Source organism: Paraburkholderia sp. RL17-337-BIB-A, from assembly GCF_046025895.1.
Taxonomy (GTDB): Bacteria; Pseudomonadota; Gammaproteobacteria; order Burkholderiales; family Burkholderiaceae; genus Paraburkholderia; species Paraburkholderia fungorum_C.
Map to the genome: position 1 here is coordinate 2,419,694 of NZ_JARESY010000002.1, position 57,045 is coordinate 2,476,738.

The window sequence follows — 57,045 nt, forward strand, 5'->3', positions numbered from 1 at the left end:
TTGGCTTTGTTAGATACATGTCATTGCTTGAGCAGATGACAAGCTACTAACCAAACCAGCGCCTCAATGCCAACTGCTTTCGCCCAAACCGTCGAAGCCCGCTTCGCCGAACTCACGCCCACGGCCAAGCGGATTGCCAGCTACCTGCTCGCCAATCTCGACCGGCTGGGTCTCGAGACCGCGGACCAGATCGCACAGCAGGCAGGCACCAGCGGCATCTCGGTCGGCCGCTTCCTGCGCAGCGTCGGCTATCAGAATCTCGACGATCTTAAACGCGAACTGCGCGGCACGCAGGAGCGCCCGTGGATGATCACGGACCGCCTCGACGCGTTCCGCCGCGTGGCGAGCGAGCAAGGCGAAGCCGCACAGGCCGGCGCGCCCACCCCCAGCCCCGCCCTCACCCGTTCGCTCGAACTCGAAATCGGCGCGATCCAGCACGTCTATCAACTCGCGCAAACGCCGATGTTCGCGCGCGTGGTCGAACGCATTTCGAACGCGGACGCCGTCTATATCCTCGGCATTCAATCGACCCGCGGGATCAGCAACGCGTTTTATAGCTACCTCGAATACATCCGCCCGCGCGTGTTCTATTCCGACGGCATGTCGGGCTCGTACGTCGATTCGCTGAACTCCGAGTTCGCGTCGCCGTATCTGATCGTCACCGACACGCGTGCTTACTCGATGATCGCGCGCCGCTATTGCGAGGCCGCCACGCGACGCGGCCTGCCCTTCGCGCTCGTCACCGATATCTATTGCCCTTGGGCGAGAGATTTTGCGGGCGATCTTCTGCAGGTCAAGACCGACGTCGGCCAGTTCTGGGACTCGCTCGCCCCGCTCACCTGCCTCTTCAACCTGTTGATCAGCGCGATCGTCGACAGGCTCGGACCGACACTCGACGAACGCGTGGCCCGCAATCGCGAACTGCAAGGCGAACTCAATCAGTTCGATCTTTGAACCTCACTTCATCGCTATGAACGACCAACGACTCATCGAAATTACGCCGGCCACGCACAGCGTGGACATCGACCTCGTGTACGCCACGCCGCGCAATCTCACCGGCAAGCCGATCTACAAGGCGGCGCACTGCCTGCTGCTGGAACCCGCCGAAGCCGCGCTGCGTCAGGCAGTGCAACTCGCGCGCAACATCGGCGCGACCCTGCGTATTTTCGACGCCTACCGTCCGCCGCAAGCGCAGCAGGTGCTGTGGGATTTCCTGCCCGACCCAACCTATGTCGCCGACCTCAGCCCCGGTTCGAACCATAGCCGCGGCACCGCGCTCGACTTGACGCTCGTCGATGCGAGCGGTGAGGAACTCGACATGGGCACAGGCTTCGACGCCATGACGATCGAATCCGAGCACTTCCACCCCGGCTTGCCCGAGCACGTGCAACGCAATCGCACGCTGCTGCTCGGCGTGATGCATGGCGCAGGCTTTACGCACATCAAGAGCGAATGGTGGCACTACGAGCTGCCGGGCTCGCGCGTGTTGCCGCTGATCGACAACAGCGAGAGCGGTCCACTGCGCCTCATGTAAACCGTTCGTCTTTGCAGTGCCCCTCTTCCCTGGCTGTTCACATTCCTCACGGAGCGAGTATGAAACTGGTTTTGCGCAATGCGTTGGCGGTGGCCGCCGTCGCGTCTGCCCTGGCGCTGTCGGTGGCGGGCGGTCCCGCTCAGGCGGCCACGCCGAAAGATATGTTCGTCATGGCCGCGCTGCTCGATGAATTCACCACGCTCGACCCAGGCGAAGTCTACGAACTCGTGCCGGAAGAATATGTGGCGAATACCTACGACCGCCTCGTGCGAGTCGACTTGCACGATCCGTCGAAATTCAACGGCGACGTCGCGCAATCGTGGACCGTCAGCCCCGACGGCCTCACCTTCACGTTCAAGATCCGGTCGGGCCTCAAGTTCCATTCGGGCAATCCTTTGACGGCCGACGACGTCGCCTGGTCGATCCAACGCACCGTGCTGCTCGATAAAGGTCCGGCGGCGGTTCTGCAGGGCATCGGTCTGGCGAAAGACAACGTGCTGCAGCGCGTGAAGAAAGTCGACGACAGTACCGTGAGCGTCACGACCGACCAGAAATACGCACCGACCTTCGTGCTTAACGTGCTGGGTTCCTGGCCGGCTTCGGTGCTCGACCAGAAGCTGCTGATCTCGCATCAGAAGGGCAATGATTTCGGCAACGACTGGCTGCGCACCAACGAGGCCGGCTCCGGCGCCTACAAGCTCGTCAAGTGGACCGCTAACGACAGCATCGTGCTGCAACGCTTCGACGGCTACCGCTGGCCGCTCGCGATGAAACGCATTGTGTTGCGCCATGTGCCGGAAGCGTCGAGCCAGCGTCTTCTGCTGGAAAATGGCGACGTCGACGTGGCGCGCGATCTGAGCCCCGACGACCTCGCCACGCTCGGCAAAAGCGGCAAAGCTCGTGTGACGCCGGTGCCGCAAGCCACGCTGATGTACCTCGGCCTGAACGTGAAGAACCCGAACCTCGCCAAGCCCGAGGTGCAGGAAGCGATGAAATGGCTGATCGACTACAACGGCATTCAGGATCACGTCGTTCGATCCACCTACAAGGTGCACGAGACCTTCCTGCCGGAAGGCTTCCTTGGCGCGCTGAATACGAACCCGTATCAGCAGAACGTCGCCAAAGCCAAGGCGTTGCTCGCGAAAGCCGGACTCGCCAACGGCTTCACCGTGAAGATGGACGTGCGTAACGACTACCCGTACAACGAAATCGCCCAGGCGGTACAGGCCAATCTCGCGCAGGCCAACATCAAGGTCGAGATCATTCCGGGCGACAACAAACAGACGCTCGCAAAATATCGCGCCCGTCAGCACGATATCTATATCGGTGAATGGTCCGCGGACTATATCGACCCGCACAGCAACGCTCAGGGCTTCACGTGGAATCCGGACAATAGCGACGCGTCGAGCTATAAGATGCTCGCCTGGCGCAATGCGTGGGACATTCCCGAGCTGACGAAGGAAACCAACGCGGCGCTTGCTGAATCGTCGACCGCCAAACGCGCGCAGATGTATCAGGCGATGCAGAAGGAAGTGCTGGCGAAGTCGCCGTTCGTCATCATGTTCCAGAAGGTCGCGCAGGTGGCCTATCGTCCGGGCGTGAGCGGTCTCGATGTCGGCCCGATCAACGACCTCGTGTCCTATCGTGATCTGAAGAAGCAGTAAGCGTCAAAGCCTGAGGCGCGGTGTTTTTGCGGCGATCGTCGCGTCATGGCTGCGCCTCAGGCAAGGAAAGATAACCATGTCGACTCCCATCACGCCCCTCACCACGCTGGACCGCGTGCGCGCACTCTCCGCCGGTCACGGCAGCGTACGCGGGACCCTGCTTCTGCTGCGCTGGGTGCTTACGCTGCTGATCACGTTTATCGGCCTGCTCGCGGTGACCTTCATCATCGGCCGCAAGGTGCCGATCGATCCGGTTCTGGCCGTGCTCGGCGATCGCGCTTCCGCGCAGGCTTATGCCGCGATGCGCATCGAACTCGGTCTCGACAAACCGCTCGTGGTGCAATTTCTCATCTACGTACGCGATGTGTTGCACGGCAATCTCGGCATGTCGCTGCTGACAGCGAATCCGGTCATCGACGATATCAAGCGCGTCTTCCCCGCCACGCTCGAACTGGCCACGCTATCCACGATTCTCGGCGTGCTGGTGGGTGTGCCGCTCGGCGTGATCGCCGCGGTCCGCCATAACCGCTGGATCGATCATGTCGCGCGCTTCGTCGGTCTCATCGGCAGTTCGGTGCCGGTGTTCTGGCTCGGTCTGATGGGCTTGCTGCTGTTTTACGCGAAGCTGCATTGGGTGTCCGGTCCCGGCCGCATCGATCCGGTGTTCGACGGTATGGTCGACACCCATACCGGCAGCCTGCTGATCGACTCGCTGATAGCCGGCGAATGGGACGTGTTTTTCAACGCGCTCTCGCATATCGCCTTGCCCGCGGCGATTCTCGGCTATTACTCGGTCGCTTATCTGAGCCGGATGACGCGCTCCTTCATGCTCGACCAGTTGAGCCAGGAATACATCACCACGGCGCGTGCCAAAGGCTTGCCCGAGCGCCGCGTGATCTGGCGGCACGCGTTCGGCAATATCGCCGTGCCGCTTCTTACCGTGATCGCGCTCGCCTACAGCTACCTGCTCGAAGGCTCGGTGCTCACTGAAATCGTCTTCGCGTGGCCCGGCATCGGTTCTTACCTCACCGGCGCCTTGCTCAATGCCGATATGAACGCGGTGCTCGGCAGCACGCTCGTGATCGGCATCACCTTCATCGCCCTCAACCTGCTGACCGACGCGCTGTACCGCGTGTTCGATCCGCGCGCCCGCTGATGCTCCGGAGATCGAAGCCGTGCCCCCTTCCACCCACGATTCATTGCAGGATCGGCCGATGAACGCCTCGCCCCGACACTGGAAAGACTGGCTGCTGAGCGATGCGCCGGGCTCGCGCAAACAGGCCGCGCTCGGGCTCGCTTACCGGCGCTGGCGGCGCTTCACCGGCAATCCGCTGTCGGTATTCGGCTTCGCGATTCTGGCGCTGCTGATTGTCGTCGCGGCGATCGGGCCGTGGTTCGCGCCGCACGATCCGTTACAACAGGTGTTGGCCGACCGCTTGCTGCCGCCCGGCTCCGCATCGCATTGGCTGGGCACCGATCAGCTCGGGCGCGATATTCTCTCGCGCCTGATTTACGGCTCGCGCCTGACGTTGTCGATCGCGATCCTGGTCGTCGTGATCGTCGTGCCGGTCGGTTTGCTGGTGGGCACCACGGCCGGCTTCTTCGGCGGCTGGATCGATAACGTGCTGATGCGCATCACCGATATCGCGCTGGCCTTTCCGAAAATCGTGCTGGCGCTCGCCTTCGTCGCCGCGCTCGGCCCGGGCGTCATCAATGCGGTGATCGCCATTTCGATTACCGCCTGGCCCGCTTATGCGCGGCTCGCGCGCGCCGAAACGCTGCGCATCGTGCAGGCCGACTTCATGCACGTCGCGCGTTTGCAAGGCGCTTCGCGCATGCGTTTGCTGCTGCGTTATGTGATGCCGCTGTGTTCGTCGTCCGTGATCGTGCGGGCGACGCTCGACATGGCCGGCATCATCCTGACGGTGGCCGGCCTCGGCTTTCTCGGCCTCGGCGCGCAACCGCCCAGTCCGGAATGGGGCTTCATGGTGGCGTCGGGCCGCAATGTCCTGCTCGACGCCTGGTGGGTCGCGACGATTCCCGGCTTTGCGATTCTGCTCGTGAGTCTGTCGTTCAATCTGCTCGGCGACGGTCTGCGCGACGTCTTCGATCCGCGTCATGGAGGCTGAAGAAATGGAACTGGATTCCCGCCACCCGCTGTGCGAAATCGACGACCTGCATGTGGCTTTTCGTGGCCACGACGGCAAACTGAGCGATGCCGTGCGCGGTCTCTCGCTGAGCGTCAACAAGGGCGAACGGCTTGGCATTGTCGGCGAATCGGGTTCGGGCAAATCGCTGACCGGGCGGGCGCTGCTCGGCCTGCTGCCACCCGCCGCGCATTGCACGGCGAAGGCGCTCAGGTTCGAGGGCCAGGACCTGCTCGCCATGCCGCCTCGCAAACGCCGCCGTCTTTGCGGGCAGCAAATGGGCATGATCCTGCAGGACCCGAAGTATTCGCTCAATCCCGTGATGACCGTCGCGCAGCAGATGCGCGAAGCATTCGCGTTGCACGATCCGAAGCTGGGCCGCAAGGCGATGCGCGAGAAGATCGTCGGCGCCCTCGCCGCGGTGCATATCCGCAATCCTGAGCGGGTTGCCGATGCGTATCCGCACGAGCTATCCGGCGGCATGGGACAGCGCGTGATGATCGCGATGATGGTGTCGTCAGGCCCGCGCCTGCTGGTCGCCGACGAACCCACGAGCGCGCTCGACGTGCTGGTCTCGGTACAGGTCCTCGCCATCCTCGACGAAATGATTGCGAAGCACGATACCGGCCTGATCCTGATCAGTCACGACCTTCCGTTAGTCATGTCGTTCTGCGACCGCGTCGTCGTGATGTATGCGGGACGTGTGGTCGAAACCTGCGCGGCGCGCGATCTGGTCCATGCACAGCATCCTTATACGCGCGGCCTGCTGGCTGCCAATCCGCCGCTCGTCAATCCACCGGACGAATTGCCCGTACTCCGGCGCGACCCCGCGTGGCTCACGGACACCTATGGAGTGCCGGCATGATCGACGTACAGGAAGCGCGGATCCGCTTCAAGACAAAAACCGGCTATTTCGACGCGGTGAAGGACGCCAGCTTTCAGGTGGGCGAAGGCGAGGTATTCGGCCTCGTCGGCGAATCGGGCTCGGGCAAGTCGACCATCCTGCGGGCGCTGATGGGCCTCGTGCCGCTGGCGGGCGGACGCATGCAGGTGGGCAGGCATCGGCTCGGCGAGAAGATCGACCGCTCGTTCAGGCGCGATGTGCAGATGGTGTTCCAGGATCCGTATGCGTCGCTGCATCCGCGTTTCACCGTCGACCAGACGCTGCGCGAGCCGCTTGTCATCAACGGGATCAACCGGCAGGAAGAGCGAATCGCGCAAGCGTTGCTCGAAGTCGGGCTCGGCCCGGCGTTCCGCTTTCGTTATCCGCATCAGCTTTCCGGCGGCCAGCGGCAGCGTGTGGCGATTGCGCGCGCGCTGATCGTCGAACCGCGCGTGTTGTTGCTCGATGAACCCACTTCCGCGCTCGACGTCTCCGTGCAAGCCGAAATCCTCAATCTGCTGCGGCGCCTGCACCGCGAGCGCAAACCGACCATGGTGCTGGTCAGCCACAACCTCGCGGTGGTCGGCTTTCTGTGCCAGCGCGTCGCGGTGATGCGCAACGGCGAAATCGTCGAGCAGCGCGATATCGAGCAGATTCGCGCGCAACAGGTCGAGCACGAGTACACACGCAGCCTGTTGCTCGCGACCGAAGGCTATCAGCGCAAGGCGGTCGAAACGATCGGCGTGGATGCGGCGTTGTAGCTCGCGGATTCAGGACGCGGTAGTCGCGGCAGCTTCGCCACCGAGATACGCGTCGCGGATCCGCTCATCGCCGAGCAGCGCTTCGGCCGTGCCTTCGAGCACGACGCGGCCGGTCTGCAACACGTAGCCGTAGTGCGCGATCTCCAGCGCGAGGCTGGCGTTCTGCTCGACCATGAAGAACGTCACGCCCTGGCGGTTGATCGTGTCGATCAGTTCCAGCACTTTATCGACGTATAGCGGCGACAAACCCATCGTGGGTTCGTCCATGCAGATCAGTTTCGGCCGGCTCATCAGCGCGCGCGCCATGGCCAGCATCTGCTGCTCGCCGCCCGAGAGCGTGCCGGCCTTTTGCGCAAGTCGTTCCTTCACGCGCGGGAACAGGCCCAATACCCGCTCGTAGTCTTCGTCGATCGACACGCGGTCGCGCCGCGTATAAGCGCCCATCAGCAGATTCTCGCGCACCGTCATGTCGCCGAACAGCCGCCGCGCTTCGGGCACCGAACCGACGCCGCGCCGCACGATCTGCGGCGTGCTGAGGCCGGTGATCGCCTCGCCGTCGAACCTGATGCTGCCGGCGCGCGGTTTGTGCAGGCCGAGAATCAGCTTCATCGTGGTCGACTTGCCGCTCGCGTTGCCGCCGAGCAGACTCACGATCCGCCCGTTCCGCACCTGGAGATTGACGTCGAAATGCACCTGTACAGGGCCGTAAAACGTCTCGATGTGCTCGAGTTTCAGTAAAGCGTCGCTCATCGTCGATGGTCCAAAAAGTTCAGGCAGCATTCAGGCCGCGTTCAGGCCGCAACCCGCACGGTCGCTGCGCCGCCGACATTGCGATGGCCCAGATACGCTTCGATCACGCGTGGATCGTTGCGCACGTCGCGCGGCAGCCCTTCGGCGATCTTCCCGCCGTTGTCGAGCACGATCACGCGGTCCGAGAGCCGCATCACCATGTCGAGCTTGTGCTCGATCAGCAGAATGGTCAGCCCGCGCGCTTTCAGTTGCTGGATCAGCACCAGCATTTCCGCCGTTTCGGACTCGTTCATGCCGGCGGTGGGTTCATCGAGCAGCAGGATGCGCGGATGCAAGGCCAGCGCGCGCGCAATCTCGACACGCCGCCGGTTCGCATACGAGAGGCTATGCGCCGGATGGTCGATACGCGGTGTCAACCGCTCGCCGAAACTCGCGACGATCTCGCGCACTTCGTCGCGCAACGCCGCATCTTCACAGCGGATCGAAGCCGGCCCGATGAGCGCGCGCGCCACTTCGGCCATGGCGCCGAAGATCGGCCAACCCGTGCGCGTGGCGCGCAAGCGCGCGTGCGCGCCGATCAGGACGTTGTCGAGCACACTCAGGTTGCCGAACACGCGGCCATGCTGAAACGTGCGCGCCAATCCGAGCGCGGCGAGCTTTTCCGGCTTGACGCCGGTGATGTCGCGTCCGTCGAATTGCACACTGCCGGCGTCCGGTGTATCGAGCCCGGTGATCAGATTGAAGAGTGTCGACTTGCCCGCGCCATTAGGTCCGATCACGCTGACGAGTTCGCCTTCCCCAATCGAAAGATCCACTGCGTTCACCGCGGTCAGTCCGCCGAAGCGGCGCGTCACGCCGCGCGCGTCGAGAAGAATCTGTGTCATGTGCGCTCCGTCATACCGTTCCCAGCAAACCTTGCGGCCGGAACCGCACCAGCAGCAGTAATACGAGGCCGTAGATCAGCATGCGATAGTCGGCGGCCCAGCGGAAAATCTCCGGCAAACCGATCAACGCCACCGCGCCGACAATGCCGCCCAGCACATTGCCGAGGCCACCGAGAATCACCATCGTCAAGGCGAGGATGGACACTTGCGAGTCGAAGGTCTGGTTGTTGATGTAGCTATACAGATGCGCTGCGATCCCACCGCTGATGCCGGCGGCCAGGCCGCCGAACGCAAACGCGATCGCCTTGTAGCGGTTCGGGCGAATACCATGCGAGCGCGCGGCGACCTCGTCCTCGCGAATCGCACGCAGCGTGCGGCCCAGATGCGAGCCCAGCAGCCGCGTTTGCAGCAGCGCCAGCACGATCAGCACGCCCAGCGCGAACCAGTAGATCGCACGCGCGCTGTCCGGCGTCCAGCCGAACACCGAGAGTGGCGCAATGCCTGCGATGCCGAGCGGACCCCGCGTCAGGCTGTCCCAGTTGAGGATCACGAGGCTCACCACTTCGCCGATGCCGAGCGTCGCAATCGATACATAGTGACCGCGTAAGCGGAACGCCGGATAAACCAGCAACGTGCCCAACGCCGCGGTGATCAGACCGGCGCAAAAGATCGTCACGACCGGCGACCAGCCAAGATTGGCCGACAGCAACGCAGACGCGTACGCCCCGATCACCAGCAGCGCGGCATGGCCGAGCGAAATCTGCCCGACCGTGCCCGCCACCAGCGTCAGGCTCAACGCCAGCATTCCGTACAACCAGGCATTAGTGAGGGTTTGCAGGAGATAAGACGAACTGGCGACGAACGGCAGCGCCACCGCGGCCAGCGTCAGTGCAATCACCACGGCACGCGGCACTTTCACCGCCTTGCCGGCCGACAAGAACGTGCCGGTCATGGGCTCGGGCGGCAAACGGCGGCTGCCGCTAAAGAGTCCGTTGGGACGCCACACCAGAAACAGCAACAGCAGCACGAACGCGAACAGATCACGATAGCTGGTGCCGAAAATCGCCACACCGTAGCTCTCGACCAGACCTAGAGAATGAAAGGGACTTCCCCGTCCCGAGGCTGCGGCGGAAGCCGCGAGTCGGCATCGACGTGCCATGATGAAAGTTTCGAACGTTCATCAACACCAGCGAGAGGGGAAGTCCATGCCTATTGTCACTGTCGGAATCGATCTTGCCAAGAATGTATTCGCCGTTCATGGTGTAGATGAAGCAGGTAAAGCGATGCTGGTCCGGCCGCGTGTTCTGCGCGATCAGCTGGTGACGTTGATCGCGCAGTTGCCAGCGTGCCTCATCGGGATGGAAGCGTGCTCTGGCGCACATCACTGGGCTCGCGTGTTCCAGCAGCACGGCCATACGGTCAAACTCATGGCGCCCAACCTTGTGGCGCCTTATCGCATGTCCGGCAAGCGTGGCAAGAACGACGCGGCGGATGCCGCTGCGATCTGCGAAGCGGTGACGCGCCCGAGCATGCGTTTCGTACCGCTGAAGGACGAACATCAGCAGGCAACGCTTTGCCTGCATAGGACACGACAAGGTTTCGTGGAAGAGAGGACCGCGACCTACAACCGGTTGCGAGGCCTGCTCTCGGAATTCGGCGTGGTGCTGCCACTGAGCCCGGATAAGTTGCGCAGGCACATCACGGAACATCTGGACACATTGCCTGGCTGGGCGAAGCGTAGTATCAGCGATCTGCTTGAGCATGCCGGCAATATCGAGGACCGCCTGCTCGAATACGATCGCGCGATCGCCGAGATCGCGCGTGAAGACGCGCGTAGCAGGAGGCTCATGCAGTTGCACGGCATTGGCCCAACCACAGCAAGCGCGTTGCTCGCCAGTATCGGTGCCGGGCACGACTTCAGAAACGGCCGCCAGGTGGCAGCCTGGATCGGACTTACGCCCGGGCAGTACAGCAGCGGCGGCAAGGCGCGGCTGGGCAGCATTACGAAGGCAGGCGACGCCTACCTGCGCGGCCTGCTGGTCAACGGAGCTCGCGCCGTCATTGCCAGTCTCGGCGAGAAACAGGACCGCTTCAGCCGGTGGGTCCGAACCCTGGTCGAACGCCGGGGCTACTGGCGGGCAGCGATCGCGATCGCCGCAAAGAACGCGAGATTGGCATGGGCCTCGCTGAAATATGGCGATGACTTCAAGCTCGACCCAATAGCCGACTGATTTCGGTTCGAGCCTGTCGATCAAACGCCAACGAGATATGAGTGCGGACATCATGAGCACATAGAAACGATCACTTTGCACTGCCTGCGGTGATGTGAAGCGGGTTGGACCCGCGCGGGGCATACCTGACTAACACAGCGGGGATATCCATTCCCGGCTAGAGAATGAGGCCTCCGTGCGCGTCTTTCATCAGGGTCCGGGCTATTAGCCCAACATGACCGGTTGTAGAACCGCAGTCCTTCACCTTCTCACAAGACCGGCGCGGCATTGCAGCATGTATCACAGCGAACTTCGATTGAGCTTGCGCTCAACGGGGAGCCCTTGTAGCGTGTTAGGAACTTTGAAGTACTGGCACTGCGTGAACGAGCATGAGCATTGCGAAGACCACGAAATGAAGCCCGGCAAGGGTTTCGGGTAACCGTTCATAATCACGTGCGAGACGGCGGAAACGGTTGAGCCAGCCAAAGCTGCGCTCGACCACCCACCGTCGTGGCAGCAGTACAAAGCCCTTTTTCGCTTCCTCCAGTTTGATCACCTGCAGTTCAATGCCTTCATCGAGTGCGGCCTGCGCAGGCTCTTTGCCCGTGTATCCCTGATCGGCAAATGCCACCTTGACCGTGTGTCCCGTTACCTGCTGGACCTGACGCGCAAGCTCTGCTACCTGCGCGCGCTCCTGTTCATTGGCCGGTGTCACATGTACCGCCAGCAACTGTCCCAGGGTGTCCACTGCAATGTGGACCTTGCTACCGCGCTTGCGTTTATAACCGTCATAGCCCGCACGCGGGCCGCTCTCGCAGGTCGACTGTATCGTGCGGCCATCCAGAATAACGGCGCTGGGCTGTCCTTGCCGTCCCTGTGCCACGCGTATTACCGAGCGCAGATCGCTGACCATGTGCTCAAAACAGCCTGCCTGTAACCAGCGTTGGGTTTGCTGATACACCAGTTCCCAAGGTGGGAAATCATTGGGCAGCATCCTCCAGGGCGCGCCGGCACGAGCCATCCAGCGCAACGCATCAAACATGTCGCGCAGCTCGTATCTGCGCTGCGGCGCAGTAACGTCCATCAGCGTCAGATAGGGTGCCGCGAAGCTCCATTCTTCGTCGGACACATCGGTCGGATACCCTTTGCGGTCTGCTCTTTTCATCCCGCCAGGATACCAGGTCTCACACAAAGTGCCTAACACGCTACAAGGGCTCCCCGTTGAGCGCAAGCTCAATCGAAGTTCGCTGTGATACATGCTGCAATGCCGCGCCGGTCTTGTGAGAAGGTGAAGGACTGCGGTTCTACAACCGGTCATGTTGGGCTAATAGCCCGGACCCTGATGAAAGACGCGCACGGAGGCCTCATTCTCTAGCCGGGAATGGATATCCCCGCTGTGTTAGTCAGGTATGCCCCGCGCGGGTCCAACCCGCTTCACATCACCGCAGGCAGTGCAAAGTGATCGTTTCTATGTGCTCATGATGTCCGCACTTATATCTCGTTGGCGTTTGATCGACAGGCTCGAACCGAAATCAGTCGGCTATTGGGTCGAGCTTGAAGTCATCGCCATATTTCAGCGAGGCCCATGCCAATCTCGCGTTCTTTGCGGCGATCGCGATCGCTGCCGGCCAGTAGCCCCGGCGTTCGACCAGGGTTCGGACCCATCGGCTGAAGCGGTCCTGTTTCTCGCCGAGACTGGCAATGACGGCGCGAGCTCCGTTGACCAGCAGGCCGCGCAGGTAGGCGTCGCCTGCCTTCGTAATGCTGCCCAGCCGCGCCTTGCCGCCGCTGCTGTACTGCCCGGGCGTAAGTCCGATCCAGGCTGCCACCTGGCGGCCGTTTCTGAAGTCGTGCCCGGCACCGATACTGGCGAGCAACGCGCTTGCTGTGGTTGGGCCAATGCCGTGCAACTGCATGAGCCTCCTGCTACGCGCGTCTTCACGCGCGATCTCGGCGATCGCGCGATCGTATTCGAGCAGGCGGTCCTCGATATTGCCGGCATGCTCAAGCAGATCGCTGATACTACGCTTCGCCCAGCCAGGCAATGTGTCCAGATGTTCCGTGATGTGCCTGCGCAACTTATCCGGGCTCAGTGGCAGCACCACGCCGAATTCCGAGAGCAGGCCTCGCAACCGGTTGTAGGTCGCGGTCCTCTCTTCCACGAAACCTTGTCGTGTCCTATGCAGGCAAAGCGTTGCCTGCTGATGTTCGTCCTTCAGCGGTACGAAACGCATGCTCGGGCGCGTCACCGCTTCGCAGATCGCAGCGGCATCCGCCGCGTCGTTCTTGCCACGCTTGCCGGACATGCGATAAGGCGCCACAAGGTTGGGCGCCATGAGTTTGACCGTATGGCCGTGCTGCTGGAACACGCGAGCCCAGTGATGTGCGCCAGAGCACGCTTCCATCCCGATGAGGCACGCTGGCAACTGCGCGATCAACGTCACCAGCTGATCGCGCAGAACACGCGGCCGGACCAGCATCGCTTTACCTGCTTCATCTACACCATGAACGGCGAATACATTCTTGGCAAGATCGATTCCGACAGTGACAATAGGCATGGACTTCCCCTCTCGCTGGTGTTGATGAACGTTCGAAACTTTCATCATGGCACGTCGATGCCGACTCGCGGCTTCCGCCGCAGCCTCGGGACGGGGAAGTCCCTTTCATTCTCTAGCAGCAGGCTGCCGACAATCGCACCCGGCACGTTGCCCAGGCCACCGATCAGCAACGCCACCACGCCTTTGAGCGTGGCCTGAAAACCCATCGCGGGATCGATACTGTTGTAGTACATGCCGACCAGCAAGCCGCTCACGCCGCCGAGCGCACACGCGATCGCAAACACGGCCTGATTGACACCGTTGACGTTGACGCCCATCTGCTGCGCCGCGTCCCGGTCCTGCGCGGTCGCACGTACCGCCCAGCCCAAACGGGTGAAGCGCAGAAACGCATAGAGCACCGCAGCCGCCGTCACGCCGATGCCGGCGATCAGCAGATCGAGCGAACCGATCGTCGCGCCGCCAAGCCGGAAGTGCCAATCCGGCAGCGTGCTTGGCACCGGCCTCGGATCGGCGCCGAACAGCAGCTGCGCGCATTGATCGAGCACGAAGCTGATGCCGATCGTCGCCAGCAACGGGGCGATGCGCGCCGCGCCCTGTAGCGGCCGCAAGCCGATCCGCTCGATCGCGATACCCAGCAGCCCGCAGCCGATCACCACCGCCAGCAAGGCCAGCGGCAAAGGCAAGCCGAGCCGCGTCAGACACAGCCAGCCGATGAAACTGCCGATCATGTACACCGAGCCGTGCGCGAAGTTGATCAGATGTGACACGCCGAAGATCAGCGCGAGGCCGACCGCCAGCAATGCATAGATGTTGCCGACGATCAGTCCGTTGATCGTGTAATCGAGCCATGAAGCCATAACAATCAGATCCGGTGAGAAGCCAGCCACGTGAGCCGTGCTGACGCTTTGCTGGGGTGTCATCTGGAAGCGACCAGCGGCTTCGTACCGTCCCATTGCAAGAACTGATTGTCCTTGACGACCAGGTACTCGTTGTGCGCGCCGGCCACGCGGCGCGTCTGCGGATCGAACTGCACCTTGCCGAAAATCAGGCTCGGTACGTCCTTGATCTCTTTCAGACCGTCATGCACGGCCTGGCGGGTCGCGCCGTAGCGGCGCATGACTTCCGCCGAAACGATAACGGCGTCATAAGCACGCGCGGCGAAGGTATCAGGCTCGCCGTTGTACTTCGCGCGATAACGCTGCACGAAGTCTTGCACTTCAGGGCGCTTGTCACCGGGGAAGAAATTCGATTCAGTGAATACGCCGTTCACGGCCTCGCCACCCAGTTCGAGAAACTTCGGCGAATAGACCGAGCCCACTGCCGCGATCGGTTGCGTCAAACCCGAGGATCGCGCCTGGCGCACGATCTGCGCACCGTCCGCGTAGTACGAGATCAGCACGAGCGAGTCGGGTTTCGCTTCGTTCACGCGCACTAACGTCGCGCGAAAGTCTTTTTCAGTCGGCTGATAGCCTTCCGCCGCGACGACCTGGGCGCCATCCTGCGCGGCGGCCTTCGAGAAAATGTCCTTGCTGGTGCGGCCCCAATCGGTATTCAGATACAGCACCGCGATGCGCTTGAAGCCGAGTTCCTTAGTCGCGTAATGCGCGAGTAGCGGTTGCTCTTCGGCTTGACTGATCGCCGTGCTCCACATGTAGTCACCCCCCTTGGTGAAGTCGGGGTGCGAGTTGGTGAAGCCGAATTGCACGAGTTGTCCGCGTTGATAGATCGGCGAGGCCGCCATCGAGGTCGTGCTCGACAGGTCACCCAGCTCCAGCAGAATGCGCGGATCGCCGACGAATTTCTGCGCGATCGACACCGCCTGGCGCGGGTCGCTACGACTGTCCTCGAAGTCGTAGGCAAGCGGCCGGCCCTTGATGCCGCCCTGGCTGTTGATCTGCTCCAGAGCGAGATCGAAGCCGCGCTTCCATTGCGTGCCGTATTGCGCGTCCTGTCCGGTAAGCGGCCCACTCACGCCGATCAGATACGGCTCGCCCGTCGCGGCGCCGGCATAGGCCGGCGAGGTAGCCACGACGCCCACCAGTGCGGCGAACACCGGCAGCGTTTTAAGCAAGCGTGACCAACGAGTTCGCGATGATCTGGATATGTGCTTCATGTTTGCCCCAACCGTCCTCTTTAAAGTGAGGCCATGTAACCACGGTGAATTCCGGCGAACCAACAAAGTTTTGGGAATATGGTTATCTGGTCGGAACGCATGGCTTTGCTCGCGCAAGACAACGCGATGGGCCCGGGTTCCCGCACATGCGCGAACACACCAGGGCATCTCGTTGACGCAATTGATTTTTCTCTCTTTCGACACGCGCCGTATGGCGGCAAACCCGAGACGCCACGCGCTCGCCCGCCGCTCGGCTTCGCATTTTTCCGGCGGTCGATATCGGAATTGATTATATAAATCCCGCATTCAGGCGACCCTACAATGCGCAGACCGAATTGCCAGGGCGAGTCATGGAGCTGCATCAACTCGAAGCATTTTCGGCGGTCATGTCCGCGGCAGCATCACCGGTGCGGGACGTTTGCTCGAACGCTCGCAGCCGGCCGTCACGCGTCAGATTCAGGAACTCGAGGCGGATCTCGGCTATGCCCTCTTCAATCGCAATGGTCCGCGGGTCACGCCGACGCATCGCGCGTTCCTGCTCTACGAAGAAGTCGAGCGTTCGCTGATTGGGCTCAAGACCATCGAGCAGCGGGCGCGCGCCATTGGTCTGGGCGCAGCGGAACCGCTGCGCGTGGCGGCCACGCCCGCGCTGGCTGCTTCGATCGTGCCGCCCGCGATTGCCTCGTTGCCGCCGCTCGGCCACGCGCCGCAATTCCAGTTACGCAGTTTGTCGGCTGAACACGTCGTGCATGAAGTCCTGACCCGTACCGCGGATATCGGTCTGGTCACCTTGCCGATCGGGCATGCGGGGCTCGACATCCACTGGATCGCCGAAGCGCCCTGCGTGGCGCTCGTGCAGAGCGGCGACCCGCTCGCCACGCAGGCGCACATCACGCTGCGCGATCTGGCGCAGCGGCGCATCGTCACGGTAGCGAACCGGTTTCGTCTACGGCATCGGATCGACGCGGCGTTCGCGGCCGCGCGCATTTGCGCCGACGTGTTCCTCGAAACCAATGCATCGTTGAACGCGGTCATGGCCGCGCGCGCGGGCGCCGGTGTCGCGATCGTGGATCCCGCCACCGGTCTTGGCCTCTCTATCGAAGACGTGACGGCGCGGCCGCTCGACTGTGCGATTCCGTTCCTCTTCGGCGTCGTGACGCCGGCGGGCAAACCGCGCCGCGCCGCCGTCGACGCGTTGTTGCAAGCCATCGAACACGCCACCCTCGATCTGCTCGAAGGCGTGGTATTGCATCCCGCCCAGCAACACGACGCGTTGCTCCAGCGCGAGACGCGCGTCTCCCCTGCGCGCAGCAAACATTCCGGATACACAGCATGAATCGCCTTGCCGCACTCGAAGCCCGCTTGCGTGAAGATCTGCGTTGGCTCGAACTGCCCGCGCCCTCATGGGTCCCGCCGCGTTTCGCCGGCGCTGAACGCGTGATCGACGTCGCCGTGATCGGCGGCGGCATGGCGGGGCTCGCCGCGGCGGCCGAACTGCGCTGGCTCGGCATCGACAATCTGCAGGTGTTCGACCGCGCGCCGTCAGGGCGCGAAGGACCGTGGGTAACGTTCGCGCGAATGGAAACGTTGCGCTCGCCCAAACAGCTCACAGGCCCCGCCTTGCGCATGCCGGCCCTTACGTTTCGCGCGTGGTACGAAGCGCAATTCGGCAGCGCCGCGTGGGATGCGCTCTACAAGATTCCGCGCACACAGTGGATGGACTATCTGCGCTGGTATCGCGAAGTGCTCGATCTCCCGCTGCAAAACGGCACCACGTTGACCTCGCTGCGCCCGCGCGACGACGGCCTGCTCGAACTCGATCTCGCGCAAGCCGGCGCGCAGCGTACGGTACTTGCGCGGCATGTCGTGCTCGCTACCGGACGCGACGGTTTGGGCGGTCCATCCGTACCGGCTATCGCCAATACGCTCGCCCGCCGCTACTGGGCGCATTCCGCGGATGCCATCGATTTCGCCGCGTTGGCCGGCAAACGTGTGGGTGTCGTCGGCGCGGGTGCGTCCGCCTTCGACAATGCCGCGACCGCGCTCGAAGCGGGTGCGGCCGGCGTCGATCTGTTCATCCGCCGCGACGATATTCCGCGTATCAACAAGCTGACGGGCATCGGCAGTCCGGGCCTCGTGCACGGTTTCGCCGATCTCGACGACGCAACCAGATGGCGTTTCCTGCACTACGCACAGACTGAACAAACACCGCCGCCGCGAGACAGCGTGTTACGGGTTTCGCGCCATGACGGTGCGCGCTTTCACGTCGGCAGTCCGCTTGTCGCGCTCGAAGAACGCGATGACACGCTTCAGGTAACCACGCCGAAAGGCCGCTACGTGGTGGACTTTCTAATCTTCGCGACCGGCTTTCATTCGGATATCTCCACGCGCGCCGAATTCGCGCCGTTCGCCCGGTATGTGCGGCGCTGGAAAGACCGCTATCGAGCGGACCCGTCGCGCTCTTCGTACGAACTGGCCGAGTCGCCGGATCTCGGCGCCGCGTTCGCGTTTCAGGAGCGCGAGCCCGGCACCTGCGCGGCGCTTTCGCAAATCCATTGCTTCAATCACGCAGCGAGCCTCAGCCATCGAAAGCTGTCCGGCGACATTCCCGCGATCAGCGACGGCGCGCAGCGCCTTGCACGCGGCATCGCAAGCCGTCTGTTCGACGCGGATCGCGAACGGCACTACCAGGCGCTGGTCGCCTTCGCCACGGCGGAACTGCAAGGGGATGAATGGACCGATGCGGATGCATCGCCCGACACTTCGCGCGCGCTCGTGCAAGCGGAGAACACCGCTGAAAACCCTGATTAACCAGCCGGAGCAGACATGACCGACCTCGCGTCACCGACCCCGCCATCGGCGCCCACAGGCACCGGGTACACACCTGGCAGCGACACTGTCGACACCGTCGACGCCCTCGCCGGTCTGCGAGACGGCCACCCGCTCAGCGCGATCCGCCATGCTCGCGACAAAGTCGCGCTGCACACGCAACGCAGTGAAGAAGCGTTGTTCGATCGGGATTTGCCCGACCTGTCGCTGCAGGAACGCCTGTTCGCCGCGTGGTACACCACGCGTCTCTCGCTTGCCGACGATCTCGCCGACGCCTACACGGCGCGGCTCATCGCCGCCGGCGCACAGCGGATCACGCTCGATGCAATCGAAGCGGGCACGCTAGACCCCGCCAACGACGCGCGCCTGATCGCGATCCTCTCGCACGTCAAGCTGCTGGCGATCAAGCCAATCGACGCACGCCCCGAGCATCTGCAGACGCTGCACCAGGCCGGTATCACGACGCGCGGCATCGTCGCCTTGTCGCAGCTGATTGCATTCGTCACGTATCAATTGCGCGTGGTAGCCGGCCTAAGGGCATTGCGCGCGGCACAGGAGGCAGCATGAGTCAGGTGAACACCAGTGCTTCGCCGGTTGATCGGCTCAACGGCTTCACCTTCGATACGCTCGGCTGGCGCGCATGGCTCGACACGGTCAGCCTCGACAACGCCACACCAGAGCAGATCGCCGTGCTCGAAGAAAGCCATCCGCAGGCCAAGACCTCCGACTACTATCTGCTGCTGGTCCAGCAGGTGGAAATCCTGCGGCAGCGCTCCGGGGTCTTCAACGCGATCATGTATGCCCCAGGCGGCCTGCCGCGCGCCGAGCGTGAACTCGCCAGCACCGCGGTGTCGCGTGTGAACGGCTGCGTGTATTGCGCTTCGGTGCATGCGCAACGATTCGACCAGCTCGCGAAACGGACCGACGCGATCGAACAGCTTTTCGAAGACCCGTCGACTGCCGGCACGACCGAACGTGAGCGCGCGATCATCCGTTATGCGATCGAATTGACCGAGCATCCTGAAGGCGTCGATGCCGCCGCTATCAGGCGACTCGAAGCAATCGGCCTGACGCACGCGGAGATTCTCGATCTGACCCATGCAGTGGCGATCTTCGCGTGGGCCAACCGGTTGATGCTGACGCTCGGCGAACCGGTCTTTCCGGCCACCGACGCGTGACGCAGCCGGATCCTTACTTGCACAACTGATCGCCTGAACGCATGCCACGCGCATGCCTCTTTGCGACGAAAATCCGTCGCGCCCGGTCCGGTCGGATGGCCGGGTGTTTCATGCCAGGCTCGGCGCGCGCCTGGCATCCATGGCTGGCGCTGATACTGCCTATAGAGCGTGGCGATTTTTGACTCGCTTCAAATTCGTGCGCGCGGCGGGCATAGTAAAACCTGTCATCAGATCCGCGCCCACGCCGGGAACACGTATGAGCACCACTCGCCCCGCGCCCTCCACGCCCCATTCAGCCGACTCGGCGATCACCGCGCCGCGCACCGCGCCCGTGGTCCGCGACGCCACCGACGCCGATCTGCCCGCGATCCAGGCGATCTATGCGCACCACGTGCTGACCGGGGTCGCCTCGTTCGAAGAAATCCCGCCTTCCGTCGACGAACTGCGCACGCGCCTCGCTTCGGTGCGCAGTCATGGACTGCCGTACATGGTGGCCGAGATCGACGGCGAAGTCGCCGGCTATTGCTACGCCACGCCGTACCGGCCACGCGCCGCCTATCGCAACACGATTGAAGATTCGATCTACATCGGCGACGCGTATCGCGGGCGCGGTCTGGGCCGAGTGCTCTTGCAGGCCCTGATCGAACGCTGCGAGACCGGACCGTGGCGCCAGATGGTCGCCGTGATTGCTGACGGCGGCCGAGGCGGTTCGCTGTCGCTGCACACGCAGTTGGGCTTCGAATTGACCGGCACGTTGAAGGCCGTCGGCTTCAAGCATGGCCGGTGGCTCGACAGCACGTTGATGCAGCGGAGCCTGGGCGCGGGCGATTCATCCGTACCGGACGATGTGGCACAGCAGGAACGCGACTGAAGCACCACGCGCCTCGCAGGCTTCCGGAAGGCGCCTTCTCGCGAAGCGGCCTCTCACCGCCTCGCACCGCCCTGCAGCAGTCAGCGAGGCCGCGGCCCGTGCCGGCGCGTTAAAATCCCGTCATGCCCAATACGCCGCCACCCTTTCCGTCCGCGCCCGGCGCCTCGAAGGTCGCGGCGAGCGACACGCCGCGCAACGAATACACCGTCGACGAACTCGCGCGCGTCACCGATACCACCGTGCGCAACGTACGCGCCTATCAGGACCGCGGCCTGCTCGCGCCACCGGAAAAGCGCGGCCGCGTCGGCGTGTATGACGACACGCACGTGTCGCGTCTCAAGCTGATCAACCACCTGCTGACGCGTGGCTACACGCTCGCGAACATCCAGGACCTGATCATGGCCGTCGACGAAGGCCACGATCTGCGTTCGATCCTCGGCCTTGAAACCGCAATCGGCCGCCGCTGGTCGCGCGAACGGCCGAAAAAATTCTCGCTGATCGAACTACTGCAAATGTCGGCGACAAAGCCTCGCCGAGCGCCCTCGGCAAAGCGGTCGATCTCGGTTTGCTGGAGCGCGACGGCCTTTCATTCGTATCGGGCAGCCCTACGGCATTGGCCGCCGGCGCCGCCCTGGCGAAGGAAGGCATCCCTCTTCTCGCCGACCTGCTGGATGCCGTGGGCATCGCCAGGCCTCATTTCAATGCGGTCGCCAAGGCGCTGGTCGATCTGGTGGTTCGCCAACTGGACCGCTACGACGCCGACGCCCTGCCGCCACCTGCCGACGTGCCCGCTTTGGTCGACGCGATCTGGCGTGTGCGGCCGCTGGCCATGGTGCTGGTCGAAAGCGAAATGAACCGCGCGCTTGAAGAAGCCTCCGGCGATTATCTCGGCGACCGCGTCGCGGCGATCATGGAAAAGAAGCTGGGCCATCCGGCGGAAGGTACAGCCACGCAGCGCCCTGCGGCAAAGAAAGATAAACCCAATAAATAGGTATACGGGCGGGCACCTGCGGATGCGCGCGCCGCTCTTCGAGAGGAAAAGTAAGCGTCGGCAGTTTGAACCACACGGCACGACCGATTAGTTCGCCATCCGTAGCAAGTCATGTCATAACGTTGCGGCAGCTTAAGGAAGCGTTTCTCAGGTCACCCTTTCACTGGCCCCCGTTATTCAATCCATAACGGGGCCATGACAACACGCCCTCATCTCGTTATCGCCGCCCTTCGCATCCGGAAATTCAATCTTTGACATCCTCCCCGCCCTGAAGGAGACGGGGATTCCTACGGTGCTTAGGCCGCGATGGCCTGAGTCACTTCGGCGGGTTCCTGCTTCTTCGAGCGGCCCGAGCGCACCCTCTCTCCACAGGCGAACAAGCGCTGTCCGCGCTCTAAAACATTGATCGCGCCGACGTGATCGGCGTTTGCTTCGTGGCCGCAGCGCACGCACGCGAACAGCGATTGCGTGCGGCGGTTATCGGCTGAGATATGGCCGCAGCATGGGCACGTGCGGCTCGTGTTGGCCGCCGGCACGGCGACGAAGAACCCGCCGCGCCATGCCGTTTTGTACTCCAACTGGCGGCGAAACTCGAACCAGCCCTGGTCGAGAATCGACTTATTGAGGCCCGACTTGGCGCGGACATTGCGCCCTGGCGCTTCTACGCTGCCCTTTGATGACCTGGCCATGTTGCGCACCTGCAAATCCTCGACGGCGATCATTGCGTGGTTTTTGCTGATCGTGTTCGAGGCTTTGTGCAGGAAGTCGTTACGCGCGTTCGCGATGCGCGCATGGATGCGCTGCACGCGGGCCTTCGCCTTTTTCCAGTTCGATGAACCCTTGACCTTGCGCGACATGCGGCGCTGATACTTCGCGAGCCGCTGTTCGTGCCTTTTGAAGCTCGCGAGCGGCGCGATAAACGAGCCGTCGCTCAGCGTGGCGAAGCGCGTCACGCCGACGTCGATACCGACCGCCGGGCCGTGCGGAACCGCCTGTTCGACCTCGCGCTTCGTGAGGATCGAGACGAACCACTTGCCCGCGCGCAGCGATACCGTCGCGCTGCGGAGCTCGCCGGGCACGGTGCGGCTGTTGCGGTAGCGGACGTAGCCGAGCTTCGGCAAAAAGATGCGACCGCTCTCGCGGTCCAGCCTGATCTGCTTTGCGTCGGGATAGCGAAACGAATCGCTCATGCCTTTGCGCTTGAAACGGGGGAACCCGGTGCGCTTCCCGAAGAAACTGACGAACGCGCGATCGAGGTCCTTCAGTGCCTGCTGCTGGGTATGGACCGGCGCATCCTTGAGCCACGGCGTATCAGCGCTGTTGCGCCATTCTGTGAGCCACTTGCACATGCCTGCATGGCCTACGAACTTCCCGCCAGCTTCGCGATTCTTCTGCTGCTCCGCGAGCGCCTTGTTAAAAACGAACCGGCCTGCTCCGGCGAACTGGCGCATCTTGCGCGCTTGCTCACCGGTCGGCATGAATTCGAATTTGAAGGCTTGAAGTCGTTCCATAGCTGAAAATATACTTTGGTCTATGACTACCGACAACAATATTCGACACGGGCGACACTGCGTTTTCGTGATGCATGTGCACTTGGTCTTTGTAACCAGGTATCGGCGCGGCGTGTTCACGAAAGAAATCATCGACGACCTGCGCGTGGTATTCGCCAGCGTGTGCGCCGACTTCGAGGCCGAACTGGTGGAGTTCGACGGCGAGGACGACCACGTACACCTTCTGGTGACCTACCCGCCCAAAGTCGCCGTCTCGACGCTCGTGAACAGCCTCAAGGGCGTTTCGAGCCGCATGATCCGCAAGAAGAACTACCTGAGCATTCGGCGCAACCTGTGGAATGGTGCGCTTTGGTCGCCGTCCTATTTCGCCGGTAGCTGCGGCGGGGCGCCTGTCTCAGTGATTCGCCAATACATCGAGCAACAGCGAACGCCGCACTAAGGCCCTGGAAGGACGCCTACGGCGTCCGCGCTTTCCTTCCCCGCCGTGAACGACGGGGCTTGCCGCGCACTTGGGTCAAGGCCATGCAGAATCTACTCGCTGAGATCCACTCCAACCGGTGGACCTTTCTTTGGGACGCACTCACCACGATTTCGATGCACCTGTGCGCGGCCGCATTGATATTGGTGGTGGGCTGGTGGCTCGCCCGCCGCGTCGCCCGCTCACTCAACCGGCTGCTCGCAAGCCAGTCGCGCATGGACGCCACGCTGCGCCGGGTCATCTGCGACACCTGCTTGTGGAGCATTCGCGTCGTCTCCATCATCGGCGCGCTGTCGCAACTGGGTATCCAGACGGCGAGCATCGTCGCCGTGCTCGGCGCCGCCGGCCTCGCTATCGGCCTCGCGCTGCAGGGCACGATGCAAAACATCGCCGCCGGCATCATGCTTTTGCTGTTGCGGCCGTTCAAGGTGGGCGATTCGATCGACGCCGGCACGGGCAACGTCTCGGGCACCGTCGAGGAAATCAGCCTGTTCACCACGCGTCTCACGAAATCCGACGGCATTTGCGAATACGTGCCGAACAGTGCGCTGTGGAGCAATTCAATTCGCAATTACAACCGCAATCCGACCCGCCGCCTCGATTTGGAAGTGGAAATCTCCGTGCGTGACGACGTCGACCAGGCGCTGGCCGCACTGCGCAATCTCGCCGTTGCCGACCCGCGTGCGCTGCAGACGCCCGCGCCGCAGGTGATGGTGGCCCGTTTCGACGACAGCACCTTGGTCCTGAACATCCGCGTGTGGGCCCATATCGACACGTTCTGGGACATGCGCTGGGACCTCGCCCGGCAGGTCCGTCAAACGCTCAACGACGCACAATGCGGCTTGCCGGTGCGTACACGTGAACTGCATATCGTGCAAAGCAACGAGACCGACGAATCCGCCGCGGCTCCCGTGATTGCGGCACCCCAGGCGTCAGTGCAATAGCGCCTTAAAGCTTGTAAGCCGGGTGGATTCCGAAGCGAATCCACCCGGAATTTTTCACATAGCGGAACGATCGACGCGTCCGCCTCAGTTAAAAGCGTTGCCCGGCAGGCGCCGTAGCCGCTTGGGCCTCGAACTCCCGGCGTCTGCACTCCATAGAGTCTCCCATCTAACCGGCCGCTTGCGTCATCCGTTGACAGTCTCCATTGTTACATCAACTACTGTAACAGTTAAGAGCGGACAACAAGGAGACGGATCGGATGAACGCACGCATGATGCCCCCGACGCGCCCGCCATGCGCATGCGCCGGTGCACTTCATCGTGCCGTTGCGCGATCGCTACGTTGGGCCCGAGCTCTCCATTGGACTCGAAGGCTGGCTCGGCGCGCATAGCCGCTGAAATCGACGCCGGGCATTGGGTCGTGTTGCGCGAACCCGAGCGTATTGCGGCAGGCATCGAACGCTTTGTCGAGCGGCACCGGGAACAGCCGCCGGCAGACAGCGACGGTGCCAGCGCCTCGGGGTTCAACGCTCGCGCGGCAGGCGTGTGAATAGCGTTGGATAGTCGATCACGAGGCCGTCTTCATCCACCATCAGGTCCGCGGTGAAATTGCGGAAGATGCCCTCGTAGCGATACACGCGATTCAACTCGATGCACGAATACGCCTGCTCAGCACGCGTAACCTGCAAATCCGGCGTTGAAATATAGGCCACGGAAATCGGTTGGCGCTCGCCTTCGGCCAGTTGCAACCGACGGATCGGCAACGTGTTGGTATACGGCGTGGCGGCGATATCGATATCGATGCATCCTTCGATCGCGCTCAGCACGAGGCCATGGCCATCGTGCCAATGACCGGCACCGTCGCCGTGCAATTCCAGTTCCGCCCCGCCGACGATCTTCAGCCACGCGTAGGTGGTGCGCCATTGCGTATCGCAGCGGACCTTGTAGTGCAGGCCATAGGCCTTGCCGTAGCGCTGCCCGACAAGGACGCTCTCAACCGCGAAGCCGTCCTCGCGCGCCTCGAACGCCAGATGTTCAAAGCCGTCACCCTCTTCCGATGCCCAGCGTAGTTCACGCATCAACCTGTCTCCTTGTTTGAACGGCACGGCACCCGCGCCGGATTCATATCCTAGCGCGAAAGCTTTCGGTTCGCCGACAGATGGGCCTTGACGCGCATGTGTAGCAAATAGCCACTATCAACGCCTCGCGATGCCCGGCGTGGTGGGAGTGGCCTATGCTCGCGATTCACCCTCAACCTGAAACCTGACCCGCCGCGTGCGCCTGATTCGCACGCGGCAAAGTCGCGTCACATCGAATTCACCGCCTTCAAGCCATGCACGCCGCCGCAACCGAAGCACCATCCGCCGCCTTGCGCACCTTGCTGCGCAGTGTCGGCCAGATCGTGCTGCAGCCGAACGCGTTTACCGGCGCGTGCCTGCTCGCCGCGTGGCTGCTATACGATCCGCGCCTCGCCTGCGCGGCGCTGATGGGCGCGGTCGCGGCCAACGTGAGCGCGGTACTGGCCGGCTATCGCGAGGACGACACGCGCGCTGGACTGCACGGCTTTAACGGCGCGCTCGCCGGTCTCGCCGCGTTCAACTTCGTCGCCAACAATGCGACGGCCGCTGCGGTAGCGACTCTGGCCGCGACAGGCACGGCATGGCTGCTTGAGCCATGGTCGCGCCGCCTGCGCGCGCACGGGCTCGGCTTTTTTTCGAGCCCTTGTCTGATCGTCACGTGGCTTTGGCTTTCACTTGTGAATAGCGGAACTCACGCAGCGAGTTTGCCCGCCGTGCACACGCTCAGCGCGGCGCAATTGAGCGACGGCTTACTCGCCGGTTTCGCGCAAACCGGCTTTGCGTCCGGCGCGTTGCCGGGTTTGCTCGTGTTGATCGGCATTGCCGCGGCGTCGCGCCGGCACGCCCTGTGGGCCTTGATCGGCGCGGGCCTCGCGAGCGCAACGCACCTGCTGCTCGGCGCGAGTGCAAGCTCGTTCGACGCGGGCCTGTTAGGATTCAACGGCGCGCTGACCGCGATCGCGCTGGCCGATCGCGGTATCGCGGCGACGCTCGGCGGTATTGCGCTTTCGGTCGTGTTGCAAATGTTCGCTACTTATTATGCGTGGCCGGCCATGACTGCGCCGTTCGTCCTCGCGACGTGGAGCATGCAGTGGCTCACCGACCGCTGTATGCACAGCGCGGCGGTCGGGAGCGTGGGTTAGGCCGCAAATTGGGCGCCGCAGGTTTGGCGCCGCAGGTCTGACTCGCAGATTCAAGCGCGGGTTTAAGCCCACAAACTCAAGCCGCAGCGTCAGCCCACCCAGCAATCTCAGGAGACAGACATGTCATTCACCCACGCGCCCGCCGGCCGCGTCGCCGAGGCGGGGCCGAGATCCGAAGCCGAACAGCAGACCCGCGTCGATCTGGCCGCCGCCTATCGTCTCGCGGCGCTCAACGACTGGGACGATCTGATCTACACGCATATCTCAGCCAGTGTTCCTGACGAACCCGGCCACTTTCTGATCAATCCGTTCGGCCTCGCGTTCGACGAAGTGTGCGCGTCGAACCTGGTGAAGATCGATATCGAAGGCAACATCGTCGGCACGAGCGAGCATCCGGTCAACGCCACCGGTTTCGCGCTGCACGCCGCCGTGCATGCGGCCCGCACCGACGCCGTCTGCGTGATGCACTTGCACAATACGGCGGGCGTGGCGGTTTCGGCTCAACCGGCCGGATTACTGCCGGCGTCACAACACGCGCTGCGCTTTTACGGGCACCTCGCGTATCACGAATACGAAGGTCTCGCCTTTACGCCAACCGAGGGCGAACGCCTCGTCGCGCATCTCGCCGACAAACCGGCCATGCTGTTGCGCAATCACGGTACGCTGACCACCGGCCGCACCGTCGCCGAAGCCTATGTATTGATGGCGACGCTGATCAAGGCCTGCGAAATCCAGTTGCAGGCGCAAGCATGCGGCAGCGCGCTGGTCGTACCCAATGACGCGGTAGCCACCCGCACGGCCGACCAGCTGTACGACGGTGGTGCCATCGAAGGCGCGCTCGAATGGCCCGCTTTGCTACGCAAGCTCGACCGGCTCGATCGCACGTACCGCGATTAAATTTGATTTCGCTTTTTCACGTCTTTTTTCAACGCCATTCATCACGGAGTCACGCAATGCCCACGTTTCATATCGAACTCTTCGAAGGCCGCTCGCTGGAACAGAAACGCCAGTTCGTCGAAGCCATCACCAAAGCGACCTGCGAATCGCTCGGCGTCGAGCCGAACTCAGTGGACATCATTCTCACCGACGTCAAACGCGAAAACTGGGCAACAGGGGGGCGCTTGTGGTCGGAAGCGGATGCGTGAGTGCGCGTAGATATCGGCCAACAGCTAAACCTTGTCGGATTGTCACCACGGACACCTGTCCGATTGTCACCACAGATTTGCATCCTGTGCGCTGAAAAACCCGCCACCAGGTCCATCGGCGGGCAGTAGCGCGAGACGGAACGCTGCACGACCGGATCGAAGGCCGTGCGTTGCGACAATGCCGCGCGCATTGCGCGCGCAGCGAGTCCTTCCAGCCAAAACGAAGTGCATCTGAAACGCGTCGCCGCGGCGGCGACTCCTGACGCCGCCACTTCACTACACGATTAGAACTTGTGGATGATGCCCACGCCGACAGCAACCTGGCTGCGCGACGAAGACGGCGCGCCGTTCTGGCCATCGCCGATATCGGCCGTTGCTTCGATGATGCTCCGGCCGTTCGTTCCGATCGTCTGGCCACCCGCACGCTGATAGGCTTCCAGCGCGTACAGACCCGTGCGCTTGGACAGGCTGTAGTACTGCGAGAGGTTGAACTGCTGATAGGTCGCCGCGCTCGAAATACCGTTCGATTCCGTGGCACGCGTGTAGCTATAACCCGCGGCCAGATCCAGCGCCGTCAGCGGCTTGAAGTGCAGGACCGCGCCCGCCGTGTTGAAGGTCGCCTGGCTGACGAACCTCGAGTTCACACCTGGAATGTATTGCACGTTCGAGTACGCAAACGAGACATCCCATTGCGAACTGAACGCGTAGCCGCCCGTCACCGCAATGCGCTGCTGCGCCTGCGCCGTCTGGTAGCCATTATTGATGCCCGACACGCCTGGCTGCGCGCCCGCATTCGACGTCGTGGAGTCAGCACCCCAGGCACCACCACCAGGCGTCGAGTTGTTGATGCGCTGGAAGCCCGCTGCAATGCCGAACGGGCCGTTCAGGTACTGAACCGCGGCGCTCCACGTCGAACCCGCATTGGTGCTGCCCGGTACGCCACCCAGCGAATACGAACCGCTCACCGTCAGGCCGTACATGTTTGGCGACGTGTACACCAGCGAGTTGTTGGCACGGTAGAGCGTATCCAGCGAATCGATATCGCCCGGGTGCGCGCCGTAAGCGCCGGTCAGCCACGTGGTCGGGCTATAGGGCGACAGCAGCGTGTAGTACGACGTGTACTGGCGGCCAGCCGTCAACGTACCGAAGGTGGAATTGGCCACACCGACGTAAGCCTGACGGCTGAACATCAGACCGCTCACGCTCTGCGCGCCGTTTGCACTGTTAAAGCCTTCTTCCAACTGGAAGATCGCCTTTGTGCCGCCGCCCAGATCCTCACTGCCCTTCAGGCCGAAGCGGCTGCCCGCCCAGATGCCGTTGACCATCTTGACGACCGAACGACCGCCCGTCGTCGAACCGAGCGACGTCGAGCTGCTTTGATAGCCGATCCCCGTATCGACGATACCGTACAACGTCACGCTGGATTGCGCGTGCGCGCCGAGGGCGACCAACCCAAGGGCCGAGGTTGCGATTGCCTTTTTCATTTGTGCTCCTCTGTAAAAAATTTATTTTTTTGCCCGGCAGTGCCACACCGGCGCGGACTTTTAATAAGGTGTTCCAAACATTGGGTGGCCATTGATCAGGCTCGGCAATCACGTCGAAAACATAGGTACGTATGTCACGATACCAATGGCGCTGAAGATAGCCAGGTAATACGGCCACGCCACCTTGGTGATTTCACCTATCGACACATTGCCGATTGCGCAGCTGATGAACTGCACGGGATCGACGCCGGCATGCATGCCGTGGGCAGGAACAACGGCGTGGTGATCAGGATGTGCGCCGCTATGTCGACAAACGTACCGAAGAAGATCGGGATGATGTTGATGTAAAGCAGCATCAACCGCGGCAGGCTTGTTGCACCGTCGAGCATGTGTTCGATCGCGTCGGGGATCTCCAGATAAGCAATCTGGAAACGCAGCATGTTCGACACGCCGATCAGCAGCAGCACCACGCCGGCGGTCTTAGCCGCCTTGGACAACGCATGAGAGAGCTTCTTCATCGTCATCGCGCGATGGACGACGATGGTCAACACCCGCGAATAAGCCACGGCAACGGCTGCTGCTTCCGTCGCTGCGGCAATCCCTCTCGACACGCAAACCAGAATGATCGCAATCACCATCAAGCCGGGCAATGCGCCGAGGAACGTGCGGGCCACCGCGAGCCAGCCGGGAAAGCGCTGCAATTCGGTCGACCGTCAGCGCGGCGCGGATAACCCTACTTGACCGCATGCCAGTACGCAGCAATGAGCACGAAACCCATCACCCACAGAACCGGCAACAGACCAGAAAACAACAGATCGCCGATCGACACACCCCTCACCGGATGACTGTTCAGCGTCCCGGTGATGCCTTGGGCCGCGAACGCGTAGAAGATCATGTTCGTCGACGTGGGCATCAACGCGCCCGCCAGCGACGAATGGGTCGTCACATTGACCGCATAGGACCGAGCTGTAACTTTCGCGTTTCATCAGCGGAATGACTACACCGCCCATGGCAGACGTGCCGGTTCGTCGAAACCATCACTAAAGCGACCTGTGAACCGCTCGGCGTCGAACCGGACTCGGTGGACATCGTTCTCACTGGCGTCAAAAGCGAAAACTGGGCGACGGCTGGACGTTTGCGGTCCGATCCAACCGTGTGAGGGTCGGGCGGCGTTCGCGGGTTACGTGGTGGGATTTGGATCCTGGGTGCTGAAAACGCCGTCACCGGATTCATCTTCAGCCGGACGACGTGCGCGACGCACCAAGGCCGGGCGCCGCTACCGCATGAAGGGATGGCGCTCGAGCCGTGGGAGGGAATGGGTAACGAGGACACCCGGTGGTGCTGATGCGATGAAGGCTGGCGCCGCTACGCAGCACCAGCCTTCACCGCAAAACAATCAGACAGCGACAATTACTGCATCGATGGCGGCGCCGGGTCTTACCCGGCGCCCCCTCAAGCTGCTACTGCATCAGAACTGGTGATTGATACCCACAGTCGCGCCGAACTGGCTACGGCTCGACGCCGCAGATTGCTCGCCGATAGCCGCGGTCGCAGTGACGACCTTGCCGCCGTTGATCGTCTGGCCGTTGGCTCGCTGATACGCTTCCAGCACATAGATCCGGGTGCGCTTGGAGAGGTTATAGAGCTGGGTCAGGTTGAACTGCTGATAGCTCGCCGCGTCCTGCACGCCGTTGGCCTGCGTCGCACGCGTGTAGCTATAGCCGGCAGCCAGGTCCCACGCCACAGCCGGCTTGTAATGCAGCACCGCGCCGCCCGTGTTGAAGATCGCGGTCGTCGCGAAGCCCGAGTTGGGGCCGGCGATGTATTGCACGTTCGAATACGACGCCGAGACGTCCCACTGCGAGTTGAACTGATAGCCGCCCGTCACAGCAAAGCGCTGCTGCGCCGCTGCGTTCTGGTAGCCGTTCGTAATGCTCGACTCACCCTGCTCGCCGGTGCCGGAATAGGCCGTCGAGTTGGCGCTCCAGGCGCCACCGCCGCTCGTCGCGTTGTTAAAACGCGCGAAGCCGACGCCAATACCAGCGGCACCCGCCAGATACTGCGCACCGACGCTCCACGACGCACCGGAGTTGAATGCACCAGCCACGCCGCCCAGCGCGTACATGCCGCTCACCTTCAGACCGGCGAACGAGGGCGAGGTGTAGACGAGTGCATTGTTGACGCGGTAGTCCGTATCAAGCGCGTCAAGGTCGCCCGGATGGGCACCGAAGGCGCCAGTCAGCCACGGGGTCGGGCCATACTGCGCGAGCATGTTGTAGTACGGCGTGTACTGGCGACCGGCGGTGAACGTACCGTAGGTGTTATTGGTCAGGCCGACCCAGGAAGCACGGCTGAACATCAGACCGGACTTGCTCTGCGCGCCGTTGTCGACGTTGTAACCCTCTTCAAGCTGGAAGATCGCCTTGGTGCCGCCGCCCAGGTCTTCACTCCCCTTGAACCCGAAGCGCTCGCCGCCCCACACCCCTTCGATCAACTTGGTCACCGATTTCCCGCCCGAGGTCGCGCCAGTCGTGGGTGCCTGGCTGCTCAGATAACCCACCCCGGTATCCAGAACTCCATACAGCGTCACGCTGCTCTGCGCAAAGGCTGCGCCCGTAGCAAACATGGCTGCCAGGCCGGCGACGGCGACGGCGGCTTCTTTATAACGTTTCATCACATCGTCCCTTCTTGTTGTTAATAATTCGCTTTGAAACAGTGACACGCGGGTCACCATGCTGATCACGCTGACCCGTTCTTCATGTCTGGCAGTGCCTCACCAGCGCTAACTCTTGATCAAACGTTCAAAACACCGGGTGGCCATTGATCAGACTCGGCAACCACGTCGAAAACATCGGCACGTACGTCACAATATTGATCGCGCTGAAGATCGCCAGGTAATACGGCCACGCCACCTTGGTGGTTTCGCCGATGGAAACATTGCCGATCGCGCAACCAATGAACTGCACCGAACCGATCGGCGGATGCACGAGGCCCAATGAACAATTCAGCAGAATCATGATCCCGAACTGCACCGGGCCAACGCCGGCGTGCATCGCCATCGGCAGGAACAATGGCGTGGTGATCAGGATGTGCGCGGCCATGTCGACGAACGTGCCGAGGAAAATCTGGATGACGTTGATGTAAAGCAGCATCAGCCAGGGCAGGCTCGTCGCACCGTCAAGCATGTGTTCGATCGCGTCGGGAATCTCCAGATACGCCATCTGGAAACGCAGCATGTTCGACACGCCGATCAGCAGCAGTACGACGCCGGTGGTTTTAGCCGCCTTCCCAAGCGCATGAGCAAGCTTCTTCATCGTCATCGTGCGATAGACGACGATGGTCAACACCAGCGAATAAGCCACGGCAATGGCTGCTGCTTCCGTCGCTGTGGCAATCCCTCTCGACACGCAGACCAGGATGATCGCAATCACCATCAAGCCGGGCAATGCGCCGAGGAACGTGCGGGCCACCGCGAGCCAGCCGGGAAAGCGCTGCAATTCGGTCGAACCGTCAGCACTGCGCGGATAACCGTACTTGACCGCTTGCCAGTACGCAGCAATGAGCACGAAACCCATCACCCACAGAACCGGCAACAGACCAGAAAACAACAGATCGCCGATCGACACACCGCTCAGCTGCTGACCATTCAACGTCCCGGTGATGCCTTGGGCCGCGAAGGCGTAAATGATCATGTTCGTCGACGTAGGCATCAGCGCACCGGCCAATGACGAATGAGTCGTCACGTTGACCGCATAGGCCGCGCTATAGCCCTCGCGCTTCATCATCGGAATCACGACGCCACCCATGGCTGAGGTGTCTGCCGTCGGCGAACCGGACACGCCGCCGAACAAGGTGCACGCGACCACGTTGGCCATGCCGAGCCCACCGCGAAAATGACCCACGGTGGCCTGCGCGAAACGCAGGATGCGGTCGGCGATACCGCCGTGCAACATCAACTCGCCGGAGAATATGAAGAACGGGACCGCGAGGAACGAAAACGCGTTCATACCCGAAATCATCGACTGCATGGCGGTGGCCGCCGGCAATCCTTCATGCAGATAGGTCAGGACGCACGAGAGCCCCAGCGCGAACGAAACAGGAACCCCGAGTACGAGGAAAACGAGGAAGCTAACTGAGAGGATGGCAAGTTCCATGATTCTTCTATGTTTGTTTCCGTGCGAAAAGCCCGAGCAAGTTCTCGAATGAGAACAGAGCGATGCAGACACTGGCAACGATCGGAATGAGGTAACGAAGTGCTTCCGACAGACCCAGAATCGGAATCTTGTCGTTCATGGTCGTCTCCGCCATCTGCAGGCAGCCGAAGAAGATCGCCCCGGCCAGCACAATCAGGCAGAGATGCTGGAACGCATGCGCGACCACTTGAGCTTTCAGCGGCAATTTCTTGACGAATGAATCGAGCCCGATATGGCCGCCCTCTCGAACCTTGAGCGCTGCGCCGAACATGGCGATCACAATCACCAGCAAAAGGGCAATGGGCTCGACGAAATCCGGTGCATCGCTGAAGACATAGCGCATTACGACGCTATAAATCACCAACACGCATAGCACGGCAAGACTCACCGCCGCCACGACCACCAGTGCGCGGAAGAGAAAATCATTTGGGCGCTTCATGAATCGCATTGAACCCATCCTTGCATACAACGAACTTATTTTTAATCTTCAGGAATCCTGCTGACTATCGCCGGTGCAGGAAACCGCGCGGCGCGAAAGACCCGCAGCGCCTGCTGCAAGGCCTTTCGCTACCGCTCTACCGGCGAATTACTTGACTGCCTGAATTTCGTCGACGATCTGCTTCATTGCCGGCGTCTTCTCGTACTTCGCCCAGACCGGTTGCATCGCCTTCACGAAAGCCGGACGGTCGATCTGCGAGGCGGGGACGATCGTCGCGCCGCCCTTGATAACCGTCTTTGCCGCGTCGGCTTCGCGCGCGGTCCACAGCTTCTGGTAGTAAGGCACCGAGTCAGCCGCAGCCTTTTTGATAATGGTCTGCTCTTGCGGCGTCAGCGTGTCCCACACCTTCTTGGAGAACACCAGGACTTCCGGCGTCATTGAATGATCGGTTTCGGAATAGACCTGTGCGACTTCGAAGTGCTTGGTCTCTTCGTACGACGGTATGTTGTTTTCCGCGGCATCGACCAGACCCGTCTTCAGGCCCGTATAGACTTCGGCGAACGGCATCGGTGTCGGCGTGCCGCCCATCGCCTTGATTTCGTCGACCATCAGATCCGAAGGCTGCACGCGTACCTTGACGCCCTTCATGTCGGCCGGTGAATGGATCGCCTTCTTCGCATAGATCGAGCGCGCGCCGCTCTCATAGAACGTGAGCGCGATCATGCCCTTCGCCGTAAAGGCGTCGAGAATCTTCTGGCCTTCCGGACCGTACATGACCTTGCGGAATTGATCGATGTCGCGAAACAGGAACGGCAGCGACGGGATCATCGATTCAGGAACGATCTCGTTGAACGCAGCACCGTTGGCGCGCGCCATGTCCAGTGCGCCGATACGCACCTGATCGATCGTGTCGTTTTCGGAACCCAGCGCGCTGTTGCCGAAGACCTTTACGGAATCCTTGCCACCGGTTGCCTTGCTGATTTCGTCGCCCATGTACTTCACGGCCATGTTGGTCGGAAAGCTGTCGCTATGCACGTCCGCCACACGAAACACGCGGGCATGTGCCGACACGGTGCTGAACGCCAGCACGGAGGCCGCGACAATCATCGAAACACGGGAAGAGGCAAACTTCTTGTTCATCGTGACATTCCTTGAAAAATAGCAACCGATTGCGGAAGGCCGCTGACGGATGCTGCGACATGGTTTTTTAATGCGTCTCCCGGCTTCAAAAAAATGCCGCGCCTTTTTTCTCTGCCGTACGATTACCGCCCTTTCGGGCGGCGAGAGTACTAACGTGCTGGTCCCATGCAATGTCCCCGGCACAGATCCTCAGCACTCCTCTGGGACGACTCAACTTCTCTACTTCGACTACATCGGGATCGGTCTTAATGCGCAGGGAATATGCGCATTAAGAACCTCGCCTTAAGTCCAGCAATCTCGAAATTCACGGAAAGGAATTCGCCGTTGACTTATACGTTGTACGACGACATATGAAGTCTATAAAACACGTTCTATGTTGTACAGCCAGTATTTACCCGCAGGCTCGATGTATCGGTACGAGTGACCGGCGTGGCGTGGCGCAAAGGCTTACCGCAGCGGCAAGCAAACGACGCTGAGTCGTCGGGCAGGTGTCCGGACGCGCTGTTTTTCTTGATATAAGCGCCTCAAAATGTCGTCCCTACACCACAACGCAGAGAAACGTTGTACGACGAGTGATGAATCAAGCGACCATGGGGTCAATCGCGCCGGGTCTGACCCACCCCGGCGCGCCTGATGTGCTTATCGATTAGAGTTCGCCCGCGTATTCGGGCTCGGGCAGCCCGGTCACACCAGGGCGAACAGCAAAGAGATGGCCGTCGTGTTCGTTTGCGCCAGCGGCGGGACGAATCGACGTCACGAACAGCGTATCCAGATTGTTGCCGCCGAACGCGCACATCGCCGGCTTCACGGCCGGCACGGCAATCTGTCGGTCGAGCTTGCCTTGCGGCGTAAAGCGGAGCAACAGGCCCGCGTCGTTCGCGCAGATCCAGTAGCAGCCGTCTGCGTCCACCGCGGCACCGTCGGGACGCCCGGCGTAATCATGCAGATCAGCGAACACGCGCCGATTGCTCGGCTCGCCCGTTTCGGTGTCGTAATCGAAGGCCCAGATTTGCCTGCGCAGAGGATGCGAGTCCGACAGATACATCGTGGTCCCATCGGGCGACCACGCCAGACCGTTTTGCGTGATCAACGCGTCGACGACCGGCTGCGACAAGACGCCGTGCTCATCGAAGCGATAGAGCGCGCCGGCGGGATTCGCCGCCGCCATGTCCTGCACCATCGTGCCCGACCAGAAGCGTCCCTGCCGGTCGCAACGGCCGTCGTTGAAGCGCATATCGTCGAACGCGAAGACCGGCGCGGCGAGCTTCCTGCCGGTCACGGCCTGCGGTTCGGCGCTGGATGCACCCTTAGGCGTGCTTTCCGTTAGCGTGACCGCGAAAAGTCCCGTCTCGCAGCCCGCCAATACAGTGCCGCGGTTGTCGAACGCGAAGCAAGCCACTTTCTCCGGCAACACCCATTCAGACCGCTCTCCCGAACCGACCCGCAGCCGCACGATCTTCCGCGCCGGAATATCCACCCAGTAGAGCGCCTGTTCCGCCGCACGCCATACCGGACTCTCGCCGACCGATGCGGGCACCTGCCCCGCCGCTTCTACACGCTCCACGGGCGGGTGCGCCAGCGCGCTCATCGCTTCGGCTCCATCGGCCCGGTCAGTATGAAGGCGCCACCCTGGAAATGCTGGGCCGGGTCATCGAGCTCGGCGGTAGGCGCCGCGATGGGAAAGAGGTGCTCGAACTCGACCGAACTGTCCTGCGGACGAAAGCCGAGGAACGCGGCCTTGGTGTTATCCACCCACTTGGCCCGGTTATCCGACACGCCATAGACGATCGCGTGCCCGACCCGGTTGGTGAACAGCGAGCAGCGCACCAGTTCGATGAAGTCGCGAAAGCTCAGATAGGTGACGAGCATGCGCGGATTCTTCGGTTGTTCGAACGACGAGCCGATGCGCAGGCACACCGTCTCGAGACCAAAGCGGTCGAAGTAATAGCGCGACAGCGATTCGCCAAAGCACTTTGTCACGCCGTACAGGGTGTCGGGACGCGGCGGCGCGTCGATATCGAGCACCGACGTGGTCGGATGGAAACCCACCACATGATTCGAGCTCGCGTAGACGATGCGCTTGACGCCCTGCTTCTGCGCGGCCGAATAGAGGTTGTACAGGCCGCGAATATTCGCCTCGAGCAGATCTTCGAACGGCGCCTCGACGGATATGCCGCCGAGATGAACAACCGCATCCACGCCTTCGAGCAACGCGTGAACCGCGGCTTCATCCGCGAGATTCACGATCGAGGCTTCTTCATGCGTCGCCACGTCGCCCAGCGGCGCGATATCGCTGATGCGCACAACATCGGCCCACGCGGCGAGCGCACCGCGCAATTGCTGGCCGAGATTACCGGCGGCGCCGGTGAGCAGAAGACGGCGGAAGGGTTTCTTTGCCGCTGCGCGGTCAAGGTTCGAGTCAGTCATGTCTCAGTTCTTGTCTTGATGAATTTCAGCCACCGTCAGCACCACCATCAGCACTGCCGGCACTCGCAGCACGATCAGGTCACCGGCGCCGGATTGAACAACGTCAATGCGTTGTGGAGTTTGAGTTTCTCCGCGCAGGTCTCTTTACGTCCGCTTGCGACGTCGAGCATCAGGCGGAACAGCTCCCAACCCACGTCTTCGATCGTCGCCGCGCCGGTTGCAATGCTACCGGCGTCGATGTCCATCAGATCGTGCCAGCGGCGCGCGAGATCGGAGCGCGTCGCCACCTTGATGACGGGCACTTCCGCGAGGCTGTACGGCGTGCCGCGGCCCGTGGTGAACACATGCAGCGTGATGCCCGCCGCGACTTGCAGGGTGCCGCAGATGAAATCGCTGGCCGGCGTGGCCGCGTAAATCAGGCCCTTCTGCCTAACCTTTTCTCCCGGCGACAGCACGCCGGAGATCGCCGAGTTGCCCGACTTGATAATCGAGCCCATTGCCTTTTCAACGATGTTGGACAAGCCGCCTTTCTTGTTGCCAGGCGTGGTGTTGGCGCTACGGTCGGCACCGCCGCGCTTCAGATAATCGTCGTACCACTGCATCTCGCGGATGATCGCGGCAGCCACATCCGCGTTGGCCGCGCGCGCCGTCAGTTGATCGACGCCGTCGCGCACTTCGGTGACCTCGGAGAACATCACCGTCGCGCCGGCGCGCACCAGCAGATCGGTGGCGAAGCCCACTGCGGGATTCGCGGTCAGCCCGGAAAACGCGTCGCTGCCGCCGCATTGCACGCCGATCACCAGATCGGAGGCCGGACAGGTTTCGCGACGGCGGTTATTCAGCCGCTTCAGATGGCCGTCGGCCATTCTCATGATCGACTCGATCATCGACTGGAAGCCGACGTGCGAGTCGTCCTGAAGCACCACCACGCCGCCGTTCATGTCGGCCTCGATATCGCCAATGTCGGCGACTTCGGCGACATTCGCAGCCGCGGCAATCGGAATCGTGCCCGGCGGCATCAGACGTTCAGGCTGCAGCTTCTCGCAACCGAGGCTGACCATCATCACTTCGCCGCCGAAATTCGGATTCAGGCTGATGTTGCGTACCGTGCGGATCGGCACCATCGCGTCCGGCGCGTCGATCGCGACGCCGCAACCATAGGTGTGGCCGAGGCTCACCACGTCGTCGACGTTGGGATAATTCGGCAGCAGTTCGGCCTTGATGCGCGTGACCGCGTGCTGAACCACATCGGCCACGCATTGCACCGTGGTCGTAATGGCCAGAATGTTGCGCGAGCCCACCGAGCCGTCGGCATTGCGGTAGCCCTCGAACGTGAAACCTTCCAGCGGCGGCATCTCCGGCGGCTTGATGGTCGCGATCGGCAGATCTTCCAGTCCAGGCGGACTCGGCATGCGGATCACGTGCTCGTTGATCCAGCTGCCCTTCGGCAAGGCCTTGAGTGCGTAACCGATCACCACGTTATAGCGGATGACCTCGTCGCCTTCCGCAAGATCGGCCAACGCGACCTTGTGCCCCTGCGGGACACGTTCGCGCAAGGCGAGGCCATCGGGAAATACGGCGCCCTCACCCAGACCGCCGTCGTTGACGACGATCGCGACATTGTCATTGGGGTGAACGCGAATATAGAGGGGGGGTTGTTCCATTACATCGATCCTTATGGCGGTTTCAGGCGTGGTGCGCCGACCATTCATACGTCATCCTACAACATGGGAAAGCGCTCAGACGTTCCGTATTTACCCTATGGCGTGCATTATGCCGCGAAAACACCGTTGAGTTAGTCAATTTGTTGTTGTACGATGACGTATAAGAAATCTCCATTTCTACAATTTCACTCTATCGCCGCCCTGGATACTCATCATGACGACACCGCAGGAACTTAAGCAGATCGTTTCGGAAGGCCTTCTATCCTTCCCCGTTACCGACTTCGACGAACAAGGCGATTTCCGCGCCGATACCTATGCCGAGCGCCTCGAGTGGCTTGCGCCTTACGGTGCTTCGGCACTGTTCGTCGCCGGCGGTACGGGCGAGTTCTTCTCGCTCACGCATGACGACTACTCGAACGTCGTGCGCACCGCCGCTGAAGTCTGCAAGGGCAAGGTGCCGATTCTCGCCGGCGCCGGCGGCCCGACCCGCGTGGCGATCGCGTATGCAAAGGAAGCCGAACGTCACGGCGCGAACGGCATCCTGCTGATGCCGCACTACCTGACCGAAGCCTGCCAGGAAGGCATCGCGGCCCACGCGGAAGAAGTTTGCAAGTCCGTGCCGAACATGGGCGTGATCATTTACAACCGCGCGAATTCCAAGCTTAACGCGGACATGCTCGAAGGGCTGGCCGAGCGCTGCCCGAACCTGATCGGTTTCAAGGACGGCGTGGGCGAGATCGAGAACATGGTGACGATCCGCCGCCGCCTGGGCGACCGTTTCTCGTACCTCGGCGGCCTGCCGACCGCTGAAGTCTATGCCGCGGCCTACAAGGCGCTGGGCGTGCCGGTGTATTCGTCGGCTGTGTTCAACTTCATTCCGAAGACCGCGATGGACTTCTACCGCGCGATTGCCGCGGACGACCACGCCACCGTCGGCAAGCTGATCGACGAATTCTTCCTGCCGTATCTGGCGATCCGCAATCGTCGCGCGGGCTACGCGGTCAGCATCGTCAAGGCCGGTGCGAAGCTGGTCGGCCACAGCGCGGGTCCGGTACGCGCGCCGCTGACCGATCTGACCGAAGAAGAAATGGCCAAGCTCGACGCGCTCATCAAGACGCTCGGCCCGCAGTAAAGCAGCACGGCGCCACGCCGCGCGAGCCTGACCGAAGCTGGACGCGCCTGGCTCGCGCACACGGCACCGCAAAGAGCGCCCGGGACGGCAACGTCGCCGGGCGTTTTTTTAGGGCGCTTGCATAAAAATTCAGGAGATCACGATGGAAATGAGCCGCACTGCGAGCCCCGCCCACGTCGCAAAGCGCACTAAAGTCCGCTACGCGATTCTGCTGCTGATCTTTCTGATCACGACGTTCAATTACGCGGACCGCGCCACGCTCTCGATAACCGGATCCGCGATGCGCGCCGAATTCGGCCTCGACGCGATCCGGATGGGCTACATCTTCTCGGCGTTCAGCTGGGCCTATGTTCTGGCGCAACTGCCGGCGGGCTGGCTGCTCGACCGTTTCGGCGCGCGGCGCGTCTACGCGGCGAGCATTTTCCTGTGGTCGCTGTTTACGCTGCTGCAAAGCTCGATCGGTCTCCTCGGCAGCGCAGGCGCCGCCGTCGCCGCGCTGTTCGTGCTGCGCTTCGCGATGGGCGCGGCCGAATCGCCGGCGTTTCCGGCCAATGCCAAGGTCGTCGCCAGTTGGTTTCCCACCAACGAACGCGGCACCGCGTCCGCTATCTTCAATGCCGCGCAATACTTCGCGGCGGTCATCTTCACGCCGCTGATGGCATGGCTCACTCATGCGTTCGGCTGGCACATGGTGTACCTCGTGATGGGCGCGGCCGGACTGCTGCTCGCCCTCACCTGGCTGAAGGTGATGAAGAACCCCGCCGATCATCCGCGTGTCTCGCGCGCCGAACTCGACTACATCGAACAGGGCGGCGGCGTGGTGAACGGGCACAAGCAAGTCGGACGGGCTGAAGACATCGCCAGCGCCGGCGGCTGGTCGCTGGTGCGTCAACTGCTGGGTAACCGCATGCTGCTCGGCGTCTATCTCGCGCAGTACTGCATCAACGTGCTGACCTACTTCTTCCTGACCTGGTTTCCGATCTACCTCGTGCAGGCGCGCGGCATGACGATTCTGCAAGCGGGCCTGGTGGCATCGCTGCCGGCGATTTGCGGATTCTCCGGCGGCGTGCTCGGCGGCATTTTGTCCGATGGGATGATCCGGCGCGGCCACTCGCTCACGATTGCACGCAAGGTGCCGATTGTCGGCGGCATGCTGCTGTCGGTGTGCATCATCGGCTGCAATTACGTGTCGACCGACTGGATCGTCGTCGCGCTGATGTCGCTCGCGTTCTTCGGCAAAGGCATCGGGGCGCTCGGCTGGGCCGTCGTGGCGGATACGTCGCCGAAGGAGGCGTTAGGTTTGTCGGGGGCCATCTTCAATATGTTCGGCAATGTCGCCGGCATCGTGACGCCGATCGTGATCGGCTACCTCGTCGCGAAGTCCGGGTCGTTCAACGGCGCACTGGTTTTCGTCGGCCTGAATGCCCTGCTGACGGTGTTCAGCTACCTCGTGATCGTGAAGGACATCAAGCGGGTCGAACTGCGCCGGGGCTGACTAACGGGCTGACTACCGGGCTGACTACCGGGGCGAGTTAAAGGGGCAGTTATCGTACTTCCCCGGGGCTCCGGCGAAACAACGCTGCTTGTCCGCCAGGCGCCTGAAACCGGGCCTCGAAGCCAGGGCTCTTGCCGATGCCCAAAATGATTTGGCGTTTATATAATCAGTCGTCAGACGACGGTATAATGAATCGCAGGGAAGTATCTGCAACTATCTGATTTAAGGGGCGTTTTCGATGGCTACACCACTGGCATCCGCGGTACCGCCACGACGCGCGCGCAATCTTGCCGAGTTTGTCGTCAGCTACGTCAGCGAGCAAATTGCGTCTAACGCCTTGAAGCCAGGCGACAAACTGCCGACCGAATCGCAGCTGATGGTCACGCTGAGCGTGAGCCGCACCGTCATCCGCGAGGCGATTTCGCGCCTGCAGGCGGGCAAAATCATCGAGACGCGCCACGGCATCGGCAGCTTCGTGCTGGAACCGCCGCGCGAAAAGCTGGGTATCGACATGGTGCCCGCCACCACCTTGCGCGACGTGCTGTCGATCCTCGAGTTGCGCATCAGCCTCGAAACAGAATGCGCGGGTCTCGCGGCGCAACGGGCCAAAGCAGACGACCTGGCGCGCATGCGCACCGCGCTCGACGCGATCGAAGCCACCCGCCACAATGGCCTGGATAGCGTCGATGCCGATCTGCAGTTCCATATCTCCGTCGCGCGCGCAACGGGCAACCGTTATTTCGTCGACATCCTCACGCAAATGGGCAGCGCACTGATTCCGCGCAACCGGCTCGATTCGGCAGGGATCGCGCATGCGGAGCCCGACGCGTATCTGTCGCTCGTCAATCTGGAGCACGAAAGCATTCTCGAGGCGATCACGCGGCACGACGCGGAAGGCGCGCGCGCGGCGATGCGCATGCACCTGTCCAATAGCCGCGAACGGCTGCGGCGCGCGAACGAAGCCGTTGAAGCGAATAGCTAGCGGCGAATAGCTGGCGCCTGAAGTGAATCGCTGATTCTTTGCGCTGAGCAACCCCTGATTCATCACGCTGGACGCAAAAATGGCCGGGATATCCCGGCCATTTTTTATTTCACGCGGCGCCCGCTTGGGCGCCGCTCACGCACCGCTTAGCTGCGTGTGATCTCGCCATCACGACGACGCCACAGGTCCAGCGGATTGCTGTCGCTCAGCGCCTCGGGCAGCAGATCAGCCGGGAAATCCTGATAGCACACCGGGCGCAGGAAACGCTCGATCGAGGTCGTGCCCACCGACGTCGCCCGGCTATCGGACGTGGCCGGGAACGGGCCGCCGTGTACCATCGCGTGCGAAACCTCGACGCCGGTCGGGAAACCATTGACCAGAATCCGCCCGGCCTTGCGCTCGAGGATCGGCACCAGCTTCTTCGCCGCCACCAGATCCGCGCTGTCCATCTGCACCGTCGCGGTCAGCTGACCGTCAAAGTGCTCGGCGACCGCGAGCATTTCCTGCTCGTCCTTGCAACGCACGATGGTCGACGCAGGCCCGAACACCTCGTCCTCCAGCGCCGGCGTAGCCAGGAAGGTCTGCGCATCGGTCACGAACAACGCCGCGCGCGCTTGCGTGGGGCCCGTCGCGCCAATGCCTTGCGCAACCGTTTCGACACCCTTGGTTGCCGCCAGTTTGCCCTCGCCGTCTTCATAGGCGGCGTGGATGCCGGCCGTCAGCATGGTCTGGGCGGCCTTGCCGCTCAGCGCCTCGGACGCCGTTGCAACGAAGCCTTTGAGCGCGTCGCTGTCGATCGCGATCGCGAGACCCGGGTTGGTACAGAACTGCCCCGCGCCGAGCACCAGCGAATCCACGAAGCCGCGCGCGATGCTCTCGCCGCGTTGCGACAGCGCATTCGACAGGAGGAATACCGGGTTGATGCTGCTCATTTCCGCGTAGACTGGAATCGGCTCGGCGCGGGCGGCTGCCACGCGCATCAGCGACGTGCCGCCTGCGCGCGAACCCGTGAAACCGACCGCCTTGATCGCCGGATGCGCGACCAGTGCTTCACCGACCGAATTGCCGGCGCCGACGATCATCGAGAACACGCCTTCAGGCAGGTCCATGTCCCGCGCGACCTGCTGAATCGCACGGCCGACCATCTCCGAGGTGCCCAGATGCGCGCGATGCGCCTTCACCACCACCGGGCAACCCGCCGCCAGCGCCGCAGCGGTGTCGCCGCCTGCCACCGAAAACGCGAGCGGGAAATTGCTGGCGCCGAACACGGCGACCGGCCCCAGCGGAATCTTTTGCATCCGCAGGTCGGAACGCGGCAGCGGCTTGCGCTCGGGCAACGGCGAATCGAGCGTTGCCGCGAGCCATTGGCCGGCGCGTACGACTTGCGCGAACAGTTTGAGCTGCCCTGTCGTGCGGCCGCGCTCGCCTTCGAGGCGCGCCTTCGGCAGGCCGGATTCTTCGTGCGCGCGTTGGATCAGCGCGTCGCCGAGCGCCGTGATGCCGTCCGCGATACGCTCGAGAAACTCGGCGCGCACCGTGAGGGGCAGCGCGCGATACGGGTCGAACGCTTTCTGGGCAAGCTCGCACGCGAGCTCGACGTTCGCCACCGAGCCACTGCCGAACACCGGCTCGGCGATGTCGGATCCCGTGGCCGGATTGAACGCACGCAGTGGTTTTTCCTCGCCGCGCACCGCTTTGTGACCGATCAGCATTTCGCCGGTAATAGACATTTCGCTTTCCTTGAATGGACGTCTCAGATATAGGTCATCCTACAACACCGCGAGGCCCTCGCGCAACCTGAAACCCCTGCTCCAAGAGGAATTCGGGTTTACGTGGCCGTTACAACCTGCGGAGCGGATGGTAATCTGCGGCAAGATGTACGACGACCTATAACAAACAATTTAGCAGCCGCAGCTTTCCCGGATAACGCAGCTCGAGGAGACATCCCCATGACAGCCGTCGCGCCTTACCAACCTTTACCCAATAGCTTTCGCCGGGCCGTGTGCGGCGGCGAAACTCTGATCGGCTGCTGGGTCTCGCTCGCCAGTCCGATTGCCACCGAACTGCTCGGCGTCGTCGGCTTCGACTGGATGCTGCTGGATGCCGAACACGCACCAAACGACGTCCTGACACTGATCCCCCAATTGATGGCGCTCAAGGACAGCCCGAGCGCGCCTGTGGTGCGGCCGCCCGCCAACGACAGCGTGTTCATCAAGCGGCTCCTCGATAGTGGCTTCTCGAATTTTCTGGTGCCGTTCATCGAGAGCGCCGAAGACGCGGCCCGCGCCGTCGCCGCGACGCGCTACCCGCCGCAGGGCATCCGCGGCGTGTCGGTGAGTCACCGGGGCAATCGCTATGGCACGGTCTCCGACTACTTCGACATCGCTAATGACAACGTCTGCGTCATCGTGCAGATTGAAAGCCGCAAGGCCGTCGACAATATCGACGAGATTCTTGCCGTGGATGGCATCGATGCCGTGTTCGTCGGCCCGTCCGATCTCGCGGCTTCCTACGGCCACCTTGGCAACCCGAATCATCCCGACGTACAACAGGCGATTGCGCGCATCTTCGAGCGCGCCCAGGCCGCCGGCAAGCCGAGCGGCATTCTCGCGCCCGTGCAGGCCGACGCGGAGCGCTATCTCTCCATGGGTTGCCGCGTCATCGCGGTCTGTGCGGACATGGGGCTGCTGAAAGCCGGCGCGCTGGCGGTTCAAAAACACTTCATGCAGAAACAGGCGGACCCGAAGTAAACACGGTCGCCATGACATCTCCGGAGGATTCCATGCAAAAAGCAGGCTTTATCGGACTCGGCATCATGGGTAAGCCCATGGCCGCCAACCTTCTCAAGAACGGCGTCGCGCTCGCGGCGTTTACGCGCAGCGGCGTGCCCGACGATCTCACCCAGGCCGGCGCGCTCGCGTGCGACAGCCCCGCCGCTGTGGCCGCGCAGGCCGACGTGATCTTCATCATGGTGCCGGATACGCCGGACGTCGAACGTGTGCTGTTTGGCGAACAAGGCCTCGCCGACGCCTTGCGCCCCGGACAAACCGTGGTCGACATGAGCTCGATTTCGCCGATGGCCACGCGCGAGTTCGCGGCCCGCGTGCGTGAGCGCGGCGCGGACTATCTGGACGCACCGGTTTCGGGTGGCGAGGTCGGCGCCAAGGCCGGTTCGCTGACCATCATGGTGGGCGGCGAAACCGCGACCTTCGAGCGCGTCAAGCCGCTCTTCGACATGATGGGCAAGAACGTCACCTTGATCGGTGATGTCGGCGCCGGCCAGGTGTGCAAGGTCGCCAATCAGGTGATCGTCGCGGCGACGATCGAGGCGGTCGGCGAAGCGTTGCTGCTCGCCTCCAAAGCCGGCGTCGATCCGGCGCGCGTGCGCGAAGCGCTGATGGGCGGTTTTGCCTCCTCGCGCATTCTCGAAGTGCACGGTGAACGGATGACGAAACGCACTTTCGATCCAGGCTTCCGGATCGAGCTTCACCAGAAGGATCTGAATCTCGCGCTTTCGACGGCGCAGGCGCTTGGTGTTTCCTTGCCGAATACGGCCACCTGCCAGGCGCTCTTCAACGCCTGCGTGGCACATGGCGGCAAGGCATGGGATCACTCCGCCATGGTGCGCGCGCTCGAAATACTCGCCAATCACGAAATCGGTCAGCAGACCGACTAAACCCGCAGGCCCTGCACCAGCCGCCGTTCCACCAGTCTTATGCAGATAGGGAAGATGGAGCGGCGCATCCGCGCGTTCGCGACCTGAGCGAGCGGGCCTCAACGGCAACAGCTTCACGCTCTGCCGTAGCGCTACATCTCAAATATTACGGATAACTTACTACTTGGGAGGCTGTTTCGATATGCACCGCTTATTCAGGCATCGGATTGACGAACCGCGTCCCATCGAGTTCTGACGATCACTCACAACGCCCGCAATGGGCAAGGAGACATCCGTGGCAACCAAAGATAAAAATCGCGGCACCCTGGCAACATCGAGAATCCCCGGTCAGGACGAACCGAATTCACCTAAACGCAGGGCATTTATCGTGCTCGCAGGAACCTCCGCGGGCGCAACCATGCTGGGCGGTCTGTCCGCCTGCGGCGGGTCCGTCAATGCTCCCGCCGCGACGCCACCGGTCACGCCGCCGGTGGTGCAAGACCCGATCTGGGGCACCTCGGGCGCCGCAACGCAGATCATCGCGTCGCTGCAAAACATCACGCAGGCAATGTTCCCGGCGCGCGACTTTGTGGTGACCCAGTACGGCGCAGCACCTTGTGCGGTCATCGCCGCGGCCAATCCCTACACAGGTTCGTCATCGCCCACGAGCCCCGGCTCGACGCAAACCAATGCGGCAAACGCGCCCGACGCAAGGCCTGCGTTTCTAGCCGCGATCCAGGCATGCAATGCGGCCGGCGGCGGCCGCGTGGTCGTGCCGGCCGGCACCTGGTATTGCGCGGGGCCGATCGTCCTGCTCAGCAATGTTAACTTCCATCTGAGCGCGAACTGCACGATCTATTTCAGCCCGAATCCGGCAGACTATGCGAAGGACGGCCCGGTCAACTGCGGCGCGAACGGCAACCTCTTCTACAGCCGCTGGCAGGCGAACGACTGCCTCAACTACGGCTCTCCGGTCTACGCGCGCAATCAGACCAACATCGCGCTGACCGGCGAAGACGCCACCTCGATTCTCAACGGCCAGGCAATGACGCCGTTCGCCGGAACCGGCAACACCAGCACCTGCTGGTGGACCTACAAGGGATCGAACGGGGCGTACGGCTGCGTGAATTCGTCGACACCTTCGCAGGCCTACATCAATCCGAAGAACGTCGACCTCAGAAGTGCCGCGCCCGGTATTTCCGACGCGCTCTATGCGCTGCTGACCAGCCCCGCAACACCTTGGCAAGAGGATCAGAACTACCTGCCCGCCCTGTCCGAAGCAGGCGTGCCGATCGCGCAACGGATTTTCGGCATCGGACATTATCTGCGTCCGTGCATGGTCGAGTTTATTGGCTGCACCAACGTGCTGATGGAGAACTATCACACCAATAACACGCCGTTCTGGCAGCACCATCCGACCGATTGCACGAACGTCGTGATTCGCGGCGTGATGGCCGACAGCATCGGCCCGAATAACGATGGATTCGATCCGGACGCGTGCAACAACGTGCTCTGCGACAGCGTCACGTTCAATACCGGCGACGATTGCATCGCGATCAAGTCCGGCAAGGACCTCGATACGGAGTATGGTCCCGCGCAAAATCACGTGATCCAGAACTGCACGATGAACAGCGGCCACGGCGGCATCACGCTCGGCAGCGAAATGGGCGGCGGCGTGCAGAACATCTATGCGCGCAATCTGCAGATGTTGAATCAGAATTGGGCCACCAATCCGCTGAACATCGCGATCCGTATCAAGACGAATATGAATCGCGGCGGCTTCGTGAAGAACTTCTATGTCGATACGGTCACGCTGCCCAACGGTGTCAATCTGAAAGGCGGCGGCTACGGCAGCGCGTTTCTGAGCGGCAGTCCGATCAATGGCACGGTGCCGGTGGGCGTCGTCACTGCGACGGCGGGCAATCCTTCCGCGTCGCAGGGCGGCCTGATCACGTTCGACTGCGACTATCAGCCGGCTAACGATGCGAATCGCACTCGCCCCGCGGTCATACAGAACGTGAACATTTCCAATGTGCAGGCAAGCAACGTCACGCTCAACGGGGTGACGGGTTCATGTTTCCAGGCGATCGTGGCTCAGGGGCCCGTCGCCTTCGACTACAACGGTCCCGCCCCGACCCCGACCATTCCGCCGATCAGTGGCGTTACGATCTCGAACTGCAACCTGGGAACAGCGGTCAGCGCCGGACCCGCAAGCGCGACGACGCCAGGGCCGATCTATGCCTACAACGTCAATGGAATCACGTTGAAAAACGTGATCATCGGTTCGACGACTTACAACACGACGGTCGTCGATCAGCGTTAAGCGGGAGCTAAAAAAAATGGCGGTGCCCCAAGTGGACACCGCCATTTTCACTACCCGGCGCGCTTCACTGCCGGATCAGACCACAGCTTACTTTACGACAGCACTCGCTGCCCCCCAATGCGGCTCGGGAATTTTGTCGGTGCTTTTTGCCAGCAGACACACCACCGCAGCCGCGACGATATCGAACACAGCCAGCACCACAAACAACGGGCTGTAGCCGATCTGCGTGACCAGCACGCCGAACAGCGCCGTGAACGCCGCCGCGCCGAGATAACCCGCCATGCCGCCCATGCCCGTGGCGGTGGCAACTTCGTTCTTGCCGAACATGTCGGAGGTGATCGCGTACAGCGCACCCGACAAGGTCTGGTGTGCAAAGCCGCCGACGCACAGCAGCGCGACGGCCGCGTAAGGACTCGCCACCAGGCCGACACAGGCGGGCCCGATCATGCAGAGCGCGCCGACGACAAAGACCATCTTGCGCGACGTGAACAGCGACACCTTCGCGTACTTATGAAACAGCGGGCTGAGGTAGCCACCGAGCACACAGCCGATATCCGCCGCCAGAAAAGGCATCCACGCGAACATCGCGATTTCCTTCAGGTTCATATGACGCTCGGTCATCATGTACAGCGGAATCCACGCGTTGAAGGTCTGCCAGGCCGGCTCGGAAAGAATCCGCGGAATGCCGATGGCCCAGAAGTCGCGGCTGCCGAGCATGGCAGCCCAACTGCGTTTGACCACGCCGGCTTCGCTGTGCTTCGCCTCCTGTCCGCTGAGGATGTAGTCGCGCTCAGCGTCGCCCAGCAGCTTCTGATTGCGCGGGTGCTTGTAAAGCAGCATCCACAACGTGCTCCAGACAATCCCCGCCACGCCGACGATCAGGAAAGCCCATTGCCAGCGACCGTGCAACAACGCCCAAACGACCAGCGGCGGCGCCACCAGCGCGCCGATGGACGAGCCGATATTGAACCAGCCGATCGCGACGGAACGCTCCTTGGCCGGGAACCACTCGCTCGTCGCCTTGACGCCGGCCGGGATGCCCGCTGCTTCGGCCATACCGAGCACGCCGCGAAAGAACGCAAGGCTGCGCCAGCCCGTCGACCATGCCGCCGCGGCACAGGCCAGCGACCAGGCCAGCGCGAACGCCGCAAAGCCGATCTTGGTGCCGACGGTGTCGAGCACATAGCCCGCGACCGGCTGCATGAATGCATAGCAAAGTTGCCAGGCCACCACGACGTGCGAATACTGCAAGGTCGTGATGCCGAGTTCCTTCATCAGCGTTGGCGCCGCCACCGACAACGTATTGCGCGCGAGGTAATTGATGATGATCCCGGCCGCGACCAGGCTGACCATCCACCAGCGGATGCCCTTGATTTTCATGACTACGTTTCCTCGTATTTCCTAGGCCGATCAGAACGGCCGGCCCGCAGTGTCGTCGCGCGAGTAATCGATGCCGACGAAGCTGCCGCCCTGGTAGCGCTGACCCAAGGCATCGAGCGGATTCGGCCGCGCCAGAATTTCCTCGGCGTAGACCTCGGCGTCCTGCGTCGGTCGATAACCCAAACGCTCGGCACCGCTGTTGTCCCACCAGTTGCGCTTATTGGCCGACACACCCCACACGGTGATGAACCCGACGTCCTCTGCTTCGACACAGCGGTCGAGGAAGTGCAGCAGGTCGCGATGACCGAACCAGGTGCTCAGGTGTCTTTGTTCGGTGGGCCGTTCAAGGCAACTGCCGATCCGCACGCAAATACTCTCGATGCCATGCTTATCCCAATACAGGCGCGCGAGTGCTTCGCCCCATACCTTGCTCAGGCCGTAGAAACCGTCCGGGCGCAGCGCGCAGTCGAGACTGAGATGTTCGGTGACCGGATACATGCCGATCGCATGGTTGGAGCTCGCGAACACCACGCGCCGAACGCCTTGCCGGCGCGCGCCTTCGTACACCTCAACCAGTGCGCGCAGATTGTTGTCGATGATTTCCGGCAGAGGCCGCTCCACGCTCGTACCCGCGAAATGAATCAGCACGTCGACGCCCTCCAGCAGACGATCGACGATGGCGGGGTCGCGCAGGTCGCCGTGCATCACGTCCTCGCCTTCCACCAGCGGGACCAGGGCCTTGGATCCCGCGGCGGAACGCAAGGGGATCCCGCGTGCGATCAACGCCGCGCGTACTACCGAGCCGAGCTGGCCGCCGGCTCCACTCAGGGCAATCTTCTTCATAAGGTTCCTTTACAGCGCCGCGCGCGATGAGAGCCGGAGGACGACTAGCAGTTAAGCCGTAGCGGCAAACGGACCAGGATTGGTCATATAGTTGTACGATAACGTACTATCAACGATGACGGAGCCGATTTCAACTAGGCAATTACCCGTAGGCCCACGCACCTTCCGGAAAATTGTCTTTAATAAACAGACGTATGCGCTGCGTATTATTATGCGACGTCATACAACTAAACGTGTAAATTGAGGGTCAATAACCATCTCGACTTCCGGGGTTTCGGTGTTGCGGCCAAACGCGCGACACACGTGGCGCGGCCGGCGCAGGGCAATCGCCCCGCGCCGCCGCACGTTACGTCAGCGCATTACGAGCCGATGAATTCCAGCAGATCGGCATTCACCTTGTCCGCCTCGACCGTGCACATGCCATGCGCGCCGCCTGGGTAGACCTTGAGCGTGGCGTTCTTCACGATCTTCGCCGTCTTGCGGCCTGCCGCGTCGATCGGCACGATCTGGTCGTCGTCGCCATGCAGGACCAGAGTCGGCACGTCGATCTTCTTCAGGTCTTCTGTGTAGTCGACTTCGGAGAACTGCTTGATGCAGTCGTACAAGCCTTTGATCGAACCGACCATGCCTTGCGCCCAGAACGAATCGATCACGCCTTGCGACAGCTTCGCGTTCGGACGGTTGTAGCCGTAAAAGGGCAGCGCCAGATCCTTGAAGAACTGCGAACGATCCGCCTCGACACCCTTGCGAATGCCGTCGAACACGTCGATCGGCGTGCCTTCAGGATTGCCCTCTGTCTTGAGCATCAGCGGCGGTACCGCGCCGATCAGCACAGCCTTCGCCACGCGTTTCGTACCGTGGCGGCCGATGTAATGCGCGACTTCGCCGCCACCGGTCGAATGGCCGACCAGGGTGGCGTCCTGCAGGTCGAGGTGGTCAATCAGCGCCGCGAGATCGTCGGCGTAGGTATCCATGTCGTTGCCGTCCCATGTCTGCGCCGAACGGCCATGACCGCGCCGGTCGTGCGCGATCACGCGAAACCCTTTGTTGCCGAGGAACAGCATCTGCGCATCCCACGCGTCCGCGGACAACGGCCAGCCGTGTGAGAAGACAACCGGGCGGCCCTTGCCCCAGTCTTTGTAGAAGATTTCCGTACCGTCTTTCGTGGTGATCGTGCTCATCTGCTGACTCCTTTGGATGAAGTCTGCCGTTGCCGGCAGGGGGATGAAGCGTGCCTCTCAAACCATTCGGGCGGCACAAGCCGTGCCGCCGGACGAAAACCGCTCAATCGCGGATGCAGGACGAACTCGACGCGCATTCAGGCAGAACATGGGAGAAAACGTAATCGGTCGATGCGCGATGAGGCGCTCATTCAAGCGCGGCACGGTGCGCAACACGCTTTGATGACGGACTCACGAAGAACCGAATCGGTTCACGCGCTATTCGAAATGACGATCAGGAATGAACGCTCGGATGGGATGCAGCGCTCGCCCGTTTCGGGCCCGCGGCGTGCCGATATAAACCGCTGTTAGCTGCTTTGCATGGTAGAAGCAAACTAGTCGGATGGCTAGCTAACCGGCTAATAGAAAGTCGGCGCGAACGGCGTTATTGTCGGTTGTTGGCGAGTGGACCCGGTCCGCCGCGTCGCTTCAATCAACCCGCGCAAAAGGAGACCTCCGCCGTGCCGCGCCCGATATCGCGTCCCGCACGACCCACCCAGCCGAACACCTAGTTGCGCCTATGCCGTCGTAACCGTACATCGCGGTCCTGCTTTCGCCCTCTTCCCGTCGTTCGATTCCAAGCCTCGCAACGCCTCCGGTTTTTGCTGATCAGCAGCAACCACCACCAAGGATGTCTGCTTGCGCGTTAATAACATATTTGTTATCATCAATTCCAATGGCATTTACGATCGGTTTCTACAACGAAAAGGTCAAAGTGAACGTTGCCTCCTTGCCGAAAACGCTGCTTGCACGCTTTATTGCGTTGGCCGATCGCATGGAGGAATACGGTCCGAATCTCGGCGAACCGCACACCGCGTCAATGGGGGGCGGTTTGTTCGAGATGCGCCTCAAAGGTGCCGAGGGCATTGCCAGAGTGTTCTACTGCGCGATAGTGCAACGGAAAATCGTCATGCTTCACTCTTTCGTGAAGAAGTCGCAACAAACGCCGCGTAACGAACTGGACGTGGCGCGCAAAAGACTGCTGGAGATCAGAAATGGCAACTTATAAGGCAATGCGCGAACGGGCGCTCGCCGATCCCGAAGTACGCGCCGAATACGAGCGGTTGAACCGCGAAGAGTTCGCACTCCTTGACCAGATGCTCGCCGCTCGTCGCGACGCCGGCTTGACACAAGCGCAGGTCGCGGAGCGCATGGGCACCAAAGCGCCGGCCATCACCCGGCTCGAACGGGCGCTTGCTTCGGGGCAGCACTCGCCTTCTGTCGATACGCTGCGCCGATACGCGGCTGCGTGTGGCAAGCAACTGTTTATCTCGATCGCATAGCCAGCGTGGCCGGGACTTAACCCGCCACGCGTCGGTTATTCCTGCTGTTCCTGCGCTTCGATCAAGGCGGGTGCGTGCATCGCATCCGTCAATGGAAAGTCGCTCGGCTGACCTTAGCAGTTGAGAACCCCGGCGCTCCTATCAAGCGCCGTCCTCACGCGGCGTTGCGCCTTCGGTTAGCTACGCTGCAGCGCGGTGGATTGCCGCAGTTCTGCCCGATCCGCGCAAGTTGGACGCAAAGACATACTCAGGAAAACTTGATACCTATCAAGGCTTTGCCGTCTCAAAATCGAAAATAGCCGTAAAACAACGCGGTTTTTTGACGCACCTTGCGTCGCAGCAAAAAAATCTCCCTTCCCCTACTCTTGCGCCATCTGCCCAGCGCAGTGCGCACCGACAACGGTCGACGCGCGTAGTCCGCCTTCGGGCCCGACGCATCTAAAGCACTTCACGCTCATGAACTCCGCTCTATCGGCCTTTGATCTCGCCCGCATGCAGTTTGCGTTCACCGTCTCGTTTCACATCGTTTTTCCGGCGCTCAGCATCGGCCTCGCCAGCTTCATCGCCGTCCTCGAATGGCGTTGGCTGAAAACCGGCAAGGCGTACTACAAAGATCTTTGCCTGTTCTGGTCAAAGATCTTCGCAGTCGCCTTCGGTATGGGCGTCGTTTCCGGTGTCGTGATGAGTTATCAGTTCGGCACCAACTGGTCGGGCTTCTCCAAATTCGCCGGGCCGATCACCGGACCGCTGCTGATGTACGAGGTCATGACCGCGTTCTTCCTCGAAGCGGGCTTCCTCGGCATCATGCTGTTCGGCTGGCAGCGCGTGAGTCCGCGCGCCCACTTCGGCGCGACGCTGATGGTGGCGATCGGCACGTTGATCTCGACCTTCTGGATCCTCGCGTCCAATAGCTGGATGCAAACGCCGCAAGGCTTTGAAGTCGTCGATGGCCATGTCGTACCGCTCGACTGGTTCAAGATCATTTTCAATCCGTCGTTTCCGTACCGGCTCGCGCATATGGCACTGGCGGCCTTCATCGTCGCGGGGCTGGTGGTGTCGGCGGTGGGCGCATGGCATCTGCTGCGCGGACGGCGCGATCCGGCCGTCAAGAAGATGTTCTCGATGGCGCTCTGGCTGCTGCTGATCCTCACGCCGATCCAGGCATTCGTCGGCGATCAGCATGGTTTGAACACGCGCAAGTATCAGCCGGCCAAGATCGCCGCGATCGAAGGTCTGTGGGAAACCGAGAAAGGCGGCACGGCACTGAATCTGTTTGGCATTCCTGATATGCAAGCGGAGACCACGCGTTATGCCGTATCGATTCCGCACCTCGGCAGCCTGATCCTCACGCATAGCTGGGACGGCGAGATTCGCGGCCTGAAGGAATTCCCGCCGCAAGACCGGCCCGACTCGACGGTGGTGTTCTGGAGCTTTCGCATCATGGCCGGGCTCGGCGTGCTGATGATCCTGATGTCTCTCACCGCATGGGCGCTGCGCCGCCGCGAACGGCTGTTCGAAGCAAAGTGGTTTCAACGGCTCGCCGTGGCAATGGGTCCGACGGGCTTCATTACGCTGCTGGCGGGTTGGGTCACCACTGAAGCAGGCCGTCAGCCGTGGGTGGTGTACGGCGTGATGCGCACCTCGCAGGCGGTATCGCCGCTCACCACGCAGCAGGTCGGCATCTCGCTGATGGCGTTCGTGGTCGTCTACTTCCTTGTGTTCAGTACCGGCATCTACTACATGCTCAAACTGATGCGCTCGGGTCCGCCGCTGCCGGGACAGACGCCGGACGGTGTGCCCGAGCACACGCCGAATCGGACCGCGCGCCGCCCGCTGTCCGCCGCCGATCACATGATCGACGCCGCCTAACCTGACTGTTTGCGAGAAAGAAAATGGACGTAACCGTAGCGTGGGCCGCGATCATCGCGCTGGGCCTATTCATGTACGTGGTGCTGGACGGCTTCGATCTGGGCATCGGCATCATCTTCCCGTTCTTCCCCGATGAGAAGGAACGCGACCTGATGATGAACACCGTCGCGCCCGTGTGGGACGGCAACGAAACCTGGCTGGTGCTCGGCGGCGCCGCGCTGTTCGCGGTGTTTCCGGTGGTCTATTCGACTGTGCTGTCGGCGCTGTATCTGCCGCTGATCTTCATGCTCGTATGCCTGATCTTTCGCGGCGTATCGTTTGAAATTCGCGCCAAGGCCCAGCGCACCAAACATCTGTGGGATCTGGCGTTCATCGGCGGCTCGGCGGGCGCGACCTTCTTCCAGGGCATCGTGCTGGGCGCGTTCCTGCAAGGCATTCCGGTGAGCGACGGCGTCTATGCGGGCGACGCCTTCGGCTGGCTCACGCCGTTCAGTCTGCTGACGGGTCTCGGTCTGGTGATCACCTACGCGCTGCTCGGCTGCTGCTGGCTGGTCGCGAAGACCGAAGGTGATCTCCAACGCCGCCTGCATCGCGTGGTGTGGCCGCTGACGCTTGTGCTACTCGGGTTCATCGCGATGGTCAGCCTGTGGACGCCGCTGCAAGATCCGAATATCGCGCAACGCTGGTTCCACGACAAACTGTTCTACCGTCTGCTGCCAGTGCCGTTCCTCGTGGCGATCTGCGCGTTCTTCATGCACCGCGCGGTGCGTGAGCGGCATCACAATACGCCGTTCGTGCTGGCGCTGCTGCTGGTGCTGCTCGGCTATGCCGGGCTGCTGGTGAGCCTGTGGCCGTATGCGATTCCGTCGAGCATGACGCTCTGGGAAGCCGCCGCGCCGCGCTCAAGCCAGATGTTCACGCTGGTTGGCGCAGCGGTGATTCTGCCGATCATCATCGCCTATACGACGATGGGTTACTGGGTATTTCGTGGCAAGGTGCGGCATGGCGACCAACATCACTATCACTAAGGACGCGGGCAGCCACGCCGCGGGCACCCACGCCGCGGACAGCGCTTCTCAAACGCCGGGCCGCAAACTGCCGGGCTGGGTGTGGTTCATCGCGCTCTGGTGCTTCGGCGTGGCCTCGGCAGTGTCGCTCGGTTTCGCGTTCAAACTGCTGATGAATGCGACGTTGTTCGCAGTCAAATGAACACTGGTTTTACGTGATCTCACCCGGCGCGCATAACCTTTGGATTCCGGCGTGGACGGCTTAAAAATTGGGGCGTGCGGCTCGTCTTCGTAGCAAGCCGGAACCTATGCGCGGGAGACCTGCCTTACACACCATGCTGGTGCATCGAACCGACCGGCGATCAAACCAATAGCGTGTTAAATATGCGGCAAACCGGAAGGCGCGCCGCGCCATCGATCGGCATATGAAACGCGGGGCAGCCGGCAATGACGCGATTCGAAAATAGAAGTAAAACGGCAAGTAAAGCCAGAAGCTGTAGAGCCACTCGCTTTAAAGCCAGCGGCACAGCGGCGGTAGTCCACTACGCGCAGGCCCGACTCGCGGAGACATCATGAAGTTTCTTGTGGCCGACGACCATGAACTGATCCGGCAAGGCGTCAAAGGGCTGCTGCGCGGCCTCGATCCCGACGCACAATTCGACGAAGCCGATAGCTGGGAAACACTCGCCGCCGCCGCGCGGCCCGATGCCGATCACGACCTTGCGATCGTCGATCTGCATATGCCGGGCATGAGTGGCGCGTCGTCGCTTGAAGTGCTGTTGAAGGCGAACCCCGCGTTGCCGGTCGTCGTGCTTTCCGCCGAAGAATCGCCGGACGAAA

At 62.1% G+C, this 57,045-nt stretch carries 49 protein-coding genes and 7 pseudogenes (1 of these 56 running past the window's edge); 33 read left to right on the top strand and 23 right to left on the bottom strand.

Going from position 1 to position 57,045, the window contains the following annotated elements:
* Window positions 1-66: 66 nt before the first annotated feature.
* From sapR to P0D84_RS31515, 7 genes are all read left to right on the top strand, one after another.
* Window positions 67-954: a sap1 transcriptional regulator SapR gene (sapR, locus tag P0D84_RS31485; protein WP_408343102.1), complete on the top strand. Its 888-nt coding sequence runs from the start codon at window positions 67-69 to the stop codon at window positions 952-954.
* A gap of 16 nt (window positions 955-970) precedes the next feature.
* On the top strand, window positions 971-1,534 hold the full coding sequence (gene ddpX / locus P0D84_RS31490) for a D-alanyl-D-alanine dipeptidase (RefSeq protein WP_408343104.1): 564 nt from the start codon (window positions 971-973) through the stop codon (window positions 1,532-1,534).
* Between the two features lie 59 nt (window positions 1,535-1,593).
* Window positions 1,594-3,198: an ABC transporter substrate-binding protein gene (locus tag P0D84_RS31495; RefSeq protein WP_408343106.1), complete on the top strand. Its 1,605-nt coding sequence runs from the start codon at window positions 1,594-1,596 to the stop codon at window positions 3,196-3,198.
* A gap of 76 nt (window positions 3,199-3,274) precedes the next feature.
* Window positions 3,275-4,354 (top strand): ABC transporter permease, encoded by a 1,080-nt coding sequence (locus P0D84_RS31500; protein ID WP_408343108.1) that lies wholly within the window; start codon window positions 3,275-3,277, stop codon window positions 4,352-4,354.
* Between the two features lie 58 nt (window positions 4,355-4,412).
* Complete coding sequence (gene nikC / locus P0D84_RS31505; protein ID WP_408343110.1) at window positions 4,413-5,327, top strand: nickel transporter permease; 915 nt, start codon at window positions 4,413-4,415, stop codon at window positions 5,325-5,327.
* Between the two features lie 4 nt (window positions 5,328-5,331).
* The gene (locus P0D84_RS31510) at window positions 5,332-6,210 is read left to right on the top strand and encodes an ABC transporter ATP-binding protein (RefSeq protein ID WP_408343112.1); all 879 of its coding nucleotides are present in this window, start codon (window positions 5,332-5,334) and stop codon (window positions 6,208-6,210) included.
* On the top strand, window positions 6,207-6,989 hold the full coding sequence (locus tag P0D84_RS31515) for an ABC transporter ATP-binding protein (protein ID WP_408343114.1): 783 nt from the start codon (window positions 6,207-6,209) through the stop codon (window positions 6,987-6,989). Before P0D84_RS31510 ends, P0D84_RS31515 begins: the two co-directional genes overlap by 4 nt.
* A 9-nt stretch (window positions 6,990-6,998) precedes the next feature.
* Here the strand turns inward: P0D84_RS31515 and P0D84_RS31520 are convergent, their stop codons facing one another.
* The 3 genes and pseudogenes from P0D84_RS31520 to P0D84_RS31530 form a co-directional block, all read right to left on the bottom strand.
* Window positions 6,999-7,739, bottom strand: coding sequence for an ABC transporter ATP-binding protein (locus P0D84_RS31520; protein WP_408343116.1), 741 nt, complete (start codon window positions 7,737-7,739; stop codon window positions 6,999-7,001).
* 41 nt (window positions 7,740-7,780) lie between these two features.
* Window positions 7,781-8,623, bottom strand: a complete 843-nt coding sequence (locus P0D84_RS31525; RefSeq protein ID WP_408343118.1) for an ABC transporter ATP-binding protein — start codon at window positions 8,621-8,623, stop codon at window positions 7,781-7,783.
* A 10-nt stretch (window positions 8,624-8,633) separates the two neighbouring features.
* A pseudogene (locus P0D84_RS31530) lies at window positions 8,634-9,716 on the bottom strand (branched-chain amino acid ABC transporter permease); the annotation flags it as partial.
* A 112-nt stretch (window positions 9,717-9,828) separates the two neighbouring features.
* On the opposite strand from P0D84_RS31530, the gene P0D84_RS31535 reads away from it, so the two are divergent.
* Window positions 9,829-10,854 (top strand): IS110 family RNA-guided transposase, encoded by a 1,026-nt coding sequence (locus P0D84_RS31535; RefSeq protein WP_408343120.1) that lies wholly within the window; start codon window positions 9,829-9,831, stop codon window positions 10,852-10,854.
* A 331-nt stretch (window positions 10,855-11,185) separates the two neighbouring features.
* Here P0D84_RS31535 and P0D84_RS31540 read toward each other — a convergent pair whose 3' ends face one another.
* The 4 genes and pseudogenes from P0D84_RS31540 to P0D84_RS31555 form a co-directional block, all read right to left on the bottom strand.
* Entirely contained in the window at window positions 11,186-11,998 is an 813-nt protein-coding gene (locus P0D84_RS31540) for an IS5 family transposase (protein ID WP_083084461.1), read from the bottom strand.
* A gap of 367 nt (window positions 11,999-12,365) precedes the next feature.
* Window positions 12,366-13,391 (bottom strand): IS110 family RNA-guided transposase, encoded by a 1,026-nt coding sequence (locus P0D84_RS31545; protein WP_408343122.1) that lies wholly within the window; start codon window positions 13,389-13,391, stop codon window positions 12,366-12,368.
* Window positions 13,392-13,504: 113 nt separating this feature from the next.
* Window positions 13,505-14,248: pseudogene (locus P0D84_RS31550) on the bottom strand (branched-chain amino acid ABC transporter permease); the annotation flags it as partial.
* A 59-nt stretch (window positions 14,249-14,307) separates the two neighbouring features.
* Window positions 14,308-15,504, bottom strand: a complete 1,197-nt coding sequence (locus tag P0D84_RS31555) for an ABC transporter substrate-binding protein (RefSeq protein ID WP_408343124.1) — start codon at window positions 15,502-15,504, stop codon at window positions 14,308-14,310.
* A gap of 350 nt (window positions 15,505-15,854) precedes the next feature.
* On the opposite strand from P0D84_RS31555, the pseudogene P0D84_RS31560 reads away from it, so the two are divergent.
* The 5 genes and pseudogenes from P0D84_RS31560 (at window position 15,855) to P0D84_RS31580 (ending at window position 20,382) form a co-directional block, all read left to right on the top strand.
* Window positions 15,855-16,840, top strand: a pseudogene (locus P0D84_RS31560) (LysR family transcriptional regulator).
* Window positions 16,837-18,315, top strand: a complete 1,479-nt coding sequence (locus P0D84_RS31565) for an NAD(P)-binding domain-containing protein (protein WP_408343126.1) — start codon at window positions 16,837-16,839, stop codon at window positions 18,313-18,315. Before P0D84_RS31560 ends, P0D84_RS31565 begins: the two are co-directional and overlap by 4 nt.
* A gap of 15 nt (window positions 18,316-18,330) precedes the next feature.
* Window positions 18,331-18,900 (top strand): CMD domain protein, encoded by a 570-nt coding sequence (locus tag P0D84_RS31570; protein ID WP_408343128.1) that lies wholly within the window; start codon window positions 18,331-18,333, stop codon window positions 18,898-18,900.
* Window positions 18,897-19,511, top strand: coding sequence for a peroxidase-related enzyme (locus P0D84_RS31575; protein WP_408343130.1), 615 nt, complete (start codon window positions 18,897-18,899; stop codon window positions 19,509-19,511). The genes P0D84_RS31570 and P0D84_RS31575 overlap by 4 nt, the downstream gene beginning before the upstream one ends.
* 256 nt (window positions 19,512-19,767) lie before the next feature.
* A complete protein-coding gene (locus P0D84_RS31580; protein ID WP_408343132.1) occupies window positions 19,768-20,382 on the top strand; it encodes a GNAT family N-acetyltransferase in 615 nt (204 codons plus the stop codon).
* Window positions 20,383-20,491: 109 nt separating this feature from the next.
* Here P0D84_RS31580 and P0D84_RS31585 read toward each other — a convergent pair whose 3' ends face one another.
* The gene (locus P0D84_RS31585) at window positions 20,492-20,629 is read right to left on the bottom strand and encodes a hypothetical protein (RefSeq protein ID WP_408346377.1); all 138 of its coding nucleotides are present in this window, start codon (window positions 20,627-20,629) and stop codon (window positions 20,492-20,494) included.
* On the opposite strand from P0D84_RS31585, the pseudogene P0D84_RS31590 reads away from it, so the two are divergent.
* A pseudogene (locus tag P0D84_RS31590) lies at window positions 20,622-21,373 on the top strand (MerR family transcriptional regulator). The gene P0D84_RS31585 and the pseudogene P0D84_RS31590 sit on opposite strands and share 8 nt — an antisense overlap.
* Before the next feature lie 296 nt (window positions 21,374-21,669).
* Here P0D84_RS31590 and P0D84_RS31595 read toward each other — a convergent pair.
* On the bottom strand, window positions 21,670-22,884 hold the full coding sequence (locus P0D84_RS31595; protein ID WP_408343061.1) for an RNA-guided endonuclease InsQ/TnpB family protein: 1,215 nt from the start codon (window positions 22,882-22,884) through the stop codon (window positions 21,670-21,672).
* Between the two features lie 22 nt (window positions 22,885-22,906).
* On the opposite strand from P0D84_RS31595, the gene tnpA reads away from it, so the two are divergent.
* The 3 genes and pseudogenes from tnpA to P0D84_RS31610 all read left to right on the top strand — a co-directional run.
* The gene (gene tnpA / locus P0D84_RS31600) at window positions 22,907-23,323 is read left to right on the top strand and encodes an IS200/IS605 family transposase (protein ID WP_408343063.1); all 417 of its coding nucleotides are present in this window, start codon (window positions 22,907-22,909) and stop codon (window positions 23,321-23,323) included.
* An 83-nt stretch (window positions 23,324-23,406) separates the two neighbouring features.
* On the top strand, window positions 23,407-24,306 hold the full coding sequence (locus tag P0D84_RS31605; RefSeq protein WP_408343134.1) for a mechanosensitive ion channel family protein: 900 nt from the start codon (window positions 23,407-23,409) through the stop codon (window positions 24,304-24,306).
* Between the two features lie 282 nt (window positions 24,307-24,588).
* Window positions 24,589-24,853 (top strand): annotated as a pseudogene (locus tag P0D84_RS31610) (alpha/beta fold hydrolase); the annotation flags it as partial.
* On the opposite strand, the gene P0D84_RS31615 reads toward P0D84_RS31610, so the two are convergent.
* Window positions 24,828-25,382: a putative glycolipid-binding domain-containing protein gene (locus tag P0D84_RS31615; RefSeq protein WP_408343136.1), complete on the bottom strand. Its 555-nt coding sequence runs from the start codon at window positions 25,380-25,382 to the stop codon at window positions 24,828-24,830. The pseudogene P0D84_RS31610 and the gene P0D84_RS31615 sit on opposite strands and share 26 nt — an antisense overlap.
* A 254-nt stretch (window positions 25,383-25,636) precedes the next feature.
* On the opposite strand from P0D84_RS31615, the gene P0D84_RS31620 reads away from it, so the two are divergent.
* From P0D84_RS31620 to P0D84_RS31630, 3 genes are all read left to right on the top strand, one after another.
* The gene (locus tag P0D84_RS31620; protein ID WP_408343138.1) at window positions 25,637-26,524 is read left to right on the top strand and encodes an urea transporter; all 888 of its coding nucleotides are present in this window, start codon (window positions 25,637-25,639) and stop codon (window positions 26,522-26,524) included.
* Window positions 26,525-26,644: 120 nt separating this feature from the next.
* Entirely contained in the window at window positions 26,645-27,421 is a 777-nt protein-coding gene (locus tag P0D84_RS31625; RefSeq protein ID WP_408343140.1) for a class II aldolase/adducin family protein, read from the top strand.
* Window positions 27,367-27,669 carry a 4-oxalocrotonate tautomerase gene (locus P0D84_RS31630; RefSeq protein WP_408343142.1) on the top strand — a complete coding sequence of 101 codons (303 nt, stop codon included), beginning with the start codon at window positions 27,367-27,369 and terminating at the stop codon, window positions 27,667-27,669. Before P0D84_RS31625 ends, P0D84_RS31630 begins: the two co-directional genes overlap by 55 nt.
* 284 nt (window positions 27,670-27,953) lie before the next feature.
* Here P0D84_RS31630 and P0D84_RS31635 read toward each other — a convergent pair whose 3' ends face one another.
* The gene (locus P0D84_RS31635; RefSeq protein ID WP_408343144.1) at window positions 27,954-29,153 is read right to left on the bottom strand and encodes a porin; all 1,200 of its coding nucleotides are present in this window, start codon (window positions 29,151-29,153) and stop codon (window positions 27,954-27,956) included.
* A 108-nt stretch (window positions 29,154-29,261) separates the two neighbouring features.
* Window positions 29,262-30,172, bottom strand: a pseudogene (locus P0D84_RS31640) (TRAP transporter large permease subunit); the annotation flags it as partial.
* On the opposite strand from P0D84_RS31640, the pseudogene P0D84_RS31645 reads away from it, so the two are divergent.
* Window positions 30,166-30,312 (top strand): annotated as a pseudogene (locus P0D84_RS31645) (tautomerase family protein); the annotation flags it as partial. The pseudogenes P0D84_RS31640 and P0D84_RS31645 overlap by 7 nt on opposite strands.
* Before the next feature lie 309 nt (window positions 30,313-30,621).
* Here the strand turns inward: P0D84_RS31645 and P0D84_RS31650 are convergent.
* The 7 genes from P0D84_RS31650 to garD all read right to left on the bottom strand — a co-directional run bounded on the left by P0D84_RS31650 (window position 30,622) and on the right by garD (window position 39,016).
* Window positions 30,622-31,827: a porin gene (locus P0D84_RS31650; protein WP_408343146.1), complete on the bottom strand. Its 1,206-nt coding sequence runs from the start codon at window positions 31,825-31,827 to the stop codon at window positions 30,622-30,624.
* A 127-nt stretch (window positions 31,828-31,954) separates the two neighbouring features.
* Window positions 31,955-33,307 (bottom strand): TRAP transporter large permease, encoded by a 1,353-nt coding sequence (locus tag P0D84_RS31655; RefSeq protein ID WP_408343148.1) that lies wholly within the window; start codon window positions 33,305-33,307, stop codon window positions 31,955-31,957.
* 7 nt (window positions 33,308-33,314) lie between these two features.
* Complete coding sequence (locus P0D84_RS31660) at window positions 33,315-33,785, bottom strand: TRAP transporter small permease (protein WP_408343150.1); 471 nt, start codon at window positions 33,783-33,785, stop codon at window positions 33,315-33,317.
* A 147-nt stretch (window positions 33,786-33,932) separates the two neighbouring features.
* On the bottom strand, window positions 33,933-34,925 hold the full coding sequence (locus tag P0D84_RS31665) for a TRAP transporter substrate-binding protein (RefSeq protein WP_408343152.1): 993 nt from the start codon (window positions 34,923-34,925) through the stop codon (window positions 33,933-33,935).
* A 646-nt stretch (window positions 34,926-35,571) separates the two neighbouring features.
* A complete protein-coding gene (locus P0D84_RS31670; RefSeq protein ID WP_408343154.1) occupies window positions 35,572-36,513 on the bottom strand; it encodes an SMP-30/gluconolactonase/LRE family protein in 942 nt (313 codons plus the stop codon).
* Window positions 36,510-37,352 carry an NAD-dependent epimerase/dehydratase family protein gene (locus tag P0D84_RS31675; RefSeq protein WP_408343156.1) on the bottom strand — a complete coding sequence of 281 codons (843 nt, stop codon included), beginning with the start codon at window positions 37,350-37,352 and terminating at the stop codon, window positions 36,510-36,512. Before P0D84_RS31675 ends, P0D84_RS31670 begins: the two co-directional genes overlap by 4 nt.
* Before the next feature lie 74 nt (window positions 37,353-37,426).
* Window positions 37,427-39,016, bottom strand: coding sequence for a galactarate dehydratase (garD, locus tag P0D84_RS31680; protein WP_408343158.1), 1,590 nt, complete (start codon window positions 39,014-39,016; stop codon window positions 37,427-37,429).
* 214 nt (window positions 39,017-39,230) lie between these two features.
* Between garD and kdgD the strand changes: the two genes are divergently transcribed.
* The 3 genes from kdgD (at window position 39,231) to P0D84_RS31695 (ending at window position 42,625) form a co-directional block, all read left to right on the top strand.
* Window positions 39,231-40,148: a 5-dehydro-4-deoxyglucarate dehydratase gene (gene kdgD / locus P0D84_RS31685; protein ID WP_105509632.1), complete on the top strand. Its 918-nt coding sequence runs from the start codon at window positions 39,231-39,233 to the stop codon at window positions 40,146-40,148.
* 142 nt (window positions 40,149-40,290) lie between these two features.
* Window positions 40,291-41,643 (top strand): MFS transporter, encoded by a 1,353-nt coding sequence (locus P0D84_RS31690; RefSeq protein WP_408343160.1) that lies wholly within the window; start codon window positions 40,291-40,293, stop codon window positions 41,641-41,643.
* A 238-nt stretch (window positions 41,644-41,881) separates the two neighbouring features.
* Window positions 41,882-42,625, top strand: a complete 744-nt coding sequence (locus P0D84_RS31695; RefSeq protein WP_408343162.1) for a FadR/GntR family transcriptional regulator — start codon at window positions 41,882-41,884, stop codon at window positions 42,623-42,625.
* A 146-nt stretch (window positions 42,626-42,771) separates the two neighbouring features.
* Here the strand turns inward: P0D84_RS31695 and P0D84_RS31700 are convergent, their stop codons facing one another.
* Window positions 42,772-44,355, bottom strand: a complete 1,584-nt coding sequence (locus P0D84_RS31700; protein ID WP_408343164.1) for an aldehyde dehydrogenase (NADP(+)) — start codon at window positions 44,353-44,355, stop codon at window positions 42,772-42,774.
* Window positions 44,356-44,574: 219 nt separating this feature from the next.
* Here P0D84_RS31700 and garL point away from each other — a divergent pair, with 219 nt between their 5' ends.
* The 3 genes from garL (at window position 44,575) to P0D84_RS31715 (ending at window position 48,603) form a co-directional block, all read left to right on the top strand.
* The gene (garL, locus tag P0D84_RS31705) at window positions 44,575-45,375 is read left to right on the top strand and encodes a 2-dehydro-3-deoxyglucarate aldolase (RefSeq protein ID WP_408343166.1); all 801 of its coding nucleotides are present in this window, start codon (window positions 44,575-44,577) and stop codon (window positions 45,373-45,375) included.
* An 11-nt stretch (window positions 45,376-45,386) separates the two neighbouring features.
* Complete coding sequence (locus P0D84_RS31710; RefSeq protein ID WP_408343168.1) at window positions 45,387-46,301, top strand: 2-hydroxy-3-oxopropionate reductase; 915 nt, start codon at window positions 45,387-45,389, stop codon at window positions 46,299-46,301.
* A gap of 274 nt (window positions 46,302-46,575) precedes the next feature.
* On the top strand, window positions 46,576-48,603 hold the full coding sequence (locus P0D84_RS31715) for a glycoside hydrolase family 28 protein (RefSeq protein WP_408343170.1): 2,028 nt from the start codon (window positions 46,576-46,578) through the stop codon (window positions 48,601-48,603).
* An 87-nt stretch (window positions 48,604-48,690) separates the two neighbouring features.
* Here the strand turns inward: P0D84_RS31715 and P0D84_RS31720 are convergent, their stop codons facing one another.
* The 3 genes from P0D84_RS31720 to P0D84_RS31730 form a co-directional block, all read right to left on the bottom strand.
* Window positions 48,691-49,983, bottom strand: coding sequence for an MFS transporter (locus tag P0D84_RS31720; RefSeq protein WP_408343172.1), 1,293 nt, complete (start codon window positions 49,981-49,983; stop codon window positions 48,691-48,693).
* Between the two features lie 30 nt (window positions 49,984-50,013).
* A complete protein-coding gene (locus P0D84_RS31725) occupies window positions 50,014-50,826 on the bottom strand; it encodes an NAD-dependent epimerase/dehydratase family protein (RefSeq protein ID WP_408343174.1) in 813 nt (270 codons plus the stop codon).
* Between the two features lie 359 nt (window positions 50,827-51,185).
* Window positions 51,186-52,007, bottom strand: a complete 822-nt coding sequence (locus P0D84_RS31730) for an alpha/beta fold hydrolase (protein WP_408343176.1) — start codon at window positions 52,005-52,007, stop codon at window positions 51,186-51,188.
* Between the two features lie 715 nt (window positions 52,008-52,722).
* Between P0D84_RS31730 and P0D84_RS31735 the strand changes: the two genes are divergently transcribed.
* The 6 genes from P0D84_RS31735 to P0D84_RS31760 form a co-directional block, all read left to right on the top strand.
* On the top strand, window positions 52,723-53,055 hold the full coding sequence (locus P0D84_RS31735) for a type II toxin-antitoxin system RelE/ParE family toxin (RefSeq protein WP_408343178.1): 333 nt from the start codon (window positions 52,723-52,725) through the stop codon (window positions 53,053-53,055).
* The gene (locus P0D84_RS31740) at window positions 53,042-53,329 is read left to right on the top strand and encodes a helix-turn-helix domain-containing protein (protein ID WP_408343180.1); all 288 of its coding nucleotides are present in this window, start codon (window positions 53,042-53,044) and stop codon (window positions 53,327-53,329) included. Before P0D84_RS31735 ends, P0D84_RS31740 begins: the two co-directional genes overlap by 14 nt.
* 456 nt (window positions 53,330-53,785) lie before the next feature.
* Complete coding sequence (locus P0D84_RS31745) at window positions 53,786-55,198, top strand: cytochrome ubiquinol oxidase subunit I (RefSeq protein ID WP_408343182.1); 1,413 nt, start codon at window positions 53,786-53,788, stop codon at window positions 55,196-55,198.
* 23 nt (window positions 55,199-55,221) lie between these two features.
* On the top strand, window positions 55,222-56,226 hold the full coding sequence (cydB, locus tag P0D84_RS31750; RefSeq protein ID WP_408343184.1) for a cytochrome d ubiquinol oxidase subunit II: 1,005 nt from the start codon (window positions 55,222-55,224) through the stop codon (window positions 56,224-56,226).
* Window positions 56,201-56,407, top strand: a complete 207-nt coding sequence (locus P0D84_RS31755) for a hypothetical protein (RefSeq protein ID WP_408343186.1) — start codon at window positions 56,201-56,203, stop codon at window positions 56,405-56,407. The genes cydB and P0D84_RS31755 overlap by 26 nt, the downstream gene beginning before the upstream one ends.
* 370 nt (window positions 56,408-56,777) lie before the next feature.
* A protein-coding gene (locus P0D84_RS31760; RefSeq protein ID WP_408343188.1) for a response regulator transcription factor crosses the window boundary here: on the top strand, window positions 56,778-57,045 show its 5' portion. The gene runs 491 nt beyond the window's last position; 268 of the gene's 759 nt are visible here — the first part of the coding sequence; it begins with the start codon at window positions 56,778-56,780; its stop codon lies off the right edge, out of view.

Coding starts and splice junctions, on each gene's coding strand:
- P0D84_RS31690 (WP_408343160.1), top strand. CDS start 40,291: ATGGAAATGAGCCGCACTGCGAGCCCCGCCCACGTCGCAAAGCGCACT.
- P0D84_RS31670 (WP_408343154.1), bottom strand. CDS start 36,513: ATGAGCGCGCTGGCGCACCCGCCCGTGGAGCGTGTAGAAGCGGCGGGG.
- P0D84_RS31625 (WP_408343140.1), top strand. CDS start 26,645: ATGTCATTCACCCACGCGCCCGCCGGCCGCGTCGCCGAGGCGGGGCCG.
- P0D84_RS31700 (WP_408343164.1), bottom strand. CDS start 44,355: ATGTCTATTACCGGCGAAATGCTGATCGGTCACAAAGCGGTGCGCGGC.
- P0D84_RS31655 (WP_408343148.1), bottom strand. CDS start 33,307: ATGGAACTTGCCATCCTCTCAGTTAGCTTCCTCGTTTTCCTCGTACTC.
- P0D84_RS31675 (WP_408343156.1), bottom strand. CDS start 37,352: ATGACTGACTCGAACCTTGACCGCGCAGCGGCAAAGAAACCCTTCCGC.
- P0D84_RS31630 (WP_408343142.1), top strand. CDS start 27,367: ATGGCCCGCTTTGCTACGCAAGCTCGACCGGCTCGATCGCACGTACCG.
- P0D84_RS31520 (WP_408343116.1), bottom strand. CDS start 7,739: ATGAGCGACGCTTTACTGAAACTCGAGCACATCGAGACGTTTTACGGC.
- P0D84_RS31575 (WP_408343130.1), top strand. CDS start 18,897: ATGAGTCAGGTGAACACCAGTGCTTCGCCGGTTGATCGGCTCAACGGC.
- P0D84_RS31745 (WP_408343182.1), top strand. CDS start 53,786: ATGAACTCCGCTCTATCGGCCTTTGATCTCGCCCGCATGCAGTTTGCG.
- P0D84_RS31555 (WP_408343124.1), bottom strand. CDS start 15,504: ATGAAGCACATATCCAGATCATCGCGAACTCGTTGGTCACGCTTGCTT.
- P0D84_RS31725 (WP_408343174.1), bottom strand. CDS start 50,826: ATGAAGAAGATTGCCCTGAGTGGAGCCGGCGGCCAGCTCGGCTCGGTA.
- nikC (WP_408343110.1), top strand. CDS start 4,413: ATGAACGCCTCGCCCCGACACTGGAAAGACTGGCTGCTGAGCGATGCG.
- P0D84_RS31540 (WP_083084461.1), bottom strand. CDS start 11,998: ATGAAAAGAGCAGACCGCAAAGGGTATCCGACCGATGTGTCCGACGAA.
- ddpX (WP_408343104.1), top strand. CDS start 971: ATGAACGACCAACGACTCATCGAAATTACGCCGGCCACGCACAGCGTG.
- P0D84_RS31500 (WP_408343108.1), top strand. CDS start 3,275: ATGTCGACTCCCATCACGCCCCTCACCACGCTGGACCGCGTGCGCGCA.
- P0D84_RS31535 (WP_408343120.1), top strand. CDS start 9,829: ATGCCTATTGTCACTGTCGGAATCGATCTTGCCAAGAATGTATTCGCC.
- P0D84_RS31615 (WP_408343136.1), bottom strand. CDS start 25,382: ATGCGTGAACTACGCTGGGCATCGGAAGAGGGTGACGGCTTTGAACAT.
- P0D84_RS31650 (WP_408343146.1), bottom strand. CDS start 31,827: ATGAAACGTTATAAAGAAGCCGCCGTCGCCGTCGCCGGCCTGGCAGCC.
- P0D84_RS31510 (WP_408343112.1), top strand. CDS start 5,332: ATGGAACTGGATTCCCGCCACCCGCTGTGCGAAATCGACGACCTGCAT.
- P0D84_RS31515 (WP_408343114.1), top strand. CDS start 6,207: ATGATCGACGTACAGGAAGCGCGGATCCGCTTCAAGACAAAAACCGGC.
- P0D84_RS31635 (WP_408343144.1), bottom strand. CDS start 29,153: ATGAAAAAGGCAATCGCAACCTCGGCCCTTGGGTTGGTCGCCCTCGGC.
- P0D84_RS31740 (WP_408343180.1), top strand. CDS start 53,042: ATGGCAACTTATAAGGCAATGCGCGAACGGGCGCTCGCCGATCCCGAA.
- P0D84_RS31545 (WP_408343122.1), bottom strand. CDS start 13,391: ATGCCTATTGTCACTGTCGGAATCGATCTTGCCAAGAATGTATTCGCC.
- kdgD (WP_105509632.1), top strand. CDS start 39,231: ATGACGACACCGCAGGAACTTAAGCAGATCGTTTCGGAAGGCCTTCTA.
- P0D84_RS31730 (WP_408343176.1), bottom strand. CDS start 52,007: ATGAGCACGATCACCACGAAAGACGGTACGGAAATCTTCTACAAAGAC.
- P0D84_RS31755 (WP_408343186.1), top strand. CDS start 56,201: ATGGCGACCAACATCACTATCACTAAGGACGCGGGCAGCCACGCCGCG.
- P0D84_RS31695 (WP_408343162.1), top strand. CDS start 41,882: ATGGCTACACCACTGGCATCCGCGGTACCGCCACGACGCGCGCGCAAT.
- P0D84_RS31595 (WP_408343061.1), bottom strand. CDS start 22,884: ATGGAACGACTTCAAGCCTTCAAATTCGAATTCATGCCGACCGGTGAG.
- P0D84_RS31570 (WP_408343128.1), top strand. CDS start 18,331: ATGACCGACCTCGCGTCACCGACCCCGCCATCGGCGCCCACAGGCACC.
- garL (WP_408343166.1), top strand. CDS start 44,575: ATGACAGCCGTCGCGCCTTACCAACCTTTACCCAATAGCTTTCGCCGG.
- P0D84_RS31580 (WP_408343132.1), top strand. CDS start 19,768: ATGAGCACCACTCGCCCCGCGCCCTCCACGCCCCATTCAGCCGACTCG.
- sapR (WP_408343102.1), top strand. CDS start 67: ATGCCAACTGCTTTCGCCCAAACCGTCGAAGCCCGCTTCGCCGAACTC.
- P0D84_RS31720 (WP_408343172.1), bottom strand. CDS start 49,983: ATGAAAATCAAGGGCATCCGCTGGTGGATGGTCAGCCTGGTCGCGGCC.
- P0D84_RS31735 (WP_408343178.1), top strand. CDS start 52,723: ATGGCATTTACGATCGGTTTCTACAACGAAAAGGTCAAAGTGAACGTT.
- P0D84_RS31660 (WP_408343150.1), bottom strand. CDS start 33,785: ATGAAGCGCCCAAATGATTTTCTCTTCCGCGCACTGGTGGTCGTGGCG.
- garD (WP_408343158.1), bottom strand. CDS start 39,016: ATGGAACAACCCCCCCTCTATATTCGCGTTCACCCCAATGACAATGTC.
- P0D84_RS31525 (WP_408343118.1), bottom strand. CDS start 8,623: ATGACACAGATTCTTCTCGACGCGCGCGGCGTGACGCGCCGCTTCGGC.
- P0D84_RS31620 (WP_408343138.1), top strand. CDS start 25,637: ATGCACGCCGCCGCAACCGAAGCACCATCCGCCGCCTTGCGCACCTTG.
- P0D84_RS31605 (WP_408343134.1), top strand. CDS start 23,407: ATGCAGAATCTACTCGCTGAGATCCACTCCAACCGGTGGACCTTTCTT.
- P0D84_RS31565 (WP_408343126.1), top strand. CDS start 16,837: ATGAATCGCCTTGCCGCACTCGAAGCCCGCTTGCGTGAAGATCTGCGT.
- tnpA (WP_408343063.1), top strand. CDS start 22,907: ATGACTACCGACAACAATATTCGACACGGGCGACACTGCGTTTTCGTG.
- P0D84_RS31710 (WP_408343168.1), top strand. CDS start 45,387: ATGACATCTCCGGAGGATTCCATGCAAAAAGCAGGCTTTATCGGACTC.
- P0D84_RS31665 (WP_408343152.1), bottom strand. CDS start 34,925: ATGAACAAGAAGTTTGCCTCTTCCCGTGTTTCGATGATTGTCGCGGCC.
- P0D84_RS31495 (WP_408343106.1), top strand. CDS start 1,594: ATGAAACTGGTTTTGCGCAATGCGTTGGCGGTGGCCGCCGTCGCGTCT.
- cydB (WP_408343184.1), top strand. CDS start 55,222: ATGGACGTAACCGTAGCGTGGGCCGCGATCATCGCGCTGGGCCTATTC.